The organism is Mycobacterium neumannii (assembly GCF_002245615.1).
Taxonomy (GTDB): domain Bacteria; phylum Actinomycetota; class Actinomycetes; order Mycobacteriales; family Mycobacteriaceae; genus Mycobacterium; species Mycobacterium neumannii_A.
Genome location: NZ_NKCO01000025.1, coordinates 1 through 57123 on the forward strand (window position 1 = coordinate 1; position 57123 = coordinate 57123).

56 protein-coding genes (1 of these 56 only partly in view) are annotated in these 57123 nt (G+C 65.9%); 34 read left to right on the top strand and 22 right to left on the bottom strand.

Features of this window, described 5'->3' with window-relative positions; genetic code table 11:
- Window positions 1-510: 510 nt before the first annotated feature.
- Complete coding sequence (locus CEX88_RS21885) at window positions 511-912, top strand: hypothetical protein (protein ID WP_066840423.1); 402 nt, start codon at window positions 511-513, stop codon at window positions 910-912.
- A 17-nt stretch (window positions 913-929) separates the two neighbouring features.
- Here CEX88_RS21885 and CEX88_RS21890 read toward each other — a convergent pair whose 3' ends face one another.
- The 3 genes from CEX88_RS21890 to CEX88_RS21900 form a co-directional block, all read right to left on the bottom strand.
- Window positions 930-1751, bottom strand: a complete 822-nt coding sequence (locus CEX88_RS21890) for a thioesterase family protein (RefSeq protein WP_066840421.1) — start codon at window positions 1749-1751, stop codon at window positions 930-932.
- A 37-nt stretch (window positions 1752-1788) separates the two neighbouring features.
- Window positions 1789-2490, bottom strand: coding sequence for an SDR family NAD(P)-dependent oxidoreductase (locus tag CEX88_RS21895; RefSeq protein ID WP_066840420.1), 702 nt, complete (start codon window positions 2488-2490; stop codon window positions 1789-1791).
- A 135-nt stretch (window positions 2491-2625) separates the two neighbouring features.
- Window positions 2626-3240, bottom strand: coding sequence for a class I SAM-dependent methyltransferase (locus CEX88_RS21900; protein WP_231987553.1), 615 nt, complete (start codon window positions 3238-3240; stop codon window positions 2626-2628).
- Between the two features lie 46 nt (window positions 3241-3286).
- On the opposite strand from CEX88_RS21900, the gene CEX88_RS21905 reads away from it, so the two are divergent.
- The 3 genes from CEX88_RS21905 to CEX88_RS21915 all read left to right on the top strand — a co-directional run bounded on the left by CEX88_RS21905 (window position 3287) and on the right by CEX88_RS21915 (window position 6223).
- On the top strand, window positions 3287-3715 hold the full coding sequence (locus CEX88_RS21905) for a MerR family transcriptional regulator (protein WP_094295111.1): 429 nt from the start codon (window positions 3287-3289) through the stop codon (window positions 3713-3715).
- 65 nt (window positions 3716-3780) lie between these two features.
- Window positions 3781-4659 (top strand): alpha/beta fold hydrolase, encoded by an 879-nt coding sequence (locus CEX88_RS21910; RefSeq protein WP_094295160.1) that lies wholly within the window; start codon window positions 3781-3783, stop codon window positions 4657-4659.
- A gap of 91 nt (window positions 4660-4750) precedes the next feature.
- The gene (locus tag CEX88_RS21915; RefSeq protein ID WP_238382166.1) at window positions 4751-6223 is read left to right on the top strand and encodes an MFS transporter; all 1473 of its coding nucleotides are present in this window, start codon (window positions 4751-4753) and stop codon (window positions 6221-6223) included.
- 27 nt (window positions 6224-6250) lie between these two features.
- Here CEX88_RS21915 and CEX88_RS21920 read toward each other — a convergent pair whose 3' ends face one another.
- A complete protein-coding gene (locus CEX88_RS21920; RefSeq protein WP_094295112.1) occupies window positions 6251-6679 on the bottom strand; it encodes a type II toxin-antitoxin system Rv0910 family toxin in 429 nt (142 codons plus the stop codon).
- Between the two features lie 456 nt (window positions 6680-7135).
- Between CEX88_RS21920 and CEX88_RS21925 the strand changes: the two genes are divergently transcribed.
- The 4 genes from CEX88_RS21925 to CEX88_RS21940 all read left to right on the top strand — a co-directional run bounded on the left by CEX88_RS21925 (window position 7136) and on the right by CEX88_RS21940 (window position 11154).
- Entirely contained in the window at window positions 7136-8164 is a 1029-nt protein-coding gene (locus CEX88_RS21925) for an ABC transporter ATP-binding protein (RefSeq protein ID WP_369829748.1), read from the top strand.
- A 90-nt stretch (window positions 8165-8254) separates the two neighbouring features.
- Entirely contained in the window at window positions 8255-9433 is a 1179-nt protein-coding gene (locus tag CEX88_RS21930; protein WP_066840413.1) for a polyamine ABC transporter substrate-binding protein, read from the top strand.
- Between the two features lie 3 nt (window positions 9434-9436).
- Window positions 9437-10312 carry an ABC transporter permease gene (locus CEX88_RS21935; RefSeq protein WP_064425540.1) on the top strand — a complete coding sequence of 292 codons (876 nt, stop codon included), beginning with the start codon at window positions 9437-9439 and terminating at the stop codon, window positions 10310-10312.
- Window positions 10309-11154, top strand: a complete 846-nt coding sequence (locus tag CEX88_RS21940) for an ABC transporter permease (RefSeq protein WP_094295113.1) — start codon at window positions 10309-10311, stop codon at window positions 11152-11154. Before CEX88_RS21935 ends, CEX88_RS21940 begins: the two co-directional genes overlap by 4 nt.
- 89 nt (window positions 11155-11243) lie before the next feature.
- On the opposite strand, the gene CEX88_RS21945 is transcribed toward CEX88_RS21940, so the two are convergent.
- Both CEX88_RS21945 and CEX88_RS21950 read right to left on the bottom strand, forming a co-directional pair.
- Window positions 11244-12110, bottom strand: a complete 867-nt coding sequence (locus CEX88_RS21945) for an EamA family transporter (protein ID WP_094295114.1) — start codon at window positions 12108-12110, stop codon at window positions 11244-11246.
- A 69-nt stretch (window positions 12111-12179) separates the two neighbouring features.
- Complete coding sequence (locus CEX88_RS21950) at window positions 12180-12590, bottom strand: hypothetical protein (protein WP_094295163.1); 411 nt, start codon at window positions 12588-12590, stop codon at window positions 12180-12182.
- A gap of 198 nt (window positions 12591-12788) precedes the next feature.
- Here CEX88_RS21950 and CEX88_RS21955 point away from each other — a divergent pair, with 198 nt between their 5' ends.
- Complete coding sequence (locus tag CEX88_RS21955) at window positions 12789-13301, top strand: Rv2253/PknI dimerization domain-containing protein (protein WP_202931608.1); 513 nt, start codon at window positions 12789-12791, stop codon at window positions 13299-13301.
- A 5-nt stretch (window positions 13302-13306) separates the two neighbouring features.
- On the opposite strand, the gene CEX88_RS21960 is transcribed toward CEX88_RS21955, so the two are convergent.
- From CEX88_RS21960 to CEX88_RS21995, 8 genes are read right to left on the bottom strand one after another with little or no spacing between them, the layout of a single operon-like run.
- Window positions 13307-14842, bottom strand: coding sequence for an MCE family protein (locus CEX88_RS21960; RefSeq protein ID WP_066840407.1), 1536 nt, complete (start codon window positions 14840-14842; stop codon window positions 13307-13309).
- The gene (locus CEX88_RS21965; protein ID WP_094295115.1) at window positions 14842-16080 is read right to left on the bottom strand and encodes an MCE family protein; all 1239 of its coding nucleotides are present in this window, start codon (window positions 16078-16080) and stop codon (window positions 14842-14844) included. Before CEX88_RS21965 ends, CEX88_RS21960 begins: the two co-directional genes overlap by 1 nt.
- On the bottom strand, window positions 16077-17525 hold the full coding sequence (locus CEX88_RS21970; protein WP_066840405.1) for an MCE family protein: 1449 nt from the start codon (window positions 17523-17525) through the stop codon (window positions 16077-16079). The genes CEX88_RS21965 and CEX88_RS21970 overlap by 4 nt, the downstream gene beginning before the upstream one ends.
- Window positions 17522-18604, bottom strand: a complete 1083-nt coding sequence (locus tag CEX88_RS21975) for an MCE family protein (protein ID WP_066840563.1) — start codon at window positions 18602-18604, stop codon at window positions 17522-17524. The genes CEX88_RS21970 and CEX88_RS21975 overlap by 4 nt, the downstream gene beginning before the upstream one ends.
- A complete protein-coding gene (locus CEX88_RS21980) occupies window positions 18604-19626 on the bottom strand; it encodes an MCE family protein (protein WP_094295116.1) in 1023 nt (340 codons plus the stop codon). The genes CEX88_RS21975 and CEX88_RS21980 overlap by 1 nt, the downstream gene beginning before the upstream one ends.
- Window positions 19623-20843 carry an MCE family protein gene (locus CEX88_RS21985; protein WP_066840402.1) on the bottom strand — a complete coding sequence of 407 codons (1221 nt, stop codon included), beginning with the start codon at window positions 20841-20843 and terminating at the stop codon, window positions 19623-19625. Before CEX88_RS21985 ends, CEX88_RS21980 begins: the two co-directional genes overlap by 4 nt.
- Before the next feature lie 7 nt (window positions 20844-20850).
- The gene (locus CEX88_RS21990; protein ID WP_094295117.1) at window positions 20851-21708 is read right to left on the bottom strand and encodes an MlaE family ABC transporter permease; all 858 of its coding nucleotides are present in this window, start codon (window positions 21706-21708) and stop codon (window positions 20851-20853) included.
- A 13-nt stretch (window positions 21709-21721) separates the two neighbouring features.
- On the bottom strand, window positions 21722-22531 hold the full coding sequence (locus tag CEX88_RS21995) for an MlaE family ABC transporter permease (protein WP_094295118.1): 810 nt from the start codon (window positions 22529-22531) through the stop codon (window positions 21722-21724).
- 225 nt (window positions 22532-22756) lie between these two features.
- Between CEX88_RS21995 and CEX88_RS22000 the strand changes: the two genes are divergently transcribed.
- Window positions 22757-23629: an alpha/beta fold hydrolase gene (locus CEX88_RS22000; RefSeq protein ID WP_202931609.1), complete on the top strand. Its 873-nt coding sequence runs from the start codon at window positions 22757-22759 to the stop codon at window positions 23627-23629.
- A gap of 151 nt (window positions 23630-23780) precedes the next feature.
- Here CEX88_RS22000 and CEX88_RS22005 read toward each other — a convergent pair whose 3' ends face one another.
- Complete coding sequence (locus tag CEX88_RS22005) at window positions 23781-24848, bottom strand: cytochrome P450 (RefSeq protein WP_202931610.1); 1068 nt, start codon at window positions 24846-24848, stop codon at window positions 23781-23783.
- A 216-nt stretch (window positions 24849-25064) separates the two neighbouring features.
- Complete coding sequence (locus tag CEX88_RS22010) at window positions 25065-26012, bottom strand: IclR family transcriptional regulator (RefSeq protein WP_094295120.1); 948 nt, start codon at window positions 26010-26012, stop codon at window positions 25065-25067.
- 56 nt (window positions 26013-26068) lie between these two features.
- Between CEX88_RS22010 and CEX88_RS22015 the strand changes: the two genes are divergently transcribed.
- From CEX88_RS22015 to CEX88_RS22030, 4 genes are read left to right on the top strand one after another with little or no spacing between them, the layout of a single operon-like run.
- Window positions 26069-27322, top strand: a complete 1254-nt coding sequence (locus CEX88_RS22015; RefSeq protein ID WP_094295121.1) for a sulfotransferase family protein — start codon at window positions 26069-26071, stop codon at window positions 27320-27322.
- On the top strand, window positions 27319-28563 hold the full coding sequence (locus CEX88_RS22020; RefSeq protein ID WP_066848741.1) for an alkyl sulfatase dimerization domain-containing protein: 1245 nt from the start codon (window positions 27319-27321) through the stop codon (window positions 28561-28563). Before CEX88_RS22015 ends, CEX88_RS22020 begins: the two co-directional genes overlap by 4 nt.
- Window positions 28560-29309, top strand: coding sequence for an SDR family NAD(P)-dependent oxidoreductase (locus CEX88_RS22025; RefSeq protein WP_094295122.1), 750 nt, complete (start codon window positions 28560-28562; stop codon window positions 29307-29309). The genes CEX88_RS22020 and CEX88_RS22025 overlap by 4 nt, the downstream gene beginning before the upstream one ends.
- A 35-nt stretch (window positions 29310-29344) precedes the next feature.
- Window positions 29345-30355 carry a zinc-dependent alcohol dehydrogenase gene (locus CEX88_RS22030; protein ID WP_094295123.1) on the top strand — a complete coding sequence of 337 codons (1011 nt, stop codon included), beginning with the start codon at window positions 29345-29347 and terminating at the stop codon, window positions 30353-30355.
- An 11-nt stretch (window positions 30356-30366) separates the two neighbouring features.
- Here the strand turns inward: CEX88_RS22030 and CEX88_RS22035 are convergent, their stop codons facing one another.
- On the bottom strand, window positions 30367-31974 hold the full coding sequence (locus CEX88_RS22035) for a flavin-containing monooxygenase (protein WP_094295124.1): 1608 nt from the start codon (window positions 31972-31974) through the stop codon (window positions 30367-30369).
- 130 nt (window positions 31975-32104) lie between these two features.
- Between CEX88_RS22035 and CEX88_RS22040 the strand changes: the two genes are divergently transcribed.
- From CEX88_RS22040 to CEX88_RS22070, 7 genes are all read left to right on the top strand, one after another.
- On the top strand, window positions 32105-32398 hold the full coding sequence (locus CEX88_RS22040) for a 2Fe-2S iron-sulfur cluster-binding protein (RefSeq protein WP_094295125.1): 294 nt from the start codon (window positions 32105-32107) through the stop codon (window positions 32396-32398).
- A gap of 93 nt (window positions 32399-32491) precedes the next feature.
- Window positions 32492-33673: an acyl-CoA dehydrogenase family protein gene (locus tag CEX88_RS22045; protein WP_094295166.1), complete on the top strand. Its 1182-nt coding sequence runs from the start codon at window positions 32492-32494 to the stop codon at window positions 33671-33673.
- Entirely contained in the window at window positions 33673-34581 is a 909-nt protein-coding gene (gene bphC, locus CEX88_RS22050; RefSeq protein WP_094295126.1) for a biphenyl-2,3-diol 1,2-dioxygenase, read from the top strand. Before CEX88_RS22045 ends, bphC begins: the two co-directional genes overlap by 1 nt.
- Entirely contained in the window at window positions 34578-36038 is a 1461-nt protein-coding gene (locus tag CEX88_RS22055; protein WP_094295127.1) for an FAD-dependent oxidoreductase, read from the top strand. The genes bphC and CEX88_RS22055 overlap by 4 nt, the downstream gene beginning before the upstream one ends.
- 55 nt (window positions 36039-36093) lie before the next feature.
- Window positions 36094-37251, top strand: coding sequence for a zinc-binding dehydrogenase (locus tag CEX88_RS22060; RefSeq protein ID WP_094295167.1), 1158 nt, complete (start codon window positions 36094-36096; stop codon window positions 37249-37251).
- Between the two features lie 205 nt (window positions 37252-37456).
- Entirely contained in the window at window positions 37457-38299 is an 843-nt protein-coding gene (locus CEX88_RS22065; RefSeq protein WP_094295128.1) for an IclR family transcriptional regulator, read from the top strand.
- Window positions 38296-39213 (top strand): alpha/beta hydrolase, encoded by a 918-nt coding sequence (locus tag CEX88_RS22070; RefSeq protein ID WP_094295129.1) that lies wholly within the window; start codon window positions 38296-38298, stop codon window positions 39211-39213. Before CEX88_RS22065 ends, CEX88_RS22070 begins: the two co-directional genes overlap by 4 nt.
- A gap of 10 nt (window positions 39214-39223) precedes the next feature.
- Here the strand turns inward: CEX88_RS22070 and CEX88_RS22075 are convergent, their stop codons facing one another.
- Window positions 39224-40429 (bottom strand): NADH:flavin oxidoreductase, encoded by a 1206-nt coding sequence (locus CEX88_RS22075; protein ID WP_094295168.1) that lies wholly within the window; start codon window positions 40427-40429, stop codon window positions 39224-39226.
- A gap of 100 nt (window positions 40430-40529) precedes the next feature.
- On the opposite strand from CEX88_RS22075, the gene CEX88_RS22080 reads away from it, so the two are divergent.
- Both CEX88_RS22080 and CEX88_RS22085 read left to right on the top strand, forming a co-directional pair.
- On the top strand, window positions 40530-40877 hold the full coding sequence (locus CEX88_RS22080; RefSeq protein WP_068199885.1) for a hypothetical protein: 348 nt from the start codon (window positions 40530-40532) through the stop codon (window positions 40875-40877).
- The gene (locus CEX88_RS22085) at window positions 40870-41484 is read left to right on the top strand and encodes a Dabb family protein (RefSeq protein ID WP_094295130.1); all 615 of its coding nucleotides are present in this window, start codon (window positions 40870-40872) and stop codon (window positions 41482-41484) included. Before CEX88_RS22080 ends, CEX88_RS22085 begins: the two co-directional genes overlap by 8 nt.
- A 76-nt stretch (window positions 41485-41560) precedes the next feature.
- Here the strand turns inward: CEX88_RS22085 and CEX88_RS22090 are convergent, their stop codons facing one another.
- Both CEX88_RS22090 and CEX88_RS22095 read right to left on the bottom strand, forming a co-directional pair.
- Complete coding sequence (locus tag CEX88_RS22090; protein ID WP_068199889.1) at window positions 41561-42448, bottom strand: SDR family NAD(P)-dependent oxidoreductase; 888 nt, start codon at window positions 42446-42448, stop codon at window positions 41561-41563.
- A complete protein-coding gene (locus CEX88_RS22095) occupies window positions 42445-44373 on the bottom strand; it encodes a flavin-containing monooxygenase (RefSeq protein WP_202931612.1) in 1929 nt (642 codons plus the stop codon). Before CEX88_RS22095 ends, CEX88_RS22090 begins: the two co-directional genes overlap by 4 nt.
- Before the next feature lie 102 nt (window positions 44374-44475).
- Here CEX88_RS22095 and CEX88_RS22100 point away from each other — a divergent pair, with 102 nt between their 5' ends.
- From CEX88_RS22100 to CEX88_RS22150, 11 genes are all read left to right on the top strand, one after another.
- The gene (locus CEX88_RS22100) at window positions 44476-46053 is read left to right on the top strand and encodes an acyl-CoA synthetase (protein WP_094295169.1); all 1578 of its coding nucleotides are present in this window, start codon (window positions 44476-44478) and stop codon (window positions 46051-46053) included.
- 21 nt (window positions 46054-46074) lie between these two features.
- Complete coding sequence (locus tag CEX88_RS22105) at window positions 46075-47181, top strand: zinc-binding dehydrogenase (RefSeq protein WP_094295132.1); 1107 nt, start codon at window positions 46075-46077, stop codon at window positions 47179-47181.
- Window positions 47182-47239: 58 nt separating this feature from the next.
- A complete protein-coding gene (locus CEX88_RS22110; RefSeq protein WP_094295133.1) occupies window positions 47240-48019 on the top strand; it encodes a crotonase/enoyl-CoA hydratase family protein in 780 nt (259 codons plus the stop codon).
- On the top strand, window positions 48016-49161 hold the full coding sequence (locus tag CEX88_RS22115; RefSeq protein ID WP_094295134.1) for an acyl-CoA dehydrogenase family protein: 1146 nt from the start codon (window positions 48016-48018) through the stop codon (window positions 49159-49161). The genes CEX88_RS22110 and CEX88_RS22115 overlap by 4 nt, the downstream gene beginning before the upstream one ends.
- The gene (locus CEX88_RS22120; RefSeq protein ID WP_238382167.1) at window positions 49158-50192 is read left to right on the top strand and encodes an acyl-CoA dehydrogenase family protein; all 1035 of its coding nucleotides are present in this window, start codon (window positions 49158-49160) and stop codon (window positions 50190-50192) included. Before CEX88_RS22115 ends, CEX88_RS22120 begins: the two co-directional genes overlap by 4 nt.
- Window positions 50193-50272: 80 nt before the next feature.
- On the top strand, window positions 50273-50764 hold the full coding sequence (locus CEX88_RS22125) for a nuclear transport factor 2 family protein (RefSeq protein ID WP_094295135.1): 492 nt from the start codon (window positions 50273-50275) through the stop codon (window positions 50762-50764).
- Window positions 50765-50767: 3 nt separating this feature from the next.
- Window positions 50768-51619 carry an SDR family oxidoreductase gene (locus CEX88_RS22130; protein ID WP_094295136.1) on the top strand — a complete coding sequence of 284 codons (852 nt, stop codon included), beginning with the start codon at window positions 50768-50770 and terminating at the stop codon, window positions 51617-51619.
- A 26-nt stretch (window positions 51620-51645) separates the two neighbouring features.
- Window positions 51646-52437 carry an SDR family NAD(P)-dependent oxidoreductase gene (locus CEX88_RS22135; RefSeq protein ID WP_094295137.1) on the top strand — a complete coding sequence of 264 codons (792 nt, stop codon included), beginning with the start codon at window positions 51646-51648 and terminating at the stop codon, window positions 52435-52437.
- An 8-nt stretch (window positions 52438-52445) separates the two neighbouring features.
- On the top strand, window positions 52446-54065 hold the full coding sequence (locus CEX88_RS22140) for an FAD-binding protein (RefSeq protein ID WP_094295171.1): 1620 nt from the start codon (window positions 52446-52448) through the stop codon (window positions 54063-54065).
- Window positions 54062-55057, top strand: coding sequence for an alpha/beta hydrolase (locus tag CEX88_RS22145; protein WP_094295138.1), 996 nt, complete (start codon window positions 54062-54064; stop codon window positions 55055-55057). Before CEX88_RS22140 ends, CEX88_RS22145 begins: the two co-directional genes overlap by 4 nt.
- Before the next feature lie 64 nt (window positions 55058-55121).
- Window positions 55122-56198 carry a hypothetical protein gene (locus CEX88_RS22150; protein WP_094295139.1) on the top strand — a complete coding sequence of 359 codons (1077 nt, stop codon included), beginning with the start codon at window positions 55122-55124 and terminating at the stop codon, window positions 56196-56198.
- 51 nt (window positions 56199-56249) lie between these two features.
- Here the strand turns inward: CEX88_RS22150 and CEX88_RS22155 are convergent, their stop codons facing one another.
- On the bottom strand, window positions 56250-56525 hold the full coding sequence (locus tag CEX88_RS22155; protein WP_094295140.1) for a ferredoxin: 276 nt from the start codon (window positions 56523-56525) through the stop codon (window positions 56250-56252).
- Window positions 56522-57123, bottom strand: partial view of a 3-ketosteroid-9-alpha-monooxygenase, oxygenase component gene (locus CEX88_RS22160; protein ID WP_094295141.1) — the 3' portion only. The gene runs 538 nt beyond the window's last position; only the last 602 of its 1140 coding nucleotides appear in the window; the start codon falls outside the window, past its right edge — the gene reads right to left on this strand; the stop codon is at window positions 56522-56524. Before CEX88_RS22160 ends, CEX88_RS22155 begins: the two co-directional genes overlap by 4 nt.

Consider the following 57123-nt stretch of genomic DNA (forward strand, 5'->3'; position numbering starts at 1 on the left):
CTGGCCCAGCCGAAACAGCCGACGTCAGCACACATAAACGCTAAGCCTCGTGCCCCAGATTCAATGAGAAAGACACGCACTTACCCCAGATTCAATGAGAATGCCCCAGAATCAATGAGAACGGACAGATAGGACGGCTCGGACCTCCATCGGGTGTCTCCCGGCTTCCCCGCCGCGCGATGTCATTTCGTCACTGTGACGATTTCATGCCGCCTAGCCGGACCTGGAAAGCACTCGCTCCGAGGCGATTTCGAGCATGCGACCCGCCAGACTGATAGCAACCAAAAAGTCGGCCATCGGCACACATCCAGAAGGGCGCGCGTCATCAGGCTCGTGCTGTCGCCGGCGCCACCAAAACAGCGACCTCGCCCCCTGGGCCCTCCCCGCCTCTCCCCGCGGAACGACCATCGTTATGTCACGTGACGATTTGCGCACTCCCCGCCTGTCCATCGCGCGAATCGTTCGTGGCAAATACCGGACAATGCGGTCACCGTGCGGGATCGTTGTCACATGAGCCCCAAGGTTCCCACCCCTAAAGAAATCAGAGAAGCGGCGCAGGCGGCCGCCGAGACCGCCCAGACGGTCGCCACTGAGGCGATGCGCATCCCACCCGCATCGCTACAGATGATGGCCCAAGTGCCGGACCTCATCGAGAACATGGCCGCGGCGACGGAGCGCCTCAATGCGGCGATCGACCGTGCGGAACGCTATCTCGCACTGGCCGATCCGATGATCCGGACCATGGACGCGATCGTGCCCCAACTTGAGGCGCTGATCGCCACCGGCAACGACGTCTACAACGCCGTAGGCCGAATCCCCGGCGTTGCGACGGTGGGCCGGTTCGCGTCTCGGACCTCGAACCCGCCGGCAGACAAGAAGCCCTCCGGTGGACGCACCCGCAAGAAACCCTGACGCAAGCCGCCGAGTGATCACTCGTAGTTGACTTCACCGCGCGGAAACGGCCGCCCTCGGAAGTCGATCTGCGCGGTCGGGTTCGCCACCGCGGTCACCATGCCGGACCCGAAGGCGCCCTGCCGGTCGAACAGCGTCGCTGTACCGACCGAGATTCCGTCAGCCACCCAGTGCGAGTCCCCCTGCACGAGAATCCACTCGTCGAGCGGCAAGCGCGACAACGATACCGTGAGGTCACCGTTGATATAGCCGATCCCCTCGGTGCCCAAATTGGTCACCAAGCTCGTCGACTCTGCTACGTTGACGGCTCTGATGAAGGGTGAGACCGGCTCTCCTGCAATGATATTCGGGCTCGTATAGAAGAACCGTTTGCGGGAAGTGTTTTGGTGAGCCTCCGGCGACCGCGTCCAACCGCCATCATCGCTGCCGATGAACGGTACGAGATCCCCATCCGGGGTCGGCAACTGCGGTGCATCGACCGGCGCGATCCACTCCTCACCGGGCGGCGCAGCCGATCGTCGGTACTGCACCAGCGTGGCACGTGCGACCGGCCGACCATCCTGCACCACTTCGCATTCCGCATTGCGTACGCGCCGACCGTCACGGATCACCCGCACCTCAACGGTCGTCGGCAGGTTGCGCGCCGCCCGGAACAAGTCGACGGTGATCCGCGTCGGCATGAAGTCCGGCGAACCGCACTCCTTTTCGAGCGCCTGCGCCGCCAACCCGACGATGGCCGGTCCGTTGAGATGATCATCACCCCAATGGCTCTGGGCGAAGATCGACGGCATGAATGCGCCGTCCGCCGTCGGCGTGAAATACGCGGGGTCAGTGCTCATCTGCGGATCTTCGCACAGGACGCCAATGGCGCTTCGGCTAGGTGTTGCGACCGCCGTTGACGCCGATGATCTGACCGGTGATGTAGCCGGCTTCCTCCGAGACGAGAAACGCGCACGTGGCCGCGATGTCCTCGGGCTTACCCATGCGGCGCACAGGGGTCGCGTCGATGGTGGCCTGAACGTCGCCGAGGTAGCCCCGCGCCTCTGCCGCTCGCAGCATCGGCGTGTCGATGAAGCCCGGCGGCACGGCGTTCACGGTGATGCCTGCCGGACCGTATTCGAGCGCCAGCGTCTTCGTCAGCCCGTTCACCGCCGATTTCGCCGCCACGTAGTGCGACATGTACGGCGCACCGGAGTGTGTGCTCGACGACGAGATGTTGACGATCCGACCCCAGCCGGCGTCCACCATGTCGGGCAGTACCGCCTGCACACAGTGAAAGACGCCGTTGAGGTTGACGTCGACCACGCGCTGCCACTGCTCGAACGTGATGTCGCCGAACCGCGAGAAGCCGTCCAGGCCCGCAGCATTGACCAGAATCGCCACCGGTCCGAGCTGGCTACGGACGGTCGAAAGCGCGGCGTCGACCTGACCGCGATCAGTGACGTCGGCGGTGAAGGTGGACTCCTCGTCGCTCGGCGCCAGGTCGAGCGTGGCGACGCGAAAGCCGTCGGCGCGCAAGCGCTTCACGATCGCGCGTCCGATCCCCGAGCCGCCGCCGGTGACGACCGCTGTCTTCATTCACTTATCCTTTCGTAATCTCTTGTCAGAGAACGCGTTATGCCGATCAGTGGAGCATCCGCAGACCAAGGAGTTCTGACGCGCGTCCTAAAGGTCTAGCAGACGCGCACTCGGCGCCGGAGGTCGACCGCGGCCTCAGGGACGACGGCCCAAGACCGCCCACACGTCGCGCCGTCCCGCCTTGTGCGCGCCGACCGTCACGTCCGCAAAGCCCGAAGACCGACACAGCTCCGCGAACGCGTCAGCCTGCTGGCGTGTCCACCCGTGGCTGGCCAGGCCCGTCGCACCCGGCTTCGTCTGTCGCTCGACAGCGAGCAGGCGGCCACCGGGGACCAGCAGTCGGGCCGCCTCGTTCAGCCCCGCATCCACGTCTTGCCAGTGGTGCACGGTCGCCAGCGACCACACCACGGTCGCCGACTGGTCCGAGAGGGGCACGCGCTCGGCGGTGCCTGTCGTCCACGCAACGGAACCGTCGGGGGTGAACATGCGGGCGAGCCGCAGCATCACGGGCGCCGGATCAACGCCGGTCGCGGCCGCACCGCGACGGACGGCCTCCCGGACCGCGGACCCGGGCCCACACCCGATGTCGACGACGGTGTCCGCGGCCGACACACCGGTGAGGTCCGCCGCCAGGCGGGCAGTCGGCCGCCCCATGAGCATCAAGACCAGCCCGACCAGCGCGCCCATCGGGCCTGCGAAGCCGGGATGGTCGGCGTGGTGGTTGACGGGCAGATTCTCGGCGGCGCTCACGACCACTAGCTTGCCGCTTCAAGTCGGCTTGAAGTCAAATGGCGGCATGGACGCGATTCCCATCGGCGAAGCGGCCGCCCGGTTGCAGATGGCCTCATCGACGTTGCGCTACTACGACGAGCGCGGTCTGGTTCGTCCTCAGAAGCGGCTGGCCGGTCGGCGCATGTACGGCAACGACGAACTGCGCCGCCTGGCGCTGCTGAAGATCTTCAACAAACTGGGGCTGCCGCTGGACACCGCTGCGGCCGTCCTCGACGCCCCCAGCCCCCAGTGGCGCGAACTCGTGCGCCAGCAGATCGGCGAGCTCGACGAGGTGATCGCCCAGGCGCGCGGGGCTCAGCAGTTCCTCACGCATGCGCTGCACTGCCCCACCGACCACCCCGCCCGCCAATGCCCGACGATGACCGGGGCGTTGGACCGGCTGGTCGACGGCGCGTCGGTCGAGCAACTTGCCGCCGAACACGCCGATCCCTGACCGTGCGAGCAATACGTGCGGCTCGATCCGGGTATATGAGGCCGTACCGGGGAGGGACCACGATCATGACTGAGATGAACTATCTGGAGTTGCACGGCGACCGCGTCGCGTACCGAGACGTCGGCAGCGGTGAAGAAGCGCTGCTGCTGATCCACGGTATGGCCGGAAGCTCCGAAACGTGGCGGGCGGTGATCCCCCAGCTGTCGCGGCGATATCGCGTCATCGCGCCCGACCTGTTGGGGCACGGTCAGTCGGACAAGCCCCGCGGCGACTACTCGCTGGGCGCGTTCGCGGTGTGGCTGCGCGACCTGCTCGATGAACTCGGCGTGTCCAAGGCCACCGTCGTCGGCCAATCGCTGGGCGGCGGGGTGGCCATGCAGTTCGTCTACCAGCATCCCGACTACTGCCAGCGCCTCGTGCTGATCAGCAGCGGCGGGCTGGGACCCGACGTCGGCTGGACGCTTCGCCTGCTCTCAGCGCCGGGTTCGGAATTCCTGCTTCCGCTCATCGCACCCCGAGCCGTCTTGGCCGCGGGTAACCGGCTGCGCAACTGGTTCTCCACCGCGGGCATCCAATCGCCACGCGGCGCGGAGATGTGGAGTGCTTATTCCTCGCTGGCCGACGCCCAGACACGCCACGCCTTCCTTCGGACGCTGCGCTCGGTCGTCGACTATCGCGGCCAAGCCGTCAGCGCCCTGAACCGGCTGCACGTCGCATCGGAGATGCCCATCATGGCCATCTGGGGTGACCAGGATCGCATCATTCCGGTCGGTCACGCGTACGTGGCGCAAGAGGCACGGCCCGAATGCCGGCTCGAAGTGCTCGAAGGCGTCGGGCACTTTGCGCACGTGGAACGCCCCAGTGAGGTGGTGGACCTGCTCGACGATTTCATCACCACGACCGCGCAGCCGGCCGGGCAACCCGTCACCCACAGCGAGCCGTAGCCGCGTCGCCTGCACCGCCCGGTACGGGCGGCTCCGGAACGCGCAGACATAATCGACGAAACGGAAGGTCATCTAAGGATCGGAGCGGGCTGTGGTCGGGACCGGCGCGGCGCAGTCGCCAGCGATCGGTCGCGAACGCTCCCCTCGCGTCCTGGTCGCCGGGCTGTCCATCGTCGTGCTGACCGTCGCGGTGCTGCAGACGGCCGTCGTCCCGGTGCTGGGCATCATCGCCGACCAACTCGACGCATCCATTGTCGGCGTGAGCTGGGCGGTCACCGCGAACCTGCTGGCCGCCGTCGCGGCCACGCCGCTGCTCGGCCGGCTTGCCGACCTTCACAGCAAGCATCGCGTCCTGCTCGGCGTGCTCGTCGTCGTGCTGGCCGGATCACTGCTCGCGGCCGTCACGTCGTCCCTCGAACTGCTCATCGTCGCCCGCGTGCTCCAGGCCGCCTCCTTCGCCCTCTACCCGATCAGCATCGCGATCCTGCGCGAGGAACTGCCCCCCGACCGTCTGATGTCGGCGATGGCGGTGTTGTCCGGGACGTTGGGCTTCGGCGGCGGAACCGGCCTCGTCGTGGTGGGCCTGCTGATGACCGGTGACGCGGGCTATCACCGGGTGTTCTGGTTGACGACCGCGTTCACGGTCGTGGTGATCGCGATCGTGCTCCTGGTGGTGCCGCGACGGCCGCGCCACGTCGCCGGATCGATCGACTGGCTGGGAGCGGTGGGTTTGGCGGTGGGGTTGTCGGCGCTGCTGTTGGCGATCAGCCAGGGCCAGACGTGGGGTTGGGCATCGCCTGCCACCGTCGGCTGCGTTCTCGGTGCAGTGGCGGTGCTGGCGGGCTGGTGGTGGTGGGAGCGTCACATCAACCGCCCGCTGGTATCGACGGCGATGCTCACCCGGCGCCCGATCCTGCTCACCAACGTCGCCACGATCTTCGTCGGCATGGGCCTGTACTTCGCGTTCCTCGGGTTGACGCTCTTCGTTCAAATACCGCGTGAGGCAGCGGGTTACGGCTTCGGCGCGACGGTACTGGAGGCCAGCGTCGTCTATCTGCTTCCGGGTGCGTTCACCGGGTTTATCGTCGCGTTGGTCAGCGGTAGGTTCATCGACCGTTTCGGCGCCCGGCCGGTGCTCCTCGTGGCGGCGGTCGCCGGTATCGCCGGCTTCCTGTTCGTCGCGCTGGTGCACTCGCACACGTGGCAGATCATCGTCGCGAGCATCCTCGCCAACGCCTACATCAGCCTCGGCTACGGCGCGCTGCCCGCGTTGGTCGTCAGCGAGGTGGACGCCGGTGAGACGGGCGTGGCCACGAGCATGAACGCGATAGCCCGCACCATCGGTAGTTCGATCGCGGCCGCGGTCGTCGCCATGTTGCTCAGCCGGTCGGTGCCGGGAACGGGCGTGCCGATGGAGAACAGCTTCTTCGCGATCTTCCTGGGCGGCGCGATCACGTCGATGCTCGCGCTGGTGCTGATCGCCATGTCGCGTCCGTCGTCACGGCCGATCGATTCCGTGGAGGCCCGCTACGAAACGCGTGCCATGAACCACGAATGGGGCTGACGCCGCCCAGCCAGCGACGTCCGTTGGTCAGTGCAGCGCGGCCAGATTGCTGACCGACTTGCGCACGTCGGATTCGATCACCTTGGCGACCAGATTGCCGATGCGCGTGTTCAACAGCCCGCCAGACAGGTCAGCGACCACCTGAAACGTCGACCCTGGATTGTCGGCGCGGACGCACAGCGTCAACCCGATGCGAATGCCCGGGCGGCCCCGGCCGACCATCTCGACGACCTTGGGCTCGTCGTAGCGCGTGACTTGCCAATGGATGGTGTTGCGGAATCCCTTGACCTTGATCAGCGACGAGACGCATGTCCCGACCTCGATGTTGGCGGGCACCTCGCTGCGCCACCCGCCGAAGATCGTCAGCCACTCGTCGAACCGGCTCAGGTCCGAGGCCAACTCCCACGCCTTGTGCGGGGCCAGGTCCGACGACACCGCAACGTCCACTGCTGCCATGACTAGTGCCGTACCCCCCGAACCGGGGCAGGTAAACGGCGTTTCGCCCGATCATGGCGGCGCCGACTGCGAAACTGATCACGACACCGGTTCAGCGTCGGCACCGCCTGCGGTCTGCCGGGCGGGCCGACGACTGCACCGGTGACGCGAATCTGGTGCCCGGCATCACATCAGACGAAGGATTCCATTGTGAATATGTAAATTCCCTGCGGAATCGCTTGCGAACGACCGCTCGATCCGCGATTGTTTTACCCACAGCTCAGGGGGCTGCCCGTAGGAGGATCCGCACTGACCGGCACACACACCACCGCCGTCGACCGATCATCGGGACACAGCGAGGCGGCCCGCCCGTCGGGCGCCCCGGTCATCGAGATCGACCACGTCACCAAACGCTTCGGCGACTTCGTCGCCGTGGCCGACGCGGACTTCTCCATCGCCTCCGGCGAATTCTTTTCGATGCTGGGACCGTCGGGGTGCGGCAAGACCACCACCCTGCGCATGATCGCCGGCTTCGAAAGCCCGACCGACGGTGCGATCCGGCTCGAAGGTGTCGATGTTTCGAAAGTTCCGCCTCACAAACGCAACGTCAACACGGTGTTCCAGCACTATGCGCTGTTTCCGCACATGTCGGTGTGGGACAACGTCGCATACGGTCCCCGAAGCAAGAAGCTGGCCAAAAGTGAGATCCGTAAGCGGGTCGACGAGCTCCTCGAGATCGTCCGGTTAACCGATTTCGCCGATCGCCGTCCGGGCCAGCTCTCGGGCGGGCAGCAACAACGCGTCGCGCTGGCGCGGGCTCTGGTGAACTATCCGAGCGCGCTGCTACTCGACGAACCGCTCGGCGCGCTGGATCTCAAGCTGCGTCAGGTGATGCAGTTCGAGCTCAAACGCATTCAGCGCGAAGTGGGGATCACGTTCATCTACGTGACCCACGACCAGGAGGAAGCGCTGACCATGAGCGACCGCATCGCGGTCATGAACGCCGGCAACGTCGACCAGATCGGTACGCCGACGGAGATCTACGACCGACCCGCCACCGTGTTCGTCGCGAGCTTCATCGGGCAGGCCAACCTTTGGGCGGGCCGCCAGACCGGAAGGGCCAACCGGGATTACGTCGAGATCGAGGTGCTGGGCTCGACGCTGAAAGCGCGGCCGGGCGAGACGACGATCGAACCCGGAGGCCACGCGACGCTGATGGTGCGGCCCGAACGGATCCGCGTGTGCATGGATGCTCCCACCGGTGATCTCGTCGGCGTGCGCGCGACGGTCACCGATCTGACCTTCCAGGGTCCGGTGGTTCGGCTGTCGTTGGCTGCGCCGGATGACTCGGCGATGATCGCCCACATCGGCCCCGAGGAGGATCTGCCGCTGCTGCGCCCCGGCGACGAGGTCCACGTCTGCTGGACACCGGACGCCTCACTCGTGTTGCCTGCAGCCGACATTCCCACCGCCGAGGATCTCGAGGAGATGCTCGACGATTCCTGATCGTCACCCGTGGCGATCCGGCACCGCCCCGAGCGGCGACTCGGAAGTTGTCGGCCCCTCCCCTCCCTCCGACGAAAGGCACAGCCGCCCATGCCCTACGAGATGGATCCCCGCCTCTCCCGCTTCGCCGCCAACCGCACGTCGCGCCGCCGCTTCATCGGTGGAGGCGCCGCTGCGGCCGCCGCCGTGGTGCTCGGCCCGTCGTTCCTCGCGGCGTGTGGATCAGACAGCAGCACTTCCGACACCACCACCCAAGAGGGCGGACCGGCGAGCGGCACACTGCGGATCTCGAACTGGCCGCTGTACATGGCCGAGGGGTTCATCGCCGCCTTCCAGCAGGGCTCGGGTATCACCGTCGACTACAAGGAAGACTTCAACGACAACGAGGAATGGTTCGCCAAGGTCAAGGAACCGTTGTCGCGCAAGCAGGACATCGGCACCGACCTCGTGGTGCCCACCTCCTTCATGGCGTCACAGATCCGGAAGCTGAACTGGGTCAACGACTTCAGCGAAGACGGCATTCCGAACAAGAAGAATCTGCGACCCGACCTGCTCGACGCGCAGATGGATCCGGGCCGCAAGTGGAGCGCGCCCTACATGACCGGCATGGTCGGCCTGGCCTACAACCGCGCCGCCACCGGACGTGACATCACCACGATCGACGATCTGTGGGATCCGGCGTTCAAGGGCCGCGTCAGTATGCTTTCCGACTTCCAGGACGGCCTGGGCATGATCATGCAGTCCCAGGGCGGAGACCCCGCATCGCCCAACACCGAATCGGTGCAGAATGCGGTGAACCTCGTCCGCGACCAGAACGACCGAGGCCAGATCCGCCGGTTCACCGGCAACGACTATGCCGACGACCTGGCTGCGGGCAATGTCGTGGTCGCGCAAGCCTATTCGGGCGATGTGGTGCAGCTACAGGCCGACAACCCCGACCTGCAGTTCGTGGTACCGGAGACCGGTGGCACCGACTTCCTCGACACGATGGTCATCCCCTACACCACGCAGAACCAGAAGGCCGCCGAAGCGTGGATCGACTTCGTCTACGACCGGGCCAACTACGCCAAACTCATCGCCTTCACGCAGTTCGTTCCGGTGCTCTCGGACATGACGGCAGAACTCGACCGGATCGACCCGAATCTGGGCAAGAACGAGCTGATCAATCCCCCGCGATCCACCCTCGACCGGATCAAGGCCTGGGCTCCGCTCGAGGACGAGCAGAAGCAGCAGTACGCCACGATGTACGCCGAAGTCACCGGCGGTTGATAGATGGCGGGAGTCGCCAGTAGCGGCCGACAGCGCAGCAGGATCGCACCGTATCTGATGATCCTGCCGGCGATGGCGTACTTGGCGGTGTTCTTCGTCATTCCGTTCATCTCCCTGGCGCGGATGTCTCTGTCGAAGGCCAGCGGCTCGATTTTCCTTCCGACACTGACGTTCTCATGGGACTTCGGGAACTACGCCGAGGCGTTCAGCAAGTATCAGGAGCAGATACTGCGGTCGTTCGGCTACGCGACCACCGCGACGGTGCTGTGCGTGCTGCTCTCGTTCCCCTTGGCGTATGTGATCGCTTTCAAGGCCGGGCGTTTCAAGAACCTCATCCTCGGACTGGTGATCCTGCCGTTCTTCGTGACGTTCCTGATCCGCACCATCGCGTGGAAAACCATTCTGGCCGACAACGGTTGGGTGGTCGGCGCGCTGGACGCGATCGGGCTGCTGCCCGCCGACGGGCGGCTGTTGTCGACCAGTTGGGCCGTCATCGGGGGCCTCACCTACAACTGGATCATCTTCATGATCCTGCCGCTGTACGTCAGCTTGGAGAAGATCGATCCCCGACTCATCGAGGCCTCCAAGGACCTGTACTCGTCCAACACCCGCAGCTTCACCAAAGTCATCCTGCCGCTGTCGCTTCCCGGGCTGCTGGCCGGCAGCCTGCTCGTCTTCATCCCGGCCGCGGGTGACTTCATCAACGCCGAGTATCTGGGCAGCACCCAAACGACGATGATCGGCAACGTGATTCAGCAGCAGTTCCTGGTCGTCAAGGACTACCCGGCAGCGGCGGCGCTGAGCATGGTGCTGATGGGCATCATCCTCGTCGGTGTCCTCCTTTACACCCGGGCATTGGGCACGGAGGAACTCGTATGACCGTCCAGGCGATGGACGCCGCGACCAGCCTCACGCCGGCCAAGAAAGTCAAGGGATCGCCGCGATGGGGTGATTGGCTGCTGCGGGCCGTCGCGGGACTGGTGCTGCTGTACCTGTTCCTGCCCATCTTCGTGATCGTACTGTTCTCGTTCAACGACCCGAAGGGCAAGTTCAACTACAGCTGGCAGGGTTTCACCCTGGACAACTGGGCCGATCCGTTCAAGTATCCCGCGCTGACCGAGGCGCTGAAGCTGAGCATCAACGTCGCCGCTGTCTCCACCGCGGTTGCATTGGTGCTGGGCTCGCTGGTGGCGATAGCCCTTGTGCGCCAACGGTGGCGGGGCCAGCGCGCGGTCGACACATTTCTCGTGCTGCCGCTGACGGCACCCGAGGTGGTCATGGGTGCGGCGCTGCTGGTGCTGTTCCTCGACCTCGGCTGGGCCACCGGTTATGTGACGATCGTGCTGGCGCACATCGCGTTCGAGGTCAGCTTCATCGCGATGACAGTTCGCGCGCGGGTGCGCGGATTCGACTGGACGCTCGAGGACGCGTCGATGGACCTCGGCGCCAGTCCGACGCGGACCTTCTTCCGGGTGACGCTGCCGCTGATAGTCCCAGGCATCGTTGCCGCGGGGATGCTGTCGTTCGCGTTGTCGCTCGACGACTTCATCATCACCTACTTCGTCAGCGGTTCGACGGTGACGTATCCGCTGTATGTCAACGCCGCGGTGAAGGCCGCGGTGCCACCGCAGATCAACGTTCTCGCCACGGCGATCCTGGTGATCAGCCTCATCCTGCTGGCAGCGGGAACCCTGTACCGGCGCAAGCGGATCGACGTCTAGCGCACGCTACGCGCCCGGGTGCGCCGGGTTCTGCACCAGGGCTGCGAATCCGGCGGAATCACGACCCTCGTGCAGAACTCGGCGCGAACTCACGCGCCGACCTCGGCGGGCAGCGAGGGCTCGCGAGCCCCGGCGCGGGCGGCGCCCATGCCGGCGGCCACGACGAAGCACATCCCGAGCACTCCGAGTGGCCTGGGCACCTGATGCAGGATGATGAGGCCGATGGCCATTGCGAAGCCGGGTTCGAGAGCCATCAGCGTGCCGAACGCCGCGGTCGTGAGTCTGCGCAACGCCAGGAGTTCCAACGCGAACGGCACGACCGGCAGCAGGATCGCCAGTCCGATACCGATCAGCAGGATCTCAGGAGACATTCGAGGCAGCACCAGATGGCCGACGGCGAGCGTCGCCACCAAACCAGCGACCGGCATCGACACCGCCAAACCGGACATGCCCACCACCTCGTCACCGACCCGCTGGGTCAACAGGATGTACGCCGCCCAGCAGGCGGCCGACGCCAGCGCGTAAAGGACGCCGACCGGATCGATCTCGCCGGCCCACGGTTGTGTGAGCAGCACGACCCCCGCCGCGGCCAACCCCGGCCACAGGAGGCGGGTCCTTCCGGTCCCGTGCGCGACCGCGACGGCCAAGGGACCGAGGAACTCGATCGCGCTGGCAGTGCCCAAGGGAATGCGGGCGAGCGCCGCCATGAACAATAAGGTGATGGCGGCAGTGACGACACCGAGCAGCACGCACATCCGAAAAGTCGCCCAGGTGAACGCGCTTGGTCGCGGCCGCACGATGACGAGCATCAGCACACCTGCCCATGCCAGCCGCAGCCAGGCCGCGCCTTCGGCGCCGATACGGTCGATCAGCGTCACCGCGACCGCCGCGCCAGTCTGCACGGACAGCATCGCCGCAACCGCCATCAGCACCCCGCTGCGGGTACGGCTCACCATTCCTGCATTGAACGGGATGTGGAGCGGTCGCGTCCACGGTATTTCGTTCGGCAGCCAGCCGTGGCTCTGCTACAGGCGAGCGAGGCTGAACGGGTAGGTGATGGTCCCGCCCGGCGCGCCGTCACAGCCGGTCGCGAACGAGGACTCGAGGATGCCCGATCGGGTCACGGCGTCCCATGAGTAGACGTCGCGGGTCGGGATCACCGGACCGTAGTAGACGTTGCCGCAGCGCAGCCCGTCCGGAACGTCGACGGTAAGGGTGTACCGGCCGGCTGCCAACTGGGCGTCCCCGCTGTACGCGAACGCCTTCGCGATGGGTTGCGGGATGGCCTGTACGTGCACACATCCGTCGGGGCAGCGCGAGATCGCCCACAGCCAGGTGTGGAAGTCGTAACGACCCTCGATCACCAGATGGAAGTTTCCGTACACGGTTTCGGCCCGACCGACTCCGGGGACGGTCAGCAGCGGGAGGGCCAGCATCACCACCACCAGCGCGGCGCGAACGCTGACCCCGGAGCGACGTTGCGCAGGCACGTCTCCTTGATACGTGATGTCGGCGACGGCGGGCCGCGGCGGTGCCACTCAGCGGGATCGCCTGTTCCACTGAGCGGGCGTTACCCGATCTCGGTGCCAGAACCGATTTAGGTTGACCTCGCCACGATCGTGAAGGAGTCGGCGATGCGGATACCCGGTGTCGCGGGATGTGTCGTCATTGTCGCTGTGACAGGGATCGGGTGCGCCGGTGACGCCAACGCCACCGAGGACCAGTGGGGACTCAACGGCAGCTATACCGCCACCTCGAACGGTGAATACGCCAAGACCAACGAGGTGTTTCGCGACGAAGCCAGCTTGCGAAGCACGTGGACCATAACGACGACGTGCAGCTACCCGACCGAGTGCACGGGCACCGTCCTCAGCGATTTCGGTTGGACGGCGCCGATCTACAAGACGGGTGGCGTCTGGTACGTCAAGCACACGGTCCAGGACTGGATTCCATGTCCTGACGGCACCACGGCCCCGGGCCTCCAGGTATTCCGGTTCGTCCCCGTCAACGAGGACGGCAGCATGACCGACCCCGCGTCGACGACGTTGGCCGGTGAGGATCAGACGACCGGCCCGAGCGGCGCGTGCGGCGTCAGCAAACCGGTGTTCATCACCATGCCGTTCAAGCTCGTCAAGAACGGCGACTGACCGAATCACCCACTCGGGACCAGGAGGTCCTGCCACTTCCGCGCACCGGCGGGCGCCACCAGATCGGCTTGCCGGAACACCTGCCCGTCGGGTGTCGCGTACTGACCCGTCTGCGGGTCGTAGGGGGCGAAGGCGACGGACGGCCCGCCACCGGAGCTCGAGGAACTCGGGGCCGCGGCGGGACCTGGACCGCCGGACAGCGGCGGCGCAGCTTCGCCTGGTTGGGCGGGCGGCATCGGCGTGCCCTGCACCGGACCGTAGATCCGCTCGTCGAAGTCGACGCGGTCGTCGGGCGCGACGCCCTGGGCGATCAGGCCCGGATCGATCGGGTACGGGCCCAGCGGATGCTGGCGCATCGCCAACGGCGCGAACGGCTTGTCGCTCTGGCACATTTCGACGGTCGGCGCGCGCTTGCCCGGTTGCGCCAGGCACGGATAGTTACGCGCACCGCGCACCCCGATCGGCGAATCCTGCGGCAGTTTGCAGTACAGGCCGTCGGGTGTGTCGACGATCGTCTCGTCCTCTGGTGAGCGCCACTGGTTCGGCGGTAGGAATCCGACCGTACACGCGGGCGGGTCGCTGATCACCAGCGTGAAATCCCCCAGCGCCATGCCGGTGGGGTTGTTGCGCGCCACGCCGACGGTCTGCGTGGCCGCCACGTAAGGGGGGAACAGTACCAGAAGTTGTTCCAGCGCAGCATGATACGTCACACCGACCTCGCCGACCGATGTCAGGTTGGCCAACAGCACGGGCAATGTGGCCTTAACGTCGTTGAACAACCGCGAGGCCTCGTCCGCCGCGCCGGGACCGGTCTCCAGGATCGTGCGCATCTGCGCGTCATCGGCCTCCAGTTGACCGGTGATACCCGCCACGCTGCGCGCCCAACTGCGGATGGCGTCGGCCGATTGCGCCTGACCGTCGAGCAGCGGGAGGCTGTCGTCGATCAACGCCCGCGTCCTGTCGGCGATCGCGTTGCCGTCACCGACGATTTTCGCCGACGAGTCCATCAGCGAACCGAAGTCGTATCCGGCCCCGTCCAACGCCTTGAACGACTCGTCGAGCAGACCGCTGATCTTGTCCTTCGGAATGCTGTCGACCAGTGCGCTGACCTGATCGAGCATCGGGCCGACGGCTTGCGGTACCGAAGCCTTCTCTCGGGAAATCACCGAGCCGTCTTGCAGGAACGGTCCGTTCGTGTCATCGGGAACCAGGTCGACGTACTGTTCTCCGACCGCGGACACGCTGCGTACCGCCGCCCGGGTATCAGCAGGAACCTTCGGCGCGGTGTTCAGAGACAGCGTCGCGACGGCGCCCTCGCGGGTGGCGCGCACGTCGAGGACCTTGCCCATCTGGACACCGCGGTAGGTCACGTTCGAGAACCGGTACAGACCTCCGGTGCCGGGCAGTTCGAGCTGCACTGTGATGCGGCCGATGCCCAACAGCGTCGGCACCTGCATGTAGCCGAACACCATCGACGCGATGCCGATCACCGAGGCGATGGTGAAGATGATGAGCTGATTACGAACGACGCGCGTCAACATCAGTTGTCGCCTCCGCCGGCGACCGCTGCGCCGTCCGTCGCGAGACCTGATCCGTGTTCGACGGTTTGGTCGGAATCGTCTTGCCCGTCAACGCTTTCGAACAGCAGCGGTGGCTCGGCGACCTCGGTGGGCGCCGGCGTGATCGGCGCGTTCAACGGGTCCAGAGTGTAGGTCAGATACCAGGGATCGCCCGGGGCGGGCACCATCGGCGCGCCCTCCTGCCCCCATCGGGTGCCGAGGAACAACCCCCGCTTGAGCCGCGGAATGGTGAAGTCGAAAATGATGAACTGGTTCATGTAATCGCCGCGGATCGCACGGTCGATGAAACTCTGCGTGTAGGGGAACGTCGGCGCGTAGGCGAGGACGGTGCCCAGACTCGGGCCGACGTCGGCGAGTGCGTGCAACGTAGGTTCGAGGTTGGCGAGGTTGCGCACGATGTCGTCTTTCGTGTCGTTGATCAGCCCGGTCGCCGTGTCACTGAACCGTCCCAGGCGCTCCAGTGCCTCGGTGATGCGCGGCCGTTCCTTGATCAGGACATCGAGAGCGGGCGGAATGCGTTGCAGTGCATTGGTGATGACGTCGCGTTCGGCGGCGAACGTGCCGGACATGCGATCCATCGCGGTGATGGAGGCGTTGATGTCGTCGCGTTGGGTGTCGAGCATCCCGATGAAATCGTTCAGGCGGACCAGCAGGTCCCTGATCTGGTCTTCGCGTCCGTTGAGTGCGGCGTTGAACTCGCGGACGATGTCACCCATCTGCCCGAGGCCGCCGCCGTTGACCACGACCGACAGCGAGGACAGCGTCTGCTCGGTGGACGGGTACGTCGACGACCTGTCGAGTCCGATGGTCGATCCGGGTTTCAGTGTGCCGCTGGGCGCCTGTCCCAGAGGGGGATCCAGCGCCAGGTGCATCGACCCGAGGAGGCTGGTCTGCCCCACAGTCGCCACCGCATTCGCCGGTATCACGACGTCGGGCCGCACCGACACCTCGATGTCGGCGTGCCAGTTCGTCACCTTCATCTTGCCGATGCTGCCGACGACGACGTCGCCGAGCATGACCGGTGAATTGGGTTCCAGGGATCCGACATTGGCGATCTGGACGTGATACACGGCGGCGTCCTCACCCCGTCCCACCGTGCCCGGGAGCGGCAGCGAGTTCACGCCTTCGAACGTGCACCCGGTCATCGCGAGGGCGACGCAACACGCCACGACGAGGCGACGGATCGAGCGGCGCGTCATGACGGCCCCATCGGGGTCGCCGGCGGCGCCGGTGCCTCGGCGGGCATCAACATCTCCTCGAGAGTCGTCGGCTGCGAGGCCGTCGTGGGTGGGCCCGGAGGAACCGGCGCACCCGGGAACAGGGCGGGTTGCGGCGCGGCCGGCAGTCCGTGCGGTGCGTAGGCGCCGGGCAGGCCCGGCGGAGTGGCCCACCCCGCCGGCGGCGGCACGTCACCGGCGCCGGTGTACGCCGATACCGCCGGCGCGGCTTCTGGGGGTACCGGAGCGCCGCCGGCTCCCCCGGGTGCCAGCGCGGGATCCGAATAGATCAGGTTGTCCGGGCTCGGCGACTTCTGCAGGTAGGCGTTGAAGGGCATCGGCAGATAGTTGAAATTGAGCAATCGCAGTGCGGGCCCGAGGTATTCCGCGCATGCCTTCGACGCCTCGGGCGCCGTGGCGTTCTTGACCGCCCCGATCGCCGAGCACACCAGTTGCACCGGGTTGGCGAAGTTCGCCAACGCGAAGCCGCCGATCATGGTGCCGGTGTCGGGGTTGTAGATGTTGTATCCGTTGCCGATCGCGTTGGGCGCGACGTGGAGCACGTTCTCCAGGGCCAGTCGATTGTCGGCGAGATTCTGTGTGACGGCGCCGAGGCGCTGGATCTGTTCGGCGGTCTGATCTCTGCTTCCCGCGATGAACCGCTGCACCTCGCCGACGGCTTCGGCGAGATAGGTGAGAGCGGCGTCGAGATCGGACCTGCTCGAATCGACGACGCTGCTCACCGTGGCGAGGCGGTCCTGGAACTGCACGATCTGCGCGTTGCTGTCGCGCAGTGCGTTGACGAAGGTCTGGAGGTTCACGATCACATCGACGATGTCGCCGCTGCCATCGGCGAGGATCCGGCCGACCTGTGCCAGCTGGGTGATGGTCTCGCGGAGCTTGTCGCCGTTGCCGTCCATAGCGTTGGCCGCGCTGTCGATGAAGCGGCTGACCGAGGTCGTCGAGATGTCGCCGCTGGGGCCGAGATCCGTTGCAAGCCGCGTCAGTTGCTCCTTGACCTCGTCCCACTCGACGGGCACCGCGGTCCGGTCGACGCCGATGACGGCGTCATCGGGGAGCGTCGGGCCGCTGGTCTCGTAGGCGGGGGCGAGCTGAACGTAGCGCGCCGACACCAGGTTCTGCGCGACTATCACCGCCTTGGCCTCGGCCGGGATCGGCACGTCACGGTCGACGGACAGCCGCATACGGGCTTGTGCTCCGTCGGGCTCGATCGACTCGATGGTGCCCACCCGCACCCCCGCGACGCGTACCTCGTCACCCGGATAGATCGCGGTCGCGGAGGCGAAGTACGCGGTGATGGTCCTGGGACCGAAATACGACTGCCGAACCACCACACCGGTTCCGGCGACGAGCAGGCCCACCAGGACCACCAGCAGCGTAGTGGTCAGGGGTTTGCGACCGATCATCGCGACCCTCCCGGAATACCGTTGTACGGGAACGGGAATTCGGCTCGTGGCCCCGCATTGTCCGGCGGCTGACCGGCGTTCACCCCGCGGCGATAGCCGAGCGCATAGTCGAGGAACGGTTGCAGCGACTGCGCGGGCAGGAGGTTGCCGACAAACGCGTTGTAGTAGAACCCGTTGTTGACGGCCTCACCCTGAGTCACCTGGTACTTGGCCAAGCCGGACAGGGCCTTGGCGATGTTGTCGCGGTTGCGCTCGAGCATCTCATAGACCGCGTTGAGCTTCTGCAACGTCGGCGCCAGTTCCTGCTCGTTGTCGTGCACCAGACCGGTCAACTGCTGGGCGACGGCCGAGGTGTTGGCGAGCAGGCTGACGATCGCGTACCGACGGTTCTCGAGAACACCCATCAGGTCGTTGGCGTTGAGGATCAAGGTGTTCAGCTGCTCGCTGCGCTCGGACAGCACACCCGTGACGTCGGCGGCGCTCTTGAGTAGCCGGCCCAGCGACTCGTCGCGTCCGTTCAGTGAGCGTGACAGCCGGCTCAGCCCGTCGAAGGTTGGTCCGAGTTGCGGCGCGATCCGGTCGATCGTGTCGGCCAGCGTGTCGAGGGCCTGGTTCACCGACGCGGTGTCGGTGTCGGTCGTGTTCGCGGTGAACTCGCTGACCGCCTCGGTCAGCGAGTACGGCGAAGAGGTCCTCGACAGCGGGATGACGTACAGCGGCTTCACCCGGTCATCGCCCGCCGGTTCCAGGGCCAGCGTGCGCTCCCCCAGCAGAGTGCCGGTGCGGATGTGCGCGGTGGTCTGGGATCCGACGCGGACCTTTCCGTCGACGGTGAACGTCACGAGCGCCTTGCCCTTGTCCAGGGACACATCGGACACCGAGCCGACCGTCATACCCGAGACCTTCACGTCGTTGCCCGGTGTCAGACCGCCGGCCTCGGTGAACAGCGCCTGATATCTGACGGCGGTGGCCCACGACCACAGCCGCTCCGGTTGCAGCCCCACGGCGATGATCAGGACGATAACCACAACGCCGATGAATCCGGCTCGAATCAGCGAGGGGGCACGGTATTTCAGCATCAGGGCTCCCCGCATCTTCCGTTGTTCTGCAGGATCCACGGGAAGTGCGCGGTGCGGCCCTGGAGGTCGGTGACCCTTACCGATATTCCGCACAGGTATTGGTTCAGGAAGCTTCCGTATGCGCCGAGACGCACGAGCTTCTTGTAGTTCTGCGGCGTCTTCTGCAGGGAGACATCCAGGAGCGGTATGTCCTTCTCGAGCAGCGGAGCGACGCGGTTGAGCTGATCGACGCTGCCGGCAAGTGGTGGCCGGGCCTGGCTCATCAGATCGGCGAGCGATGCGGTCCCGCTGTCCAGTGCGGTGATCGCCTCCCCGATCGGGTCGCGGTCGGCGGCCAGGCCGGTGATCAGCTTCTCGAGACGGTCCACCGCGCCGGAGAACTTGTTCCCGTCCTTGGCGATGGTGGCCAGTACCGCGTTGAGGTTGTCAATCAGGTTCCGCACGGTCTGGCCGTTGTCGGCGATCGAGTTCGTGAAGGATGCGGTCTTGGCGAACAGCGATTCGAGGTTTCCGCCCTGCCCCTGCAGGATCTGGATCAGCGAGCGGGTCAACGCGTTGACGTCGTCGGGGTTCAGGCCGCGGATCACGGGCTTCAGCCCGCCGAGAAGGAGGTCCAGATCCAGGGCCGGCTCGGTGCGGTCGGCGGGGATCTGCGAGCCGGGGCCGGCAACCCTCGTAGAGCCGGGCCCGTCGAGGAGTTCGAGGTACCGATCGCCGACCAGGTTGAGGTAGCGCACCGCGGCTTTGGTCCCGGTGGTGAGCACGATGTCGGGCGCGGTGTCGAAGGTGACCACGACGGTGTTGTCCGGTTGCAGGGAGACGTCGTGGACGGTGCCGACGCGGATACCCGAAACCCGCACCGAATCCCCGGGTTTGAGGTCGGAGACATCGGTGAACACCGCGGAGTAGTCGTGTGCGGACCCGGTGCGGTACTGGCCGAAGATCGCGAACAGCGCTCCGGTCAACAGCAGCATCACCGCGCCGAAGACGCTCAGTTTGATGGCTGTTCTGCCGCCGCTCATCCCGGTTGTCCGATCTGCGAGGTGTTGCGGGGCGGACCGTCGATCGGGCCGAACAGCGCCTGCTTGAGCGCATCGGAGTTCAGCAGGATCCCCTGGTTGCCGTACTGCGCGCGGCTGGCGTCGATGTCGCTGACGACATAGGGCGCCCGCGTTTCGTAGCCGACGTCGGGCAGTCCCGCGCACTGGGGTCCTCCCTTGGCCGCGACCTTGGGCAGGTTCTGAGGATAGCGGTAGCGTTCGGAGCCCAACACGAAGGAGTCGAGCAGCAGCACTCCGGGGACCGGCGAGGGTGCAGCGGTGGCCAGCGGGACCATACCTGCCAGAACGCAATTCAGTGCCGGGTGGTACTGGTTGGTCAGGTCGGTCGTGGGCACCAGAAGGTGGACGACGTCGGTGATCGCCTTGCGGTTGCCGGTGAGCACTTCGTCGCCGATGTCGGCCAACCCGATCGTGCTGAGCAGCAGGGTGTCGAGGTCCTGCTGTTTGTCGACGATCGTGTCGCTGATGCTGGTGGCGTTGTCGACGATGGCCAGCAGGTCGGGGCTGGCGTCGGCGTAGGCCTCGAGAACCTGTGGCATGACCGCGATGTCGTGACTCAGATTCCCCAGGCTGGGATCGATCTTCGCGAGCATTGCGTCCAGATCGGACAGCGTCTGCCCGAACTTCTCGCCCCGCCCGCTCAGACCCGAGGCCAGCGTCCCGAGCGTCTCGTTGAGCTTGGCGGGCTCGATGCGGTTCAACACCGAGACGAGTTGTTCGAAGATGGTGTTGATCTCGACGGTGACGTGGTCGGCGTCGAGCACCTGACCCGCACGGAGCCCCTGCGGGGACGGGTCCGCGGGCGGCACCAGTGCAACGGATTTCGCGCCGAACACCGTCGACGACGAGATGTCGACACGCACGTTGGCCGGTATCAGCTCCATCGCGGAGGGGTCCATGGCGAGGTGGATCGCGGCACGGCCGTCGGGCAGAGGCTCTACCGACGCGACAGTGCCCACTTGAGCGCCGTGCAGCTTGACCCTGGCGTCGGGGTTCATCACCAGGCCGGCGCGGTCGGTGACGACGGTGACCGGTTCGGTTTTGGTGAAGTCGCCGCGGAAGAGCGCGACGGCGATGGCGACGACCGCGACGACCGCGAGGACAGCGATGAGTCCCGCTGCCGGTCTTGCGTATTCACGTGGCTGCGCGGGCGCCGACGTCTGCTGGTTGGTCGTCAAGGTGCCACTACCCGGACAGGTTGAAGTTGCCGTTGGAACCGTAGACGGCCAGGGATACCAGCAGGGTGACCGACACGACGATCACCAGCGAGGTGCGCACCGCGTTACCGACCGCAACGCCCACCCCCGATGGGCCGCCGGAGGCGAAGTAGCCGAAATAGGTGTGTACCAACAGGATCGTGATGGCCATCAGCACCGCCTGCAAAAATGACCACAACAGGTCGATCGGATTTAAGAACGTGTCGAAGTAATGGTCATACAGCCCGCCGGACTGGCCGAACAACACCACGGTGGTGAATTGGCTGGCAACAAACGACAAGATCACCGCGATCGAGTACAGCGGGGTGATCGCCACCATCCCCGCGATCAGCCGGGTCGACACCAGATACTCGATCGGCCTAATCGCCATCGACTCCAGCGCGTCGATCTCCTCGTTGATGCGCATCGCACCCAGCTGCGCGGTCACCCCGGCCCCGAACGTGGCGGCCAACCCGATCCCGGCCACCGTCGGGGCCGCGATACGCACATTGATAAATGCCGCCAAAAACCCGGTCAGCGCCTCGATCCCGATGTCGCCCAACGACGAATACCCCTGCACCGCCAAGGTGCCGCCGGCAGCCAGCGTCAGGAAGCCGACAATGGCCACCGTGCCGCCGATCATCGCCAATGTCCCCGCACCCATGGAGATCTCGGCGATCAACCGCACGATCTCCTTGCGGAAATGCACCGACGCGTGCGGCACCCCGGCCAGCGCCCGCAGGTAGAACAGCATGTGATCGCCGATGCGACCGAAAAAGTCGACCGGCTTGCGCGCCCCCCGAGTCAGGCGCGGATAGGTGCTGCGCAGAACTTGTACGGTTCCCATCGATAGCTCCCGATCAGCCCGTCGTCATCCGGATGCCGATCGCGGTCACCACCACGTTGATCACGAACAACGCCATGAACGCATACACCACGGTCTCGTTGACCGCGTTACCGACCGCCTTGGCTCCGCCACCGGTGATCGTCAACCCGCGAAAACACGCCACTAATCCGGCGATCAGACCAAACAATGCCGCCTTCACACACGAGATGATCACCTCGGGCACCCCGGTCAGCAGCGTGATCCCCGCAGCGAACGCGCCGGGGTTCACATCCTGGATGAACACCGAAAACGTGTAACCACCCAGGATCCCGATGATCACCACCAAACTGTTGAGCAACAACGCCACCAGTCCCGAGGCCAACATGCGCGGGGTCACCAAACGCTGGACCGGGTTGATGCCCAGCACCTCCATCGCATCGATTTCCTCGCGGATCGTGCGCGACCCAAGATCGGCACACATCGCCGTCGCACCGGCACCGGCCACGATCAACACCGTCACGATCGGGCCCACCTGGGTCACCGCGCCGAACGCCGCGCCCGCACCCGACAGGTCAGCCGCACCCAATTCCCGCAACAAGATGTTCAACGTGAACGACACCAGGACCGTGAACGGAATCGCCACCAACAACGTCGGCGCCAACGACACCCGCGCGATGAACCAACACTGCTCCAAAAACTCCCGCCACTGAAACGGCCGGCGGAACACAAACCGCACCGCATCAGCCGACATCGCGAACAACGCCCCGACCGCCTGCATCGGCCCAGCCAGATTCCGCAACGGCGGCAGACCCGCAGACCACCGCTCGGGCGCCTTAGTCGTCATGGCCAGCAACCTCGTTCGTCGACGTCACTGCGAAGCACCATCGGCATCGCGGGACATCACGCCTCCTGATTGCGTCATCTGACAGCGGGCGGTAAGGGCGCCATGTCTCGACGGGAAAGCGTCGCAGTGAAACGCGCACCGGCACAGTGAGCGTCCCGCTTACCGGGACGACCGATGAACGGAACACCCGCCCGCGGCGCGACGAGCGCGTGGCAGGCTGTGGGCGTGACCGATACCGCAGCCTTCATCGCCCGCGTCGAGAGCGACCTCCGTGAGACACCCACCCCCTCCGGTGTGCTGCGCTACTACGACGTCGGTGACGGTCCTGTTCTGCTCTTTCTTCACGGCTCCGGGCCCGGCGTCACCGGCTGGCGCAACTTCCGCGGTGTGCTGCCCACCTTCGCCGAGCATTTCCGTTGCGTGATCCTGGAATTCCCGGGTTTCGGGGTCAGCGACGACTTCGGCGGCCATCCGATGATCACCGCGCAGGGCGCTGTCGTCCCCTTCCTCGACGCGCTGGGCATCGATCGCGTCGACATCGTCGGCAACTCGATGGGCGGCGGCGTGGGGATCAACTTCGCAATCAGCAACCCGGACCGCATCGGCCGGCTGGTCACGATCGGCGGCATCGGCACCAACATCTTCAGTCCCGGCCCGAGTGAGGGGATTCGGCTGCTCCAGGAGTTCACCGAGGACCCCACCCGTCAGCGGTTGGTCGACTGGCTCAACTCGATGGTGTACGACCAGTCGCTCGTCACCGAACAACTGATCGAGGAACGCTGGCAGTTGGCGACCGATCCGGAGACGCTGGAGTCCGCCCGGCGCATGTACGGCAAGAAGGCCTTCACGCAGATGATGGCGTTCATGCGCGGCAGCGATGCGCCGCTGCCGTGGGCGCAGATGCACAAGGTCGCCGCACCCACGCTGTTGACGTGGGGGCGCGACGACCGGGTCAGCCCGCTGGACATGGCGCTGATCCCGATGCGCACCATCCCCAATGCCGAGCTGCACGTCTTTCCGAACTGCGGGCACTGGGCGATGATCGAGGCTAAGTCGGCGTTCGAGAGCACGGTCTTGGCGTTCCTCAACAGACCCTGACGCTGGAAGACGGCTCGCTCGCCGCCTGGCCTCCCGCGGTCATGCGACACTTCGGTGCTTTCGAGCCGGTGCGCTACACAGTCAGCCAAGGATGTCGGGTTCGGACCGGCCGAACCGGGCAGGTGACTGCAATGACCTGGGCTCGAAAGGGTCAACCCAGACGAAGCGGAATCGAGTTGAACGCGCGGGCCCAGATGGACGCTATTCGCTCGGGTTCGCCGGCGAGGGAACAGTCAGGAAAGCGCTGGAACCACTCGGCGAACGCGAGACGGGCCTCCAACCGCGCCAATCCCGACCCCATGCAGAAGTGCACGCCGTGCCCGAACGAGGCGTGGCGTTGCGCACGACGAGTCACATCGAAGCGCTCGGGTTCCCGGAACTCACGGTCGTCGTGATTGGCTGCGCCCCACACCAGCATCACGCGCGATCCGGCGGGGATTCGGACACCGTGCAACTCGACGTCACGTGTGGCCATTCGGGGCAGCGCCTGGGTGGGCGCTTCGATGCGGAGCATCTCCTCGATCGCCGTCGGCCAGAGCGACTGGTCCCTGCGAACTAGATCAAGCTGGTCGGGATGACTCAACAGAAGTACAGTGCCCGAACCGATCAAGTTGGCTGTCGTGGCATTGCCACCCAGAACTAAGAGCAGGCAGAAGCCAAGCAGCTCTCGATCAGTGAGTCGCTCCCCATCAATCTCGGCACTCAGGAGTGCGGTCATGAGATCGTCGCGCGGGCTGCGGCGGCGCTCTTCGAGCAGCTCGGCGAACATCGCGTAGATGTTCATCGCGGCTTCCAAGGGTTCGCCGCTATCGGCCAAACCTATGAACGCCTCTGTCCAAGTGCGCATCGGCGCGAGGTACTGCTCATCGAGGCCGATCATGCCGCCCACCACGACGCTGGGGACCACCGAAGCGTAGTCGTGCTGGAACTCACACACGCTGCCTACGGCAATTTCATCGATCAGCGCTCTGATGCTCTTCCTGATCTCATCCTCCATAGCGGCCACTCGCCGCGCGGTGAATGCCCGGGATATCAACTTGCGCAGCGCCGCGTGCCGCGGCGGATCGATGTAGATGAGCTGCGGCAGCAGCTCATTGGCCTCCGCGACGTGGCTGGAGAAGGTCTCATGGTCAGCGGCGGCGGTCCAGACGTCGGCAAACCGGGTCAGAGCGTAGAACTGACCATCCGGGTCGCAGTACACCGGGTGGTCGTCTCGCATGGTGCGGTAGACATCCCACAGTTCGGTCTGGAATTGCGGTGTGGCCGGGTCGTAGAGAACTCGTGAACCGGTCATCGCGTTTGGCCCTCCATTCGCAGCAGCCCATAGGAGCTGAGAGAACCGACTCCACCGGCTGTTTCGCTCACGGTAAATCCCCCTCGCGCCGGTGGGCCGAGCATGCCCACTGGCTGGGACGGCAGCTCGGCGCGCAGTCGATCATCGGTTGTCCATACCCTGGCCGGCGCGATGTCTGATCGTCTCGGAAACATGTTGTGCGATCGCGGAACTCGCATCACCGGCGAAATCCAGGATCTGCTCGCCGACGTCGCGTACCTGCTCGAGAGACAGGTGCTTGTAGACCTGCGCGGACACCGACATCACCACGTTCCCGTGCTCGTCGAAGATCGGCGCAGAGATGGTTGCGAGTGAAACCTGCTCGATCTGAGGCAGTTCGGCGGGCAGGAAGTCGACGATGGTCAGATCGGCGACGGCGCCGGCCAGACGCATCGCCACGGGGCCGGCCACATCACCGTCCTCTAGCGCCAAGAGCGCCGTATACACCTTGAGGAGGGGGTCGCTGAGTCGCTCGATGCCGAAGCCGCGCTTCTGAATTTCGTTGAGGACTTTGGGCATTCGTGCCCGATAGACATCATTTACCGGGCCGGCAGCGTCCAACCACTGCTGACGCACCGCTGCCGGTGCCCATGCGACGAATTCGCGCCCAAAAGGTGCAACGAAAGGCAATCGTTGCCCAGCCTGCAGTTGGGGGCGCCCAGCGTCCGGAGCGATCGATTCGACGACCGCGATGGAACCGTCCCTGACTTCGGAGATACAGGCTGCCATGCCGATCGCCGAGCACAGTCGACCCAACGGTGCACGCAGCATTCGCGAGACTGGCACGCTCCCCGGGTGCGGCCTAGGTATGCCACTGCCGAGTGCGTATTTCCCGCTGAGTGGGTCGCGGACAACCCAGTCGCACGCGCAGAGCGTGGCCAGGATGGCGTGCGCGGTGGATCGGCTGATCCGCAGGTCGCGACAGATTTCAGCCAACGTCAGCGGTTCCGGTCCAGCCTGCGCGAGGCGCTCCACGATCGCGACGACGCGCCGGGTCGGCGGCGAAGGGTCTTGACCCGGTTCCCGAGGCGGCCCTAGCTTGATGTTCATATATTCGGAGCCTATAACGAATATTCGTCACACGAGTAGCGGACTTGGAGGACCGGATGCCTGATGCCGTACTGGACATCGATGATTTGACCTGCCCGAAACTCGACTCGGTGCAGCGAGGAATCCTCGACCAGTTGGCCGGGGTGTCGATCGACCTGGAGCCGACTGCGTTGATCGCCGAGGCGGTCGCAAAGACCGGGTTGGACGATTTCGGACCCGGTGACTTTCGCCCACGACTCGACGCATACGCAGGGGCAGCCGATGCGGACGCCGGCAACACCAACCTCAACCGCCTCATCTTGCATAATCGGATCGTTCGTCTGCTCTCACAGCGGCTGCTGCTCACCGATCTGCTGCGCCGGTACCCCGAGATCCACGAAATCAAGATCGAGAAGCCGATCATCGTGGTCGGGCTACCACGTTCGGGCACAACGCATCTGGTGAATCTCGTCGCGGCCGATACCAGACGCCGCGCCCTGCCGTACTGGGAAAGCCAAGAACCGTTCCCGATGCGCGGTGAGGGGCCCGACATCAACGGCGTGGATCCCCGGTTCGTGCGCAGTGTCGCCGAGCACGAGTCGGCACAGATGATGACCCCCCTGCTGCAGGCGATGCATGACCGGTTCCCGCAGGCGATTGAGGAGGAAGTGGAGCTTCTCGATCTGGACTTCGCGAGCTATGTGCTGGAGTGGCACGCCCGGGTTCCGCAATGGCGCGATTTCTATCTCGGGTTGAATCAGGACGCGCACTACGCTTACCTGCGAACGATTCTGCAAGCGCTGACCTTCTTGCGAGGACCACGGCGGTGGGTGCTGAAGTCGCCGCAGCACTGCGAGCAACTCGGGCCGCTGATGCGCACATTCCCAGATGCCACCGTCGCCTTCACCCATCGCGACCCGGTAGCGGTGATCACATCCGCCGTGACCATGTTGGCATACGGTGATCGCGTTCGGCGCAAGGAGATCGACCCGCAGGGCCTCGTCGAATATTGGATCGACCGAGTCGAGCACCTGCTGCGAGCGTGCGTGCGTGACCGCGAACTCGTCGGATCCGGCCAGAGCATGGACATCTCGTTTCATGAACTCAACGGCAACGAGATGACGATCCTGGACAAATTGTATTCCTGCAACGGCACCGAGTTGAGCCCCGAGGCACGACAAGGGTTCCGCGCTTACCTCGATGACAATCCACGCGGCAAACACGGGCGGCTGCGGTACGACCTCAGACGCCACTTCGGGCGATCGCCGGAGGATGTCCGGACGCGATTCGGGTTTTACTTCGACCGCTTTGATGTGCGGGAGGAGACGTGAACGACTACGAGCCTGCATATCTGGGCAGACCGGGAGCCGACGACATAGTCGGCGCGGGGGCACCGGCCGAAGAGGTCAGCGCTGGAATATGGCTCTCCCCCGGCCTGTCGAACTCCTACATGCTGGTGACCGGCGATGGCCGGATCGTGCTGAACACCGGGATGGGGTTTGAGGGGCCCGTGCACCGCGCCAACTACGACGCCATCGACGCGGCGCCGACCCGCTACATCATCCTCACGCAGGGACACGTCGACCACGTCGGCGGTATCGGGTCTCTGGCGGACCCCCAGACCGACGTCGTCGCCCAGGCGAATTGGGAAACTTGGCGGCGCGACAACGAGTTGCTCGCAGAGTTCCGGGCCAGGAACTCCGCGTTCGCGTGGGTCGACAAGGTCATGGCGACCATCGAGGGCGCCACAGCGAGATTTGGTGCCCTACGGCCGCAGAGTGTGCCGACTCCGACGATGGTCGTCGACGACGAATTGACCATCGAGCTGGGCGGTCGTCGACTGGAGTTGCTCGCAACACCGGGCGGTGAAACTACCGACAGCCTGGTGGTCTGGCTGCCGAGCGAAGGTGTATGCCTGTGCGGCAACCTGTTTGGCGCGCTGTTTGGACACATCCCAAACCTCGTCACCATGCGCGGCGATCGCTACCGGGATGCGCTTACCGTGGTTGAGTCGATCGACCGGGTCCGCGCACTGGGCGTCGAGACCCTGCTCACCGGTCACTTCGGCCCGATCGTCGGCAAAGACCGCGTCAAATGGGAGCTGACCCGGCTCCGCGACGCGGTGCTCTACATCCACGACCGCACGGTTGAAGGGATGAACCAGGGCAAAGACGTTCACACACTCATGCGCGAAGTGGTGCTGCCGTCCGAGTTGGAGGTGGGTCAGGGTTACGGAACCGTACGCTGGAATGTCCGCGCGATCTGGGAGAACTATGCCGGCTGGTTCCACCATCGATCGACGGCCGAACTCTATGCCGATAGCCCCGACCAGGCAGAAGCAGATCTCATCGAAATAGCAGGTGCTGCAGCCGTTCTGGACCGGTGCAGGACCCTGTTGGATGCCGGAGAACCGGTGTGGGCGGTCCAATTGGCCGAGATGGTCAATCGCGCACAACCCGAGAACGAGGAGGCCAAAGACGTGTTGATCAGCGCGCACCGCGTCCTACTGGAACGCAGCGGCAATTTCTGGGAATCCGCTTGGCTGCGTACGCGGATTGCCGGACTGTCATGACGAACCGTGTACTTTTCGACTTCACCGGTGCGACAGCGGTGGTGACGGGAGGAACGAGCGGCATCGGACATGCGACGGCGACCATGTTGCGTGACAGCGGGGCACACGTCACCATCACCGGCACGCGGGCCGCGCCCGAGGAGTACGACACCGACCTGGCCGGAATGAGTTATCGACAGTTGGAGCTCACCGACCCGCGCGCCATCGAGGCTTTCGCCCAACAGTTCACCGAACTCGACATCCTCGTCAACAACGCCGGAGCCAACTTCCCCGGCGGCCTCGACGAGTCCACGGCGCAAGGCTTCACTGCTTCAGTGCAATTGAACCTGCTCGCACCGTTTCAGTTGACCGAACGGCTGCACGGTGCTCTGAAAACGTCGAGGGCGGCTGGGGGTGCGAGCGTGGTGATGCTCGCCTCCATGGCTGCCATCCGTGCGGTGCCGGTGGTGCCCGGGTACGGATCGGCGAAGGCGGGTGTTCTCGCCCTGACGCGAAACCTCGCCGCCAGGTGGGCGGCGGACGGCATACGAATAAACGCCGTCGTCCCCGGTGTCGTCGCCACCCGCATGACTGCGCCGATGGAGTACGTACCGGAGATCAAGCAGGAGCAGATCGATCACATCTTGCTTGGCCGGTTCGCCGAGCCCGCTGAAATCGCCAGCCCCATCCTCTATCTATGCAGCGCCGACGCGGCCTACAGCACCGGGTCTGCGCTGGTTGTTGACGGCGGCTACAGCGTGCTCTGACCACATCGGCGCCCCATCTAAGGAGGAAAACGGCAGTGCGATCAGCCATCATCACCGCCCCTGAGAAGACCGAGATCATCGACGTACCAACGCCGACCGTCGGCCCCACCGATGTACTGGTCAAGATCCGAGCGTGCGGAATCTGCGGATCGGACACCCTCTACATTTCCATCGGTGGGCTGCCGCCGCGACAAGGCAGTATGCCGATCGGACACGAACCCGCCGGCGAGGTGGTCGAGGTCGGCACCGACGTCCGCGATATATCGGTCGGCGATCGCGTGGTAATCAATCCGATGGCCCTCGCTGACGACATCATCGGCAACGGCGGGTCGGCCGGTGCACTGGCCGACTACCTCCTCATCAAGGACGCCGTGCGGGGTCGGAGCCTCGAGGTCATTCCCGACCACATCCCGTACGAGGTCGCGGCGCTTAACGAACCCATGGCGGTCGCGTTTCACGCGGTCAACCAGGTGGCGCCTCGACACGGTGACAAGGTGCTGGTGTTCGGCGCAGGCCCCATCGGCCTGGGAATCACCCTTGCGCTGAAGTCGCGAGGAGTCGAACACGTCGTTGTGACCGACATTCTGCCGTCCCGCCTCGACAAGGCCTTGAAGATCGGTGCCGACGCGGTCATAAACTCCCAGGATGAGGATTTCGCGGCACGGCTGATCGACCTGCACGGCCCCGGTGATTCGATGTGGCCCGACAGGGCGGGCACAAACATTTTCCTCGATGCAGCGGGCGTGCCCGAGGTGATCGACTCGGCCATGGGCGTGGCCCAACGTGGGGCCAAGCTCGGCGTCGTCGCCGTTCACAAGGAGCCCGTCAACGTGGACATGATGAACGTCATGAGCAACGAGCTGACTATCGTCGGGTCGATGGGTTATCCGAGTGAGATTTTCGAGGTGACCAAAGACATCGTCGCCAATTGGGAGAAATATCGCTTAATCATCAGTCATACATTCGATTTCAACGATCTCGAGGAGGCATTGCGCTGCGTCGGCACGCCAGGGATGGCCGATAAAGTTGTCATCACACTGAGTTGACGACGACGATCCTAGATCAGGCGGAAGCCCTTGTAACCGGCTGCGGCCACCTCGGCACAGACATCCAGGTAAACGCCGAAACCGCCGATGAACAACATGAATCCGCGCGGTTTACCCGGGACGTTGGCGCCCATGTACCACGAGTTGGCCTTCGGGAACAACGTCGCGTCTGCACGTCGATTGCACTCCGCGATCCAGTTCTCGACGGCGTCACCGGTGGCTTCGATTGCGGTGTAGCCGTGTTCGTCGAGGTGGGAGATCGCGTCGGCGATCCAGTTCACGTTCGCCTCAGCGTGCAACACCATGTTGGCGAGCACCGCGGGCGCACCCGGCCCCGAGACCAGGAACAGGTTCGGGAAGCCGTCCACGCCGAGACCGAGGTAGGTGCGCGGTCCGTGCGCCCAGTCGTCGCGCAGCTTCTGCCCACCGCGACCGACGATGTCGATCTTGCCCAGCGCACCGGTCATCGCGTCGAACCCGGTGGCGAGCACGATCGCGTCGACGTCGTAATGGGCGTCGGTGGTGTTGATGCCGTCGGCGTCGACGGACAGGATCGGCGTCTTGCGCACGCTCACCAACTTCACATGCGGTTTGTTGAACGTCTGAAAGTAATTGGTGTCGGTGCAGATTCGTTTCGTCCCGATGGGATGGTCGTTCGGGATCAGAAGCTCGGCGACCTCGGGGTCGTCGATCACCGCGCGGATCTTCTCCTCGTAGAACTTGCGCGCCTCCTCGTTGGCGGCCATGTCGATCATCTGATCGCGGAACGTTTTCGAGAACAGGACTCCCCCGAGCTCCCAACGCTTCTCGAACGCCTCCCGGCGCTCCTCGGCCGTGGCCTCCATCGTCAGCTTCGGATGCGCGATATGCGGTGAGCCGCCGCCGCTGCGCCACGACAACCGGCGGCGTTCGGCGTACGTCGCCTTGATCTGGGCCCGGTCCTCATCGGTCAATGGCCGATTACCAGCGGGCACACTGTAATTCGGCGTCCGTTGGAACACGTAGAGCCGATCGGCCTGGTCGGCGATCACCGGGATGGACTGGATACCCGAAGAACCCGTCCCGATCACCGCGACCCGCTTACCGGTGAAATCGACGGACTCGTGCGGCCAGTGCGCGGTGTGGTACAGCTCCCCCGCGTAACCGTCCAGGCCGGGAAAGTCGGGCGTCAGGGCCGCCGACAACGGACCGGTCGCCATCACGCAGAAGCGGGCGGTCACCACTTCACCCGCATCGGTCGACACGGTCCATTTCAGGTCGCTCTCGTCGAGTACCGCCGAGGTGACCCGGGTGTTGAACGTGATGCCGTCACGCAGGTCGAGCCGGTCGGCCACCCAGTTCAGGTAGCGCAGAATCTCGGCCTGGGTGGCGTACTTCTCCGACCAGTCCCACTCCTGCTCGAGCTGCGGATCGAACGAGTAGCAGTAGTCGACGCTCTCGACGTCGCAACGCGCTCCTGGGTAGCGGTTGTAGTACCAGGTCCCCCCGATCTCGGGCGCCGCCTCGAACACGCGGACCGACAAGCCCTGCGAGCTCAGCTTGTGCAAGGCGTACAGCCCGGCGAAGCCGGCGCCGACGACGACCGCGTCCACCGTTGAGCGTTCCTCGGAGATACCCACGACGTCACGGTAGGGCGTCGCGGTCGCGGTGCCCCCGGAGTTTCCCGATGACCGGGCAATCGAGCGAACGCCGTACCGCCCATCGGACGGGTCGCTCGACCCGGCCTGTTCGAACCGTCACGATCGGCGCATGCCACCGACAAAAGCCCGGGTTGATGCCACCGTCTGTGTCGATCTGGACGGAACCCGGCACAACCTGCGCTGGCCTCGCGACAAGTCGCTGGTCGACGCGATGCTCGACGCCGGGATCGATGCTCCCCACTCGTGCCGCGAAGGCCATTGCGGTTCTTGCGTCGCGACCGTGGTGTCCGGCGAGGTCGACATGGCTGCCTGCGACATCCTCGAACCGGCCGACCTGGTTGAGGGCCTCATCCTGGGATGCCAGGCCCGACCGATCAGCGACGAGCTCCACATCGAGTACTGAGCCGGAAACGCCGCCCGCTGACCGGGATTCCGTCCCGTTCGCGGCTTCGGTGCGGTAGACCATCAAGTGCAGCCACATAGTGAGGACACCAGCATGAGCGAGCGCGTACTCGACCGGGTGATGGAACTGGCCGAGCAGTTCAAGGAGCAGGGCGCCGAAGCCGAGAAGGTCGGGCGATTGACCGATGCGACGGTCAAGTCGATGAAGGCCGTCGGCTCCATTCGCCTGCTGCAGCCCAAGAAACACGGCGGCTACGAGGCGCATCCGCGCGAGTTCGCCGAGACCGTGATGGCCACGGCGGCCCTGGACCCCGCGGCGGGCTGGATCAACGGTGTGGTCGGCGTGCACCCGTACCAGCTCGCCTACGCCGATCCGCGGGTCGGCGAGGAAGTATGGGGCGACGACATCGACACGTGGATGGCGTCGCCGTACGCGCCCCAAGGCGTGGCCAAGCCGGTCGACGGCGGCTACATCTTCAACGGCCGGTGGCAGTTCAGTTCCGGTACCGACGCGTGCGACTGGATCATCCTCGGCGCGATGCTCGGGGACGCCGACGGCAAACCGCTGATGCCACCGCAGATGCTGCACATGATCTTGCCGCGGTCCGACTACGAGATCGTGGAGGACTCCTGGGACGTGGTCGGGCTGCGCGGCACCGGTTCCAAGGACGTCATCGTCAAAGACGCGTTCGTCCCGGAGTACCGGACGATGGACGCGACGAAGGTGATGGACGGAACCGCCCAGCGCGAAGCCGGCATGACCGAGCCGCTTTACCTGATGCCGTGGTCGACGATGTTCCCGCTCGGCATCTCGGCAGCGACAATCGGCATCGCCGAGGGCGCGCTGGCCGCACACCTCGACTACCAACGCGAGCGGGTGGGCGCTACCGGGACGGCGATCAAGGACGACCCGTACGTCATGTACGCCATCGGCGAGGCGGCCGCCGACATCAACGCCGCGCGTCAAGAACTGCTGGCCAATGCCGATCGCATCTACGACATGGTCGCCGCGGGCAAGGAGGTCAGCTTCGAGGACCGGGCCGCGGGTCGTCGCACGCAGATCCGCGCGGTGTGGCGCGCCGTGTCCGCCGTGGACGAGATCTTCGCCCGCTCGGGCGGTAACGCCGCCCGCATGGACAAGCCGCTGCAGCGGTATTGGCGCGACGTGCATGTCGGCCAGCTACACGCGATCCATGTGCCGGGCACGGTGTTTCACGCCTCAGCGCTGAGCTCGTTGGGTGTGGACCCGCAGGGTCCGCTGCGGGCGATGATCTGATGAGCGATCTGAAGAGCCTCGGCTACGTCAAGATCCAGGCCACCGACATCGACCGGTGGCGCCACTTCGCGTTCGGGGTGCTCGGCTTCGCCGAAGGCTCCGGCCCCGATGGCGATGCGCTGTATCTGCGCATGGACGAGCGCGCCGCACGCATCATCGTGGTGCCCGGCGACGTCGACAAGATCGTCACCGTCGGCTGGGAAGTCCGTGACCATGCGGCGCTGACGCGGGTGAAGGCGGCCCTCGACGGTGCGGGCGTGGCGGTCAAGGAACTCTCGCTCCAGGAGGCAGACGCCCGCCGCGTCGAGGAGGTCATCGCCTTCGACGACCCGGCGGGCACCTCGACCGAAGTCTTCCACGGCGCAGTGCTCGACCACAGTCCGGTGGTGACGCCGTTCGGCGCCCGATTCGTCACCGGCGATCAGGGGCTGGGCCATGTGGTGCTGCCGGCCCTCGATGTGCCCGGACTGTTTCAGTTCTACACCGAGGTACTGGGGTTCAAGTCGCGCGGAGCGTTTCGGGTTCCGACGCCGCCGGAGTTCGGGCCGCTGCGCGTCCGCTTCCTCGGCATCAACGCACGCCACCACAGCCTGGCGATCTGCCCCGCGATGACGTTGCGTGACCCGGGCCTGATTCATTTGATGGTGGAGGTCGACAGCCTCGACGCCGTCGGACAGGCACTCGACCGGGTGAACAAGGACGGTTTCCAGTTGTCCTCGACGCTTGGCAGGCACACCAACGACAAGATGGTGTCGTTCTACGTTCGGGCGCCCGGCGACTGGGATATCGAGTTCGGCACTGACGGTATGCGGGTCGACGAAACCTACTACACCGCAGAGGAGATCACCGCCGACAGCTACTGGGGTCACGAGTGGGTCTCCGACCTTCCAGCGGCGATGCGCCCGTGAGTGGTGACGTCACTCCCCTTCCCGCGGCGGGTGTCGCGCGGTGGGATGAGGAGGCCGACGTCGTCATAGCCGGTTTCGGCATCGCGGGTGCTGCCGCCGCCGTGGAGGCCGCACGCACCGGCGCCGACGTCCTGGTCCTGGAGCGCACCGGCTCGTGGGGCGGTGCGGCGTCCATGGCCGGCGGCTTCATCTACCTCGGTGGGGGTACTCCGATCCAAAAGGCATGCGGTTTCGACGATTCCGTCGCGAACATGGCTGCGTACCTGAACGCCGCGATGGGTCCCGGTGCCGACGAGAAGCGCATCGCCGACTACTGCGACGGCAGCCTCGAGCACTTCGACTGGCTCGTCGGCTGCGGCGTGGTTTTCAAGCCGGAGTTCTTCGGCGAACCCGGCTGGGAGCCGATGGGCGATCAGGGTCTGATGTTCAGCGGCGGGGAGAACTCGTATCCGTTCAACACCATCGCCGCACCTGCTCCCCGCGGGCACGTCCCGCAGATGTCGGACAAGAAGCAGGGCGAGTCGAGCGCCGGGTTCATGCTGATGAAACCGCTCGTGGAGACGGCTACCGCGGCCGGAGCCCGCGCGATCTACGACGTTCGGGTGCAGCGGTTGATCGTCGATCCCGACGGTCGGGTGGCCGGTGTGCATGCGCGCCGATACGGCGAGGAGATCGCCGTGCGTGCGCGTCGCGGTGTGGTGCTGGCGATGGGCAGCTTCGCCTACAACGAAGCCATGGTGGCCCAGTACGCGCCCCGCATCGCGGGCCGGCCCGCCGCCGCCATCGAGCAGCATGACGGGCAGGCCATCCGGATGGCGCAGGCGCTGGGCGCCGACCTCGCGCACATGGACGCCACCGAGGTCGCCATCTTCATCGATCCGCAGCAACTGGTGCGGGGCATCCTGGTCAACGGCCGCGGCCAGCGCTATGTCGCCGAGGACACCTATCCGGGCAGGGTCGGGCAGTTGACGCTGTATAACCAGGACAACACGGCGTTCCTGATCATTGACGAGAAGGCGCAGGAGGAGGCGATGGCATCGCTGTCGCCGCAGTTGATGATGCGCCAGCCGACCTGGGTGTGTGAGACGGTCGCCGAACTCGAATCCGAGATGGGCTTGGCGCAGGGCTCGCTTCAGGCGACCGTGTCGGCGTACAACGCCGGGGCCGCCGTGGGAGAGGATCGGCTGCTACACAAGAAGTCTCAGTGGCTGCGGCCGATCGGCACCCCGGTAGGCGCCATCGATCTGCGCGAGAGCACCGGCGGTTTCACCCTGGGCGGGCTGTTGACGTCATTGGATGCCGAGGTGTTGCACGTCAGCGGCGAACCCATCCCCGGCTTGTTCGCCGCGGGGCGCTGCACCGCGGGTCTCGCGGCGTGGGGGTACGCAAGCGGTATCTCATTGGGCGACGGGAGCTTCTACGGCCGGCGCGCCGGACGCAACGCGGCGCGCGCTTAAGGCCCTGGCTGTCTGGTGGCGGGCCGTCCCTGCCCGGTGGTACAGGATGGACCGCATGAAGGCCGTCAGCTGTGAACGAGGCACTCTTTCCGTCGTCGATCTCCCGACGCCCACCCCGGCGCGCGGACAGCTCCTGCTCGAGGTGCGTCGCTGCGGTATCTGCGGATCCGACCTGCACGCGAAGGACCACGCCGATGAACTGACCGACGTAATGGACGAGGTGGGTTATCCGGACTTCATGCGCCAGGACACTCCCGTGGTGTTGGGCCACGAGTTCGTCGGTGAAGTCGCCGAGCGTGGCCGAGGGACGGCCAAGGAGTTCAAGGTCGGGTCTCCCGTGGTGTCGTTTCCCATGGTGCGTGCGGCAGGCGGAGTGCACATGACCGGCCTGTCGCCGCTGGCGCCGGGCGCGTACGCCGAGCACGTCCTCGCCGAAGCCGCGATGAGTTTCGTCGTCCCGAACGGGCTGGACCTCGATACCGCAGCGTTGACCGAGCCGATGGCAGTGGCCCTGCATGCGGTGCGCCGCAGCGAGATTCGCAGGCGTGACGTGGCGGTCGTCATCGGTTGCGGCCCGGTCGGGCTCGCGGTGATCTGTCATCTGAAGTCGCTCGGCGTACACACGATCGTCGCGAGCGACTTCTCAACGACTCGGCGCGAGATGGCGTCGCGGTGCGGCGCCGACGTCGTCATCGACCCCGCCGTCGATTCGCCGTATACGACTGCCGGGCAGGCCGGGGCCATCTCCGAGGCGCAACAGTTGTTCGAACTCGCCGTCGGATCCATGGAGAAGTTGCGCCGCCTGCCGGGCTGGTCGCATCTGTACCGGTTCGCCGACACGCTGGGCGCCGCGGGTCCCAAGCGACCGGTGGTCTTTGAATGCGTCGGTGTGCCGGGAATCATCGACGGGATCATCCGTGCGGCGCCCGTGCAGTCGCGGGTTGTCGTGGTGGGTGTGTGCATGGGCACCGACCATTTCCGGCCGGCGGTGGCCAACGGCAAGGACATCGACCTGCGGTTCGTCTTCGGTTACACGCCGCTGGAGTTTCGCGACACCCTGCACCTGCTCGCCGAGGGCAAGGTGGATGCCTCGGCGCTCATCACAGGCACGGTGGGTTTGGCGGGCGTGGACCGCGCCTTCGAGATCCTGGGTACCGCCGAAGCGCACGCCAAGATCCTCATCGACCCGCAGAGCGGCGCCACCGAACCGTAAATGGCTGATCCCACGGACTGGCTGCACGAAATCACCCTGCTAGGCGACACACGCCGCTGCGCCGAAACCATTAACCGCAGGTCGCAGACGTGACCGACGCCCAATCGCGGGGATTGTGTGACACTCTGCACATCTCCGTGCTACAAATAGGCATATTCCTATTAGAAATATGTCTGCGTGTTGCAGCTCGTGCTCCGGAGGCCACATGACAACGCCCGTCGAAACACCCAGCGCAGTCCTTGACCGCGTATCGCTGGTTCTTGACGCCTTCGATGGGCCGGGCCGGCTGACACTCGCGCAGATCGTGCGCCGCACCGGACTGCCCCGCTCCTCCGCGCACCGCATGCTCGAGCGCCTCGTCCAACTGCGGTGGCTGCGACGCAACGGGCGCGACTACGAGCTGGGTATGCGGCTGGTCGAGTTGGGGTCACTCGCGGTGCACCAGGACCGCCTGCACCGCGCGGCGGTGCCTCTGCTGCACGATCTGCACCGCGCCACCGGACTCGTCGTCCACCTCGCCGTCCTCGACGGCGCCGATGTCGTGTATCTGGAGAAGATCGGTGACGGGCTGGGGGCAGCCATTCCCAGTCGGGTCGGTGGGCGCCAGCCCGCTCACTGCTCGGCGCTGGGCAAGGCCATGCTGGCGTCCGTGACCGACCTCGACTACGGCACGATCGACCTGACGAACCGCCGCACAAAGTACTCCATCGGATCACCCGCCCAGCTGCGCACCGAGCTCGCCAAGGCACGCGAGCACGGAATCGCGTTCGACCGTGAGGAGGCGCTGAGCGGATTCGGTTGCGTCGCAGCACCGATCGGTGGTCAGGGTGAGGCGGTCGCGGCCGTGTCGGTCTGCGGTCCGATGAGTCGCATGATGTTCGACCAGCGTCTCGTCGCACCGGTGCGGATGACGGCCATGGCGATCTGGCGCAACGCCGAGGACGGCCCGCGCCGGGTGGCGCCGACGCTGCAGCAGGCTCGGCCGCTGCGGAATGTGCCTGCGCCGCGGCCCACATCGCCGCGTGAGCCGGTGCTGCAGTACGCGTGAGCCTCGATCCGCAGATCGCCGACCTGATCGAGGCGCTGGACTCGGGCTTTCCGCCGGTGCACACGATGAGCGGTTCACAGGCACGTGCCACGATCCGATCGCGGTTCGTGCCGCCCGCAGAGCCCGAAGCCGTCGAATCCGTCGGTGATGTCAGCATCCCCGGAGGCGACGGGCCCATCACCGTGCGGGTTTATCGGCCGGCTTCGGAGGCGCCGTTGCCCGTCGTGGTGTATGCGCACGGCGGTGGATTCGTGTTCTGCGACCTCGACAGCCATGACGGTCTGTGCCGCAATCTGGCCAACCTGCTTCCCGCCGTGGTCGTTTCGGTGGGTTACCGGCTCGCACCCGAGAATCGGTGGCCCGCTGCGGCTGAGGATGTGTACGCCGCGACGTGCTGGACCGCCGAGCACTGGGCGGGATTCGGTGGCGACCCGACCCGTCTGACGGTGGCCGGCGACAGCGCCGGCGGCAATCTCGCGGCTGTGACCGCCCTGATGGCGCGCGACCGCGGCGGGCCGACATTGTCTGCCCAGATGCTGATCTACCCGATGATCGCCGCAGATTTCGATACCGAGTCGTACCGCCTGTACGGCAAGGGTTTCTACAATCCGCGCCCGGCGCTGCAGTGGTACTGGGACCAGTATGTTCCCTCCCCCGCTGACCGCGCCCACCCGTATGCGTCGCCGCTGCAGGCGCGCCTCGACGGCCTACCACCGGCCGTGGTGGTGATCGCGGGTCACGATCCGCTGCGAGACGAGGGCGTCGCGTATGCCGAGGCGTTGGAAGCCGCGGGTGTTTCCGTGACGCGGTGCGTTTTCGACGGTGGGATCCACGGTTTCATGACGATGCCGATGCTCGACATCGCCCACGAGGCGCGGCGGCAGGTTACGCGACAGCTCGCAGCGTTGTTGTGAGGCTTCGCGTTCAGGCCTTCGCCACCGGCCCATAGCGCTGATGCGGGTCGAGAACACAGTGGGTCCGGCCGAACACCGTGACCATGCACTTGTTGTTGTGGTTGCATCGACTGCGGGTGCTGTGATCGGCGATCATCGCGTTGACCAGATCGGGCTCACGCAACAACGCCCGGCCCATCGCCATGAAGTCGAACCCCTCGCGCAGACCCGTCTGAAGGTGGTCGTGATTCGTGATGCCGCCCAACAGAATCAGCTTGGTGTGGCGCACCACCGGCACGAACTGACGCGCCGCATCCAGCATGTAGAGATCCCGATACGGGTAACTGCCCATGACGCGCTTGCCGGCCAGCCGGACGCCGGGCCGCAGCGCCGCCGGCATCACCTCGGCGAACTCCTTGACCGGGACGTCGCCCCGGAAGAGGTACATCGGCTTGTAGACCGACGAGCCCTGCGTCAGCTCGATCGCATCCAGCGTCTCGTCGGCGTCGAGTAGTTGCGCGGTCCGTAGCGCCTCGTCGATCCAGATGCTGCCGGGCAGACCGTCGTCCATGTCCAGCTTGGCGATGACCGCGATCTGATCTCCCACGACTTCCCGGACGCGACCGGCGATCTCCCGCACGAACCGCGACCGGTTGTCGATGGAGCCGCCGTAGGCATCCTTGCGCCGGTTGATGCGCGGGCTCAGGAACGAGCTCGGCAGGTACAGATGGCCGAAATGGAGTTCGACGGCGTCGAAGCCCGCATCGATCGCCACGCGAGTGGCCGCGGCGAATTGTTCGATGACCACATGGATCTCGGCGGGTGTGATCTCGCGACAGTAGGCGAATGAGGTCGGATTGAGGAACCGGCTCGGTGAGATCGCGGTGACGCCGGTCAGCTTCTTCGGTGCCACGACGCCCGCATGGCCGAGCTGCGCCGAGATCGCTGCGCCCGCCCCGTGGACCGCATCGGTGAGCCGACGCAGGCCGGGCAGCGCCGCCTTGCTCATCACGATCTGACCGGGTGCGCTGGCGCCCTCCTTCGAAACGCAGCAGTACGCGACCGTCGTCATTCCGACGCCGCCGTTGGCGAACGCGACGTGAAAGTCGATCAGGTCGTCGGTCACCGTACCGTCGGGCGAGCGTCCCTCGGAGGTCGCGGCCTTGATGACGCGGTTGCGCAGCTTCACCGGGCCGAGCCTGGCCGGCGCGAACGGGTCCGGCGTCTCTACTGTCATCGGACCACGGTGCTCCGCCCGATCGCCACGGTCAACGGTGTCGTCCCGATGGCTGGGAGCGCCGTCTGTGCCGCCGTCCCGGTGGCCATAGTGTCGGGCCATGGCCGACGGTGAGGTGTTCGTCATCGACCGCGTCATCACCCGGCCGGGATGCGCACGACAATTCGTCGACACGTACCTGGCCGAATACGCGCCCGGGGCGCGAGATCGCGGGATGACGCTTCGCGAGGTCCTCGTCAGCCCGCCGATATGGTTCGACGACCAATCCAACGTGATCACCGTGACGTGGTCCCTGCCGAGCCCTCAGGCGTGGTGGGAGATGACATGGCAGGGCAGACCCGACGCCACACTGGGGCCGTGGTGGGAAGGCATCGCCGACCTCGTCGTGGAGCGCACCCGCAGCGTCGCCGCCGCAGCAGGTGATGTCGACGGCTTGTGCGATGTATAGCGTCATCCGGCTGATCGATGCCGCCGAGGCCACCGGACGTGACCGCTTGTTGTACGAGCTGCGCGAAGCCGCGGCGGCCAGCAATGCGGCCCACGCCCTGGTGCAGCCGACACTGCCCGGCGTGCGCAACGGTGGCGACATCCTCATGCATCTGCGCTTTCGCAACGAAGACGAGTGGTCCTCGGTGGCAACGACTTTCAATTCGATCCTCGATCGCCCCGAGGTCGGCCGCATCAACGGCGCCACCTATACCGGCGACGTGGTCGCCGCCAGGGACATCTCGGCCACCGTTTACCGGACACTGCTGCTGCGTGTGCAACCGGACACCGACGGCGCCGCAGTGGCGCGGTTCGAGGACGATCTGCGGCTGCTCCCCCGCTATGTCAATTCGATCGCCTCATGGCAGCTCGCCAGGGTCGAGTCGGCGGTCGGTGTGTCGGAGTGGACCCACGTGTTCGAACAGGAGTTTCGCGATCTCGACGGTCTGACCGGTCCGTACCTCATGCATCCGATTCACTGGGCGTACGTGGACCGGTGGTTCGACCCCGAGTGTCCCGAGGTGATCGTCCGCGACCGGGTCTGCCACAGCTTCTGCGCCATCGGGTGATCTGGCGGCTTGTGCGTCGAATTCTGCAGCTGGGCTGTGAAATCGCGCGATCCGCGACCCTCCCGCAGAATTCGCGCTAAAGACCGGCCGGCAGGATGTTCGGGTTGGCGGTCGCGGGAGGCTCCAGGGGCGGTAACTCGGTGACGCCGTCGAGAGAGTGCACGGTCAGTCCCTGCGACCACGGATAGTGCAGGCTGAATGCGACCAGGCCGGTGCGCTCGGCGGCAGGCAGGTGACACATCGCGAGTACGGTCTCGGCGAGGTACTCCACTGGTTCGGTGGGAAAGCTGTCCGGGATGAGTTGTGCCGCACCGGGAGTACGGATGGCAGTGGAAGGACCGACACAGTTCACCGCGATGTTCGCGTCGACCAGTTCGGCGGCCACCCCCTGCGTGAAACGGTGCAGGGCGGCCTTGCAGGAGGCGTAGACGACGTCACCCGACGTCTTGTTGTACTCGCGGTACGGCCGCACCGGGGCGACGCCCGTCACTGACCCGATGTTGACGATCCAGCCGGCCCCCCGCTCCCGCATATGCGGCACTGCGGCCTGCGTCAGCACGAACGGGGTGCGCAGATAGTGCTCGACTGTGCGGTCGAAGGTGTCCAGGCTCATCTCCTCGACGCGGGCATAGTCCGCGAAACCGGCGTTGTTGACGAGGATGTCGAGGCCGCCGGTGCGTTCGACGACCTCGTCGACGAGCCGGGCCCGTTGATCGGAATCCTCGAGGTCGGCCGCGATGCCGATCGCCGTACCGCCCGCGCCCTCGATGAGCTCGATCGTCTCGGCGATCGTCCCTGGCAGGGCCGTGACCGCACCCCCACGTACCGATGCCGACGGCTCGAACGACCGAGCGGTCACCACCACCGTCGCGCCCTCCGCGGAAAGACGTTGCGCCACAGCGCGTCCGATGCCGCGGCTGCTGCCGGTGACCAGGGCCGTCTTACCGGCGAGAAGCCCCGTCATCGGAGGACGAAGTGTTCTTCGACGGGCGCGCGATGCTGATGCCACATGTCGACCAGACGGTACGGCGTAGCCACGACCACGCGACCCGAACCGGAGCGATAGTAGGTGTGCGCGTTCGGGGTGTGACACCACACCGTGCGCGACATCGCGTCGTCGATCCGCGCCACGTAATCGTCGTAGGCCTCCCGCGTCACCTCCATGGTGGTGGCGCCCCGCAGCGCGAGCAGTTGCAGGCACTCCATGATGTAGTGGGCGAGCACCTCCATCGAAAAGTTGGCGCCCGCACCGTGGCCCGGGCTGTAGTTCGGCGCCGACGTGATGAACAGGTTCGGAAAGCCCGGCACCGTGCCACCGCGGTACGCGCGCGGGCTGTCGCCCCATTCCTCGCGCAGTGTCCTGCCGTTGCGCCCCCGGATGTCGACCGTGGACAGGAAGTCGAGGTGATATCCGGTGGCATAGACGATCACGTCGAGGTCGATCTGCCGGCCGTCCTGCGTGATGATGCCCGCGGCGTTGACAGCGGCGGGCTCGCTGGCTTCGACGTCGACGTGCTCGCGGGTCAGCGCGGCGTAGTAGCCGCCCGGGTCGCGGATAATGCGCTTGCCGTACGGCGCGAAGTCGGGTGTGACCTTCTTGGCCAGCTCCGAGCCCTCACCGAAGGTGCGGTTGATGTACTCCAGACACATCTGCAGCAGGACGTCGTTGGCCTGCGAGATCGACAGGTGGTCCTTCGCCCACTCGGGGTCCCGCAGGATCACCGGATAGTTGTTGTCCGCCGTCGCCCAGTAGGACTTCACCCTGTGCCAGTTCGCGTAGTACGGCAGGTGTCGACCGAGGTACCGGCGGTAGTCGGGCACGTCATCGGAGAGCCGCTTGCGAGGCGCCACCCAATGCGGTTGACGCTGAAAGACGGTCAGGTGGTCGACCTCGTCCACACACGCGTCGACGATCTGTACGGCGGTGCAGCCCGCGCCGATGACGGCGACCCGCTTACCGGCGAGGTCCAGCGACGGGTCCCACTGCGCGGAGTGAATGCTGACGCCCTCGAACGAGTCCCGGCCTGCAACGTCCGGCCACCGGGGCCGGTTGAGGTAGCCGGCCGCGGTGATGACCACCCGGGCATGACTGATGTCGCGGTTGCCGTCGCGGTCGACCGTGTGGATCTGCCACTGCCCGCGCTCGTCGTCCCACCACAGGGCTTCGACCTCGGTGCCGAACCGGGTGTGCTCGCGCAGTCCGTACTTGTCCGCCAGGGACACCAGGTAGTTCTGGTACTCCGCGCCCTGCGGGTAGTAGCTCGACCAGTCCGGGTTGACCTCCCGCGACAGCGAGTAGTACGCCGACGGTGTGTCCACACCGATCCCGGGGTACCTCGTCGTCAGCCAGGTGCCGCCGACCTCCTCATTGCGGTCGAAGATCTGGTACTTCACCCCCGCGTCGGCCGCGGCGAGCGCTGTGATGATGCCGGCGATGCCCGCGCCGACGATCGCGACCGTCGTCGTCTGCGGGATGGGCACCGTGCGCGGCAACGTGGGCTGGGAGAGATGAAAACCGCCCTGTTCGAGCAGAAGCGGGATGAACTCGTCGTCGACGTCGGAGCCCAGCGCCACCGGCAGCGCGCGGGTGAACAGATCGATGTCGTCGCCGGCCACCCTCTCTTCGGGCTGCCGTGAGGTCACCGCCTCGACGACCGCGTCGACGAGCGATGCCATGGTGTCGGCATCGGTGACTCCGACGCGCTCGGGCGGATCGGGTATGTGTGTGATCCTCGGTCCGAACCGCTCGATCACCGACGGATCACCCACCAGTTGCGCCAGCACTGCGACCAAGACACCGGCGTCGGCCTGAACGAGATTCGCCCGCAGTTCGTCACGGTCGTCAACCGCCACATGCGGTGGCGGAAGGGCACGAGCATCAGCAGTCACGAACCTGAGTATCGGCGCGACACGGCAGTCCGGGCACCGCCCTGCCTACTGAGCGGGACACCGGTCGCTCTCGCCACGCCGACCGCGCATACGCTGCGCGCCATGGATCTCGACGCTGTGGTCGACCAGGCACGCAGCCACACGCTGGGCGACATCCCGCGTCGGTCGGCCCGGAGGCAACCCGACAAGACCGCGATCATCGACGGCGATGTGGTGCTGACGTTCGCCGACTTCGACCGGCTCGTGGATCGCGCCGCCGCCGCGTTGCAGGACAACGGGTTCCGGCCAGGTGATCGGGTGGCCCTGCTGGCCCACAACTGCTGGCAGTACGCGGTGCTCGCGTTCGCCACCGCCCGTGCCGCGGTGGTGCTCGTGCCGATCAATTTCATGCTGACGGCCGAAGAGGTCGCCTACGTCCTGGGCCACAGTAGGGCCAGCGGATTCATCGTCGAAGCCGAGCTGGCGGGCGTCGCCGAGGACGCGATGCGCATCGACAAAGCGGTGCGCACCCGGGCCGCGATCGTCCGGCCCGGACAGAGCGTTCCACCCGGCTGGGACGACTTCGCTCAATGGCTTTCCACCACCACCCCCGCGCCGAATCCGCGCATCGAGGACGACCAGCTGCTGCGGTTGATGTACACCAGCGGTACGGAGTCGCGGCCGAAGGGCGCGATGCACACGAGCCGCAGCCTGATGTGGCAGTACGTCAGCACCATCGTCGCCGGCTCGATGGCCGGTGACGACGTCGAAATCCACTCGCTGCCGCTGTATCACTGCGCGCAGCTGGACAACTTCCTGGCCACCGACATCTATCTCGGTGCCACCAGCATCATCCTGCCCGGGCCCGATCCCGAGACGGTGCTGCGCACGATCGCCCGCTATCGCGTGACCAACTACTTCGCGCCTCCGACGGTATGGATCAGCCTGTTGCGTTGCCCGGTGTTCGACGAGGTCGATCTGTCGAGCCTGCGCAAGGGCTACTACGGCGCATCGGCCATGCCGACCGAAATCCTCACCGAGATCCGCGACCGGCTACCCAACCTGAGGCTGTGGAACTTCTACGGCCAGACCGAGTTGGCGCCGCTGGCGTCCGCGCTCGGGCCGGACGAGCAGGATGCCCACGCGGGTGCGGCGGGACGTTCGGTGGTCAATGTGGAGACGACGATCCTCGACGAGAACGACACGCCCGTCGCCGCCGGTGTGGTGGGTGAGATCGCCCACCGCAGCCCGCATTTGATGCTCGGTTATCTCGACGACCCGGCGAAGACGGCGGAGGCATTCCGCAGCGGTTGGTTCCACTCCGGCGACCTCGGTTACTACGACGAACACGGGCTGCTGCACGTGGTCGACCGCAAAAAGGACATGATCAAGACCGGTGGCGAGAATGTCGCCAGCCGCGAGGTCGAGGAGGTCATCTACCGCCACAACGGGGTTCAGGAGGTCGCGGTCTTCGGTCTCCCGCATCCGACCTGGGTCGAGACCGTCGTCGCCGCGGTGGTCTCCCGCGAGGGCGCCAACCTGACTGAGGACGACCTGATCGCGCACTGCCGGCAGCATCTCGCGGGGTTCAAGACCCCCAAACACGTCTACTTTGTCGACGCACTGCCGAAGAACCCGAGCGGCAAGCTGCTGAAACGTCAACTGCGCGAACACTTCGCGGCCAAACCGCTGAGCCGCTGAGCCACCGAAGGGAACTGTCTGTTGTTCACAGGACGTATCGCACGCTTCGACGCGCCCGGAAAGCCATTCGAGATCGAAACCGTAGACTTGGCAGAGGTCGGCCCCGGCGAGATCCTGATCAAGGTCACCAGGACCAACATCTGCGGATCGGATCTGCACGCATGGCACGGCACCTTCGCCACCCGCGGGCTGGGAGGACAGCTTCCCACGGTGCTCGGTCACGAGATGGTGGGCGCGGTCGAGGAACTCGGTGACGGCGTCACGGCGGACTCCAACGGCGCGCCCCTGGAGAAGGGCAGCCGGGTGGTGTTCCCCTACTTCTTTCCCTGCCACCGGTGCCGAAACTGCCTGGCGGGCAGGCGCAACGCGTGCCTGAATCTCGCGATGGCCATGCTCGGACGCGCCGATGCGCCGCCCTTCTTCGTCGGCGGCTACGGCGACTACTTCCTGCTGCCGGCCGGAGCGCTGGTGTACACCGTGCCCGACGCGGTCACCGACGACATCGCCTCGGGCGCCAACTGCGCGCTGTCGCAAGTGATGTACGGCCTCGAGCGCGTCGACCAGCAACTCGGCGAAACCGTCGTCGTGCAGGGCGCTGGCGCGCTCGGACTGTACGCGGTCGCGGTCGCCAAGGCCCGCGGTGCCGCCCGCGTCATCGCCATCGACGGTGTGTCCGAACGACTGGGGTTGGCAACGGCATTCGGGGCCGACGCCATCATTGACATCACTACGGCCGCGACGGCCAAGGACCGCATGAAGATGGTCCGTGACCTGACCGACGGCCACGGCGCCGACGTGGTGGTCGAGGTGGTCGGTCACCCCTCCGCCATCGACGAGGGCCTCAAGATGCTGGGTCAGTTCGGTCGTTACGTCGAGATCGGCAACATCAACATCGGCAAGACGTTCGAGTTCGACCCGTCACGCTTCGTCTTCGCCAACAAGACGATGGTGGGCGTGTCGCTCTACGAACCGTCGGTGCTCTCCAGAGCGCTGACCTTCCTCGAACAGCACCAGCACACCCTGCCCCTGCACCGGCTGGCCGCAGCGCAGTATCCGCTCGATGACATCAACGAGGCCTTCGCCGCCGCCGAGCACAAGCGCGACGTCCGCGCCAGCATCGTTCCCTGAACTCAAGGAGACCCATGCACGTGGAACTCCGGTACACCAAGTCCCTACAGTTGCCGTCATGAGCACACCGCTGAACATCGCCGCTCACGGTGCGACACAGACGTGGACCATCGACCTTCCCGAGGTGGGCAACGCCATCACCGACAAGGGCTTCATCGCGGCGTTCGAGGCTGCGGTCGAAGCCGCCAACGCCGACATCGACGTGCGCGCGGTGATCCTGACGGGCGCGGGCAAGATCTTCTCGGCCGGTGGCAACGTCAAGGAGATGGCCGATCGCACCGGAATGTTCGGTCTCGACGCGCTCGATCAGCGGCGTGCCTACATCGACGGGATCCAGCGAATCCCCCGTGCGCTGGGCCGCCTGGAAATTCCGTTGATCGCGGCGGTCAACGGCCCCGCTGTCGGCGCGGGCTGCGACCTGGCCATGATGTGCGACATCCGGGTGGCCTCCGAACGCGCCTCATTCGCCGAGAGCTTCGTGCAGATCGGCATCATCCCGGGCGACGGCGGCACGTGGTTCCTGCCGAGGGCGGTCGGCTACGAACGCGCCGCCGAGATGACCTTCACCGGCGACCGCATCGACGCGGCCACCGCCCTGGAGTGGGGCATGGTCAGTCGCGTGGTACCGCACGAGGACCTGCTTCCGCAGGCGTTCGCGCTGGCCGAGCGGATCACGAAGAATCCGGCGCACGCCCTGCGGATGGCCAAACGTCTGCTGCAGGAGTCGCGAGCCGGCTCGCTCGACTCCACGCTGGCCATGGCCGCGGCCATGCAGCCGCTGGCTCACCGCGACCCGGAGCACGAACAACGCATCAGCCGTTGGCGGACCGGGCCATGACGCTCCCCCGCTTGGTGCCGCCCGCGGCCGTCGACGCTGCCGGGACCGCGGCCCTGCGAGCCGAGGTCCGCGCTTTCCTCGCCGAGCAGCGCGCCGCGGGCGCCTTCACACCGTCGGTCGACGCCTGGCTGACCGGATGGGACGACGACTTCACGAAAGCACTTGCCGCCAAGGGCTATCTCGGAATGACCGTGCCCGTCGAGTACGGCGGCCACGGGCGCTCGTTCGTCGAACGCTTCGCCGTCACCGAGGAACTCCTCGCTGCGGGTGCACCGGTCGCCGCCCACTGGATCGCCGATCGGCAGATCGTGCCGTCGCTGCTCAAGTACGGCACAGAACTGCAGAAGAGCGAGTTCCTTCCGCGGATCGTGCGTGGCGAGTGCTACTTCGGTATCGGCATGAGCGAACCCGATTCCGGCTCGGACCTCGCCAGCGTGCGCACCAGAGCGGTGCAGGTCGACGGAGGTTGGTCGCTGACGGGAACCAAGGTGTGGACGTCGGGAGCGCATCACGCTCACGCGTTCATCGCGCTGGCCCGCACCGCGCCCGTCGACCCGGACAACCGGCACGCCGGACTGAGTCAGTTCATCGTCGATCTGCGCGGGCCCGGCGTCGACATCCGACCGGTCGTCTCGATGAACGGCGCGCACCACTTCAACGAGGTGATCCTCGACGGCGCCTTCGTGCCCGACGACATGGTGTTCGGCGAGATCGGCGCGGGCTGGCGTCAGGTCACTTCGGAGTTGGCCTTCGAGCGCAGCGGGCCCGAGCGGTTCCTGTCCACCTTCGTCCTACTGAAGGCGTGCGGCGAAAGGATGGCGGCCCAAGAGATTCCGCGCGACGCCGGCGTCGGTCGCCTCGTCGCCAGGATCGCCGGCCTGCACCAGATGTCGACCGCGGTCGCCGGTGCGCTGGAGCGACACGAACCTGCCGACGTGCCCGCGGCGGTGGTCAAGGTGCTCGGCACCACCACCGAAGGCGACATCGCCGACTTCGCGGACACACTGGCCGACGGGGCCACGGATCCGACTTTCGATCAGTTGATTTCGAGAGCCGTGGACCAGCGGCCGGGCTTCACCCTGCGCGGCGGAACCAACGAGGTGTTACGCGGCGTGATCGCGAGAGGGCTGGGGCTGCGATGAGCGCCTCTGAGACCGCGCCGACGGGTGTCGATCCCGCCCTGGTGCAGATGATGGAGGCAGTTTTCGCCGAGCACCGCGACGCCCACCCACCGGCGCGGACCGTCGAGCGGGACACCGGGTTGTGGCGTCGCCTCGACGACCTGGGGCTGATCCGACTGACCGGCGCCGAAGAGTCCGGCGGCAGCGGGGCGGGGTGGTTTGAGGCCGCCGAGCTGCTTGCTGCCGCGGCCCGCAACGCGGTGCGAATCCCGTTGGCCGAACACGACCTTCTGGCCTGCTGGCTGCTCGATGCCAATGGGATGGACAGCGACGGCGCGGTGCGGACAGCGTGCCTGCTCGGTGACGACGGAACTGCCGGCGGTGTCCCCTGGGCCGCACGCAGCGACCGGGTGGTCGTCGTGTGGCGTGACGGCCACAAGCACCGCATCGCCGACGTCGAGGCCTCGACACTAGCGATCACCCCCGGAACCAACTTGATCGGCGAGCCACGCGACTGCGTCGTTGCCGACATCGCCACGCTCGACGGGGTGGCGGTGTCTTCGGACCTGGTGGCCGAGCTGTGGCTGAAATCGGCACTGGTGCGGGCGGTCCAGGTATGTGCGGCGCTCGACACGATCGTCGCGTCGTCGGTCGAACACGCCGCGTCGCGGGTGCAGTTCGGCCGGCCCTTGTCCCGCTTCCAAGCGGTCCAGCATCTGATCGCGGACCTGGCCGCCGAAGCCGCGCTGGCCCGCGCGGCCACCGAAGCCGCGCTGACGACGGCGGTCACCAGCAACTGGTCGGCGGACAACCTGCACTTCCGCATCGCGGCGGCACGGTCCTGTGTCGGTCATGCCACTTCGGTCGTGGTGCGCAACGCGCACCAGGTCCATGGCGCCATCGGAACCACCTACGAGCACCGGTTGCACGAGTTCACCCGCGCCGCACTCGCGTGGCGATCCGAGTTCGGAACCGTGCGCTACTGGGATGAACAGGTCCTGGACGCGACCGTCGCGGCCGGAGCGGAGATGTGGAGCCTGATCGCCGAGTGATCCGGCTGCTGACACACGGGTGTTCCACTGACCGGGCATCGGCGCGCCAACTCCCCGTCACCGACGGTTGACTCGCTGTCATGAGCAACGAGATCACGCTGTCTGAGGTCCAGGAGTTCATCGCCGCCTTCTGGTACCACTACGACCAAGGTCACTTCGCCGAACTCGGTGCCCGGCTCGGTGAGGAGATGGCATATCTGAGCCGATCCGATTCCGGCAACTGCCCGTTTGAGCATCTTCTGGCCGCCGAGCTGCACGGTAAAGACCAGACGTTGGCGTGGCTGGCCCAGCACCGCAACGAGAATCCCTATCCGCTGCGTCACCACGCGACCAACATCTTCCGCACCGGCGTCGACGGAAACGTCACCACCGCTCGGTTCTACCTCTACGTCAACCAGGTGACCAACAACGTCCCGTTCGACGTCTCCAGCGGAGTGGTCGACGTCGGAATCCGGCGCTCGGACAGCGGTCTGGTCTTCACGTCGATGACCGTGATCCTCGATGCCGAGGACTCGATCCCGTTCGCCGAGCACGCGGCCAAGAGCGCCGCGACGGCCTCGACAGGTTCGTAACGGGTGGACGCGCGGGCGACCTTCGACGGCGGTGTCGCGGTCATCACCGGTGCCGGCCACGGGATAGGCGCGGGCCTGGCTCGCCACGCGGCCGCGTTGGGCATGACCGTCGTGCTGGTCGACGTCGACGCCTCCGCCATCGCGGCGCTCCGCGAGGAGCTTGCTGGCTCGGTGGATCTCGTGTGCGACGTACGCGACCCCGATGCCCTCGAAAGCGTTGCCGCACAGGTGTACTCGGATATCGGGCCGGTGCGGTTGCTGGTCAACAACGCCGGTGTCGAACAGTTCGGCTACCTGTGGGACACCCCCGTCGCCAACTGGGATCGACTGGTGGACATCAACGTCTGCGGTGTCTTCTACGGGCTCCGGGCATTTTTACCGCGCATGATCGCCGCCGATGAACCGTCGTGGGTGTGGAACCTCTCGTCCATCGGCGGGGTCGCCGCCGTACCGCTGCAGACCCCCTACATCATGAGCAAACATGCGGTGCTGGCGCTGACCGAGTGCCTGCGTCTGGAGGTGGAGCTGGCCGGGCATGCCGACCGGATCCATGTGCAGGCGGTGCTGCCCGGCGCGGTGAAGTCGAACATCTTCGAGGCCGCCGGTGGAGTCGAGGACGGCGATGTGGGGGCGGCCGAAGAGCAGCGGGCGGCGATGCTCGACATCAAGGCCGAGGCAATGGATCCCGTCGAGGCAGCACGGGTGGTGTTCGAACAGGCTGCCTCGGGCGATTTCTACTTGCTGACCCAACCCGAGTACGTCGGCAATGCGATGTCCGAGCGGGCCACCACCCTGGCAGAGCGCCGCGCTCCGGTGTTGCGCACCAAACGCCGATTCGACCCTGCCCGACATTGACCGAATTCGATTGAAGGAAGGTCGAGGTGGAAATCGCCGACAAGGTGTTCGTGGTGACCGGCGCGGGCAACGGTATGGGCAGGCAGGTCGCGCTCGGGCTTTTGCGCCGCGGCGCACGAATTGCGGCAGTTGACCTCGATGCGGTCGGCCTGGCCGGTACGGCGAAACGCGCGAGCACCACCGGCGTACCGATGTCCACGCATGTTCTCGACGTCACCGACGGCGAGGCGGTCACCGCACTACCTAACCAGGTGACGGAGGCGCACGGACAGATCGACGGGCTGGTCAACATCGCCGGCATCATCCACCGGTTCGCGCCCTTTTCCGAGCTGTCCCCAGATGAGACGGACCGCATCATGGCCGTCAACTTCGACGCCACAGTGCGGATGTGCCGCGCCTTCCTGCCGACTCTGCTTACGCGCCCGGAGGCGAACATCACCAACATGTCGAGCCTTTCCGCGTTGTTGCCGTTCGCCAGCCAAACGCTGTACAGCGCAAGTAAGGGCGCGGTGAAACAGTTCAGTGAGGCGTTGTACGCCGAATTGTGCGAGACCAATGTCCGCGTGGTGACGCTATTTCCGGGAAACATCGATACCAACCTGACGGGCAACTCCGGGGTGGCCATGCTCGACGCCGGTGGCAGGAAGGTCCGTTCCACCACTGTCGAAGCCGCGGGCCAGAAGATCGTCGACGGAATCGCCGGTGATGAATTCCGCGTCCTGATCGGCACGGACGCGTTGGCGCTCGACATCTTGGCCCGGCTGTCGGCGAAGCGCGCCACCCGGTTGGTCGCCAGGCAGATCAAGTCGGTTCTGTAAGGGTGAAGATGGCATCTGGATCTGAGTACGACGTCATCGTTGTCGGGTTCGGCGCTGCCGGTGCCGCCGCGGCCATCGAGGCTGCCGACCGCGGGGCCCGCGTCCTCGTGCTCGATCGGGGGTACGGCGGCGGAGCGACCGCGTTATCGGGTGGGATCGTCTACGCCGGCGCAGGTACGGCTGAACAGCGGGCCGGCGGATACGACGACAGCGTCGCCGACATGCGGGCCTATCTCGAACAAGAGGTGGGCGACGCCGTCAGCGGCGAAACCCTCCAGAGGTTCTGCGAGCAGAGCCCGGACCTGATCGAATGGCTCAAGAGCCAAGGCGTTGGGTTCCGCGGTGGTCCGGTGTCGTTGTATAAGACGTCCTATCCGACCGACGACTTCTACCTGTACTACTCCGGCAACGAGAAAGCCCATCCCTACGCGCGGCACGCGCGGCCGGTGCCGCGCGGGCACCGCGTGGTGGCACCGGGTATGAGCTCGGGCAAGGTGTTGTTCGAGCACCTTGCCCGCTCGGCGAAAGCCAAAGGCGTTGAGTTCATTCCGTTGTGCCGAGTGCACGAACTCATACAGGACGACGACGGCCGGGTCCGCGGGGTCCGCTACCGCGCGATGCCGACGAACCATCCCGACGCGCGCAAACACCGGACACTCACCAAACTCAGCGGAAAGACCGGCACCTGGCTGCCCGGGCTGGTCAAGGGTGCGGTCCAGCGCGCCGAGACACTGTGGTCCGACGCCGCCACCGACCGCGAAGCATGCGCCCCCGCAGTGATATTGGCGGCCGGCGGTTTCATCCACAACCGCGAGTGGATGGCCGAACATGCGCCGGAATTCATGACGATCTCGCCGCTCGGCACCCCCGGTGATGACGGCTCGGGTATTGCCCTGGGAGTCGAAGCCGGCGGCATGACCGACAAGATGGGCAACATCACGGCCTGGCGCTTCCTGTCCCCGCCGAGCGCATTCCTCGAAGGCCTCACCGTGGGCCGGGACGGCCGGCGCATCGCCAACGAAGACCTTTACGGCGCAACGCACGGCAATGTGATGATGCGCGAGTTCGGGGGCGCCGGCTGGGCCATTTACGACGCCCCGACCTGGCGGAAAGTAAAGACCCAGATCAGGGAGCAGACACAGCTCTTCCAACGCCTGCAGCTGATCTATCTGTTCACGATCGGACACCGCAAGGCGTCGACGATCGAGGGCATCGCCGGCAAGAACGGGATCGATCCCACGGGTCTGCGCCGCACCGTCAACGACTACAACCGCGGCATCGCCGACGGCGCAGGCGATCCCGCACACAAGGAGCGCGACCTGTGTCCGCCGCTGGCGACTCCGCCGTTCTTCTCGATCAACATCTCCGCGGACTCGTCGATGTTCTATCCGATCCCCGGGCTGACACTCGGCGGCCTCGTCGTCGACGAACGCACCGGCGAGGTCGCCCATCATGGCGGCGGGACGGTGCCCGGCCTCTATGCGGCGGGCCGCAACGCGATCGGTATCTGCTCCAACAGCTACGTCAGCGGGCTGTCCATCGCGGACTGCATCTTCAGCGGACGACGCGCAGGAGCACACGCGTCGGCCACACTCCGGTCGGCCTCGAGCGACCGGGATCCACTGTGACGCAGTATCACCTGGACTCAGACGCAGCCGAGCGCGTCGCGGCCTTCGGACCAATTCCTCCGATGCGTCAGCGCGGTCTGTCCGAGGTACGTCGCGCGATCGAATCGGCACCGCACCCCGAGAACATGCCGGCGATGGCCGACATCGAAGACCGGTTCGTGCCGGGGACGGGTGGATCCGTTCCGATCCGGATCTACCGGCCGACCCCCGCCGGGGACACACCCGTTCTGGTGTACTTCCACGGCGGCGGAATGGTGTTGGGCTCCAATCACTCGTTCGAGCCGCTCGCCCGGACACTGGCCGCGCACACCGAGGCCGCCGTGGTTTCGGTGGACTATCGGCTCGCACCCGAAGCCCCGGCGCCGGCCCAGTTCGAGGACGCCTACGCGGCCACCTTCTACGTCGCGGCCAACGCCGACGAGCTCGGGATCGACTCTCAGCGCTTGGCGGTCGTCGGTGACAGTGCAGGCGGCTCGCTGGCGGCGGCGGTCGCGCTCGCCGCGCGGGACCGCAGCGGCCCGTCGATCCGTTGTCAGGTGCTGCTCTACCCGGGCCTGGACCGCGATATGGCCTGCGAGTCGATCCGGACCATGCGCGACGCGCCGATGCTGCACCGCGACGACATCGACTTCATGCACGCGCTCGCGGATCAGGGAGTCACCACACCGCCGGACCAATACCGTTTCCCCGCAATGGCAACCGATCTGACCCATCTCCCAGAGGCCATCGTGGTCACCGCCGAATACGATCCGATCCGCGACTGGGGCGAGCGGTACGCGCATCGGCTGCGCGAGGCCGGAGTACAGACGACGCTGACGCGCTACCCCGGCATCTACCACGGGTTCCTGATGCGCTCGGATGCGACCGCGCGGGGGCGCCTCGCGGTGGCCGAGATCGGTGCGCTGCTGCGCGCCAAGTTCGCCAACCCACTCCCCTTTGGCCGCCGGGAAACTGACGTCCCGATGACCGGACATGTGCCGAGTCACCGGTAGGCCCCCACAGCAGAATTGGTTTCGCGACCGGCGTGATACGCCGACCTCGAGAGTAGGAGAGAACATGCTCACCCAAGAGCAGCGTTTGGAGTTGTCCGACATTCTGCGGCCGGCTTCACCGCCTCGCGAGATCGACAACGTCTACACCGACGACCAGCGTGAGCGCCTCCTCGACATCGTGCGGACACAGGGCCCGTGGAAGTTGATCATCGCCCAGCATTTCGCGTCGGCCGAGGAACTGATGGCCACGATGAGTGGCATGTTCCCCGAGGGGTTCACCCCGTCGCTGGACCTTTTCCTGACGGCGACATTCCGCGGGTATCTAGCCAACTACGGCACGGTGCTCTACCCCGAGTTGCACGACTGCTTCTACAACCAGCGCTTCGTCGAGTACGCGAAGAGCTACTGGAACGCCGAGTACGCCAAGCCCGAGATGATGCTGTTCAACATCAACGGGCCCTGCGCCAACCGCGATCCGGGTCACCTGGACTCGCCCAGCTTCCGCGGTGTCCGCCATGAGAACGCCCCGACCTGGCTGACCAGCGTGATGGGCAAATCAGGACTGTTCCGCGACTATCTCGTCAAGATGGCTCAGGTCATCACATGGTTCTCCCTCGACGAGGGAAGCGGTTTCACGTACTGGCCCGACGGACCCCTCAAGCCGCCGCGGCGCCTTCTGCCGCCGGTGTACAACCGCGGTGTGCTCGTGCAGAACGAGATGATGGTGCACCGCGGCGAGGCCAACGGACCGCTCGACCAGCAGACCCCCGCGGGGTTGGCGTTCGACACGGTGTTCACCGGAGATCCGTCGGACCGCGACTCCTGGCTGCTGAAGAACGGCGATCAGGTGATCGCCCGCCACCACACCGATGAACTGCGGTTCCTGGTGCACTGGTCGGCCGAGGTGTTCACCGATTTCGCCGAGCTGAAGAAGAACATGGACGGCAGCGATGATCTGACCGTCGAGAAGGCGATCGACATGCTCGTCGATGATGTGCACAAGAAGGGCGTCAAGCTCGATGTGCCGAGCGAACCTCTGCACGATCCCGAGTTCATCGGGGCCCTGAACGCCGTCTACGACCTGGGCGGCCCGGCCGAGTACCCGAAAGAGGCTCCCCTGTCGGCCTTTCAGCTGACCTGACCGGGGTTTCGGTGCACTAGCAATCGCGTGGCGATCACTAGTGCACCGAAGTCACGCTGTTTCGTCGACGATCGGTAGCGCGCCGCGGCGGGCAGCCTCCTCGATCGAATCGCGCAGCTCGAAGCAGACGAGGAACGGCCTGCCGTCGTGCGCGTAAATGGCGTCAGCGTCTCGGCGCTGATGACATCTAGCGGTCGACTCGCTGTCCCACTGCACGCTGGTCTGTTCCCAGGTGCTCTTGCGCACCAGAACGCTTGCCGCGCAGAGCCGGCATGTCACCGAGGTCATCGGTGCGTCGGCGAGTCGGTTGTCCTGGCGGACGGTCATCCCGCGCTCGTGACGGCGTCCCGCGCGGCGATGTTGGCCTCGACGATCTTCATCCACTCCTCGCGTGGTCGCGTGGTGTCGATCTCGTACTCGAAACGGTCCACCATGTCGGGGGTCACCTCGGCGACGTCGACATAGAATTGCTCATACCAGCGACGCAGTTGGTAGACCGGCCCGTCCTCCTCGCACAGGAGCGGATTGTCGATGCGGGCCTTGTTCTTCCAAATCGCGACGTCCTGTTCGAAACCCATCTTGACGAAGTCGCCGAGACCGATCGCGGTCTGCATCGCGAGGTCGTCGGGCAATGTTTCGGACTTCTTGACGATGATCCCGTACTGCAGCACGAACGAGTCCTGGTCGATCGGATAGTGGCAGTTGATCAGCACCGTCTTGTGATCGACGTCGGTGTAGTGATACGTCAGGTCGTCGATCATGAAGGACGGCCCGAAATACGATGCGACCGAGGTGGTTCCGAGCATCTGCGTCGGCCCCGGCTCGCCGAGATCGGGCCGGCCCGCGCTGTTCATGTACTGGGTCGCGACATGGCCTTCGAAAATGTTCTTGAAGTGCGTCGGCAGCGAGCCGTGGATGTAGAAGA

Bases quoted from the DNA above. Each gene is read 5' to 3' on its own strand.
- CEX88_RS22005 (WP_202931610.1), bottom strand. From the start codon at position 24,848: ATGCGAGACGACCACCCGGTGTACTGCGACCCGGATGGTCAGTTCTAC.
- CEX88_RS21930 (WP_066840413.1), top strand. From the start codon at position 8,255: ATGCCCTACGAGATGGATCCCCGCCTCTCCCGCTTCGCCGCCAACCGC.
- CEX88_RS22150 (WP_094295139.1), top strand. From the start codon at position 55,122: ATGCTCACCCAAGAGCAGCGTTTGGAGTTGTCCGACATTCTGCGGCCG.
- CEX88_RS21910 (WP_094295160.1), top strand. From the start codon at position 3,781: ATGACTGAGATGAACTATCTGGAGTTGCACGGCGACCGCGTCGCGTAC.
- CEX88_RS22100 (WP_094295169.1), top strand. From the start codon at position 44,476: ATGGATCTCGACGCTGTGGTCGACCAGGCACGCAGCCACACGCTGGGC.
- CEX88_RS22090 (WP_068199889.1), bottom strand. From the start codon at position 42,448: ATGACGGGGCTTCTCGCCGGTAAGACGGCCCTGGTCACCGGCAGCAGC.
- CEX88_RS22080 (WP_068199885.1), top strand. From the start codon at position 40,530: ATGGCCGACGGTGAGGTGTTCGTCATCGACCGCGTCATCACCCGGCCG.
- CEX88_RS22040 (WP_094295125.1), top strand. From the start codon at position 32,105: ATGCCACCGACAAAAGCCCGGGTTGATGCCACCGTCTGTGTCGATCTG.
- CEX88_RS21965 (WP_094295115.1), bottom strand. From the start codon at position 16,080: ATGACGCGCCGCTCGATCCGTCGCCTCGTCGTGGCGTGTTGCGTCGCC.
- CEX88_RS22110 (WP_094295133.1), top strand. From the start codon at position 47,240: ATGAGCACACCGCTGAACATCGCCGCTCACGGTGCGACACAGACGTGG.
- CEX88_RS21920 (WP_094295112.1), bottom strand. From the start codon at position 6,679: ATGGCAGCAGTGGACGTTGCGGTGTCGTCGGACCTGGCCCCGCACAAG.
- CEX88_RS21955 (WP_202931608.1), top strand. From the start codon at position 12,789: ATGCGGATACCCGGTGTCGCGGGATGTGTCGTCATTGTCGCTGTGACA.
- CEX88_RS21945 (WP_094295114.1), bottom strand. From the start codon at position 12,110: ATGGTGAGCCGTACCCGCAGCGGGGTGCTGATGGCGGTTGCGGCGATG.
- CEX88_RS22025 (WP_094295122.1), top strand. From the start codon at position 28,560: ATGACGAACCGTGTACTTTTCGACTTCACCGGTGCGACAGCGGTGGTG.
- CEX88_RS21890 (WP_066840421.1), bottom strand. From the start codon at position 1,751: ATGAGCACTGACCCCGCGTATTTCACGCCGACGGCGGACGGCGCATTC.
- CEX88_RS22065 (WP_094295128.1), top strand. From the start codon at position 37,457: ATGACAACGCCCGTCGAAACACCCAGCGCAGTCCTTGACCGCGTATCG.
- CEX88_RS21885 (WP_066840423.1), top strand. From the start codon at position 511: ATGAGCCCCAAGGTTCCCACCCCTAAAGAAATCAGAGAAGCGGCGCAG.
- bphC (WP_094295126.1), top strand. From the start codon at position 33,673: ATGAGCGATCTGAAGAGCCTCGGCTACGTCAAGATCCAGGCCACCGAC.
- CEX88_RS21925 (WP_369829748.1), top strand. From the start codon at position 7,136: ATGCTGGGACCGTCGGGGTGCGGCAAGACCACCACCCTGCGCATGATC.
- CEX88_RS22060 (WP_094295167.1), top strand. From the start codon at position 36,094: ATGAAGGCCGTCAGCTGTGAACGAGGCACTCTTTCCGTCGTCGATCTC.
- CEX88_RS21935 (WP_064425540.1), top strand. From the start codon at position 9,437: ATGGCGGGAGTCGCCAGTAGCGGCCGACAGCGCAGCAGGATCGCACCG.
- CEX88_RS22120 (WP_238382167.1), top strand. From the start codon at position 49,158: ATGAGCGCCTCTGAGACCGCGCCGACGGGTGTCGATCCCGCCCTGGTG.
- CEX88_RS22125 (WP_094295135.1), top strand. From the start codon at position 50,273: ATGAGCAACGAGATCACGCTGTCTGAGGTCCAGGAGTTCATCGCCGCC.
- CEX88_RS21975 (WP_066840563.1), bottom strand. From the start codon at position 18,604: ATGCTGAAATACCGTGCCCCCTCGCTGATTCGAGCCGGATTCATCGGC.
- CEX88_RS22085 (WP_094295130.1), top strand. From the start codon at position 40,870: ATGTATAGCGTCATCCGGCTGATCGATGCCGCCGAGGCCACCGGACGT.
- CEX88_RS22115 (WP_094295134.1), top strand. From the start codon at position 48,016: ATGACGCTCCCCCGCTTGGTGCCGCCCGCGGCCGTCGACGCTGCCGGG.
- CEX88_RS21980 (WP_094295116.1), bottom strand. From the start codon at position 19,626: ATGAGCGGCGGCAGAACAGCCATCAAACTGAGCGTCTTCGGCGCGGTG.
- CEX88_RS21940 (WP_094295113.1), top strand. From the start codon at position 10,309: ATGACCGTCCAGGCGATGGACGCCGCGACCAGCCTCACGCCGGCCAAG.
- CEX88_RS22045 (WP_094295166.1), top strand. From the start codon at position 32,492: ATGAGCGAGCGCGTACTCGACCGGGTGATGGAACTGGCCGAGCAGTTC.
- CEX88_RS21960 (WP_066840407.1), bottom strand. From the start codon at position 14,842: ATGTTGACGCGCGTCGTTCGTAATCAGCTCATCATCTTCACCATCGCC.
- CEX88_RS21895 (WP_066840420.1), bottom strand. From the start codon at position 2,490: ATGAAGACAGCGGTCGTCACCGGCGGCGGCTCGGGGATCGGACGCGCG.
- CEX88_RS21970 (WP_066840405.1), bottom strand. From the start codon at position 17,525: ATGATCGGTCGCAAACCCCTGACCACTACGCTGCTGGTGGTCCTGGTG.
- CEX88_RS22010 (WP_094295120.1), bottom strand. From the start codon at position 26,012: ATGAACATCAAGCTAGGGCCGCCTCGGGAACCGGGTCAAGACCCTTCG.
- CEX88_RS22075 (WP_094295168.1), bottom strand. From the start codon at position 40,429: ATGACAGTAGAGACGCCGGACCCGTTCGCGCCGGCCAGGCTCGGCCCG.
- CEX88_RS21990 (WP_094295117.1), bottom strand. From the start codon at position 21,708: ATGGGAACCGTACAAGTTCTGCGCAGCACCTATCCGCGCCTGACTCGG.
- CEX88_RS21950 (WP_094295163.1), bottom strand. From the start codon at position 12,590: ATGCTGGCCCTCCCGCTGCTGACCGTCCCCGGAGTCGGTCGGGCCGAA.
- CEX88_RS22140 (WP_094295171.1), top strand. From the start codon at position 52,446: ATGGCATCTGGATCTGAGTACGACGTCATCGTTGTCGGGTTCGGCGCT.
- CEX88_RS22015 (WP_094295121.1), top strand. From the start codon at position 26,069: ATGCCTGATGCCGTACTGGACATCGATGATTTGACCTGCCCGAAACTC.
- CEX88_RS21905 (WP_094295111.1), top strand. From the start codon at position 3,287: ATGGACGCGATTCCCATCGGCGAAGCGGCCGCCCGGTTGCAGATGGCC.
- CEX88_RS21995 (WP_094295118.1), bottom strand. From the start codon at position 22,531: ATGACGACTAAGGCGCCCGAGCGGTGGTCTGCGGGTCTGCCGCCGTTG.
- CEX88_RS22155 (WP_094295140.1), bottom strand. From the start codon at position 56,525: ATGACCGTCCGCCAGGACAACCGACTCGCCGACGCACCGATGACCTCG.